The 40,452-nt window shown below is 67.3% G+C and carries 38 protein-coding genes and 2 tRNA genes (1 of these 40 cut by a window edge); 9 read left to right on the plus strand and 31 right to left on the minus strand.

Going from position 1 to position 40,452, the window contains the following annotated elements:
• From tig to ABFD52_03300, 3 genes are all read right to left on the minus strand, one after another.
• A protein-coding gene (gene tig / locus ABFD52_03290) for a trigger factor (protein ID MEN6559785.1) crosses the window boundary here: on the minus strand, nucleotides 1-1,047 show its 5' portion. The gene continues 231 nt to the left of window position 1, outside the view; the window shows 1,047 of its 1,278 coding nt (coding positions 1-1,047); the start codon lies at nucleotides 1,045-1,047; its stop codon lies beyond the left edge, outside the window.
• A gap of 74 nt (nucleotides 1,048-1,121) precedes the next feature.
• Nucleotides 1,122-1,206, minus strand: a tRNA-Leu gene (locus ABFD52_03295).
• Between the two features lie 33 nt (nucleotides 1,207-1,239).
• Nucleotides 1,240-3,072 carry a tetratricopeptide repeat protein gene (locus ABFD52_03300; protein ID MEN6559786.1) on the minus strand — a complete coding sequence of 611 codons (1,833 nt, stop codon included), beginning with the start codon at nucleotides 3,070-3,072 and terminating at the stop codon, nucleotides 1,240-1,242.
• A 121-nt stretch (nucleotides 3,073-3,193) separates the two neighbouring features.
• Here ABFD52_03300 and ABFD52_03305 point away from each other — a divergent pair, with 121 nt between their 5' ends.
• From ABFD52_03305 to ABFD52_03315, 3 genes are all read left to right on the plus strand, one after another.
• Nucleotides 3,194-3,718: a DUF2085 domain-containing protein gene (locus ABFD52_03305; GenBank protein ID MEN6559787.1), complete on the plus strand. Its 525-nt coding sequence runs from the start codon at nucleotides 3,194-3,196 to the stop codon at nucleotides 3,716-3,718.
• Between the two features lie 66 nt (nucleotides 3,719-3,784).
• Nucleotides 3,785-4,288: a hypothetical protein gene (locus ABFD52_03310; GenBank protein ID MEN6559788.1), complete on the plus strand. Its 504-nt coding sequence runs from the start codon at nucleotides 3,785-3,787 to the stop codon at nucleotides 4,286-4,288.
• Nucleotides 4,278-5,222, plus strand: coding sequence for a diacylglycerol kinase family protein (locus tag ABFD52_03315; protein ID MEN6559789.1), 945 nt, complete (start codon nucleotides 4,278-4,280; stop codon nucleotides 5,220-5,222). Before ABFD52_03310 ends, ABFD52_03315 begins: the two co-directional genes overlap by 11 nt.
• A 9-nt stretch (nucleotides 5,223-5,231) precedes the next feature.
• On the opposite strand, the gene ABFD52_03320 is transcribed toward ABFD52_03315, so the two are convergent.
• The 13 genes from ABFD52_03320 to ABFD52_03380 all read right to left on the minus strand — a co-directional run bounded on the left by ABFD52_03320 (nucleotide 5,232) and on the right by ABFD52_03380 (nucleotide 21,014).
• Nucleotides 5,232-5,792, minus strand: a complete 561-nt coding sequence (locus ABFD52_03320; GenBank protein ID MEN6559790.1) for a lytic transglycosylase domain-containing protein — start codon at nucleotides 5,790-5,792, stop codon at nucleotides 5,232-5,234.
• Nucleotides 5,793-5,854: 62 nt separating this feature from the next.
• Entirely contained in the window at nucleotides 5,855-8,515 is a 2,661-nt protein-coding gene (gene alaS / locus ABFD52_03325; protein MEN6559791.1) for an alanine--tRNA ligase, read from the minus strand.
• Nucleotides 8,512-9,669, minus strand: coding sequence for a PilT/PilU family type 4a pilus ATPase (locus tag ABFD52_03330; GenBank protein MEN6559792.1), 1,158 nt, complete (start codon nucleotides 9,667-9,669; stop codon nucleotides 8,512-8,514). The genes alaS and ABFD52_03330 overlap by 4 nt, the downstream gene beginning before the upstream one ends.
• A gap of 22 nt (nucleotides 9,670-9,691) precedes the next feature.
• Nucleotides 9,692-10,615 (minus strand): branched-chain amino acid transaminase, encoded by a 924-nt coding sequence (locus ABFD52_03335; GenBank protein ID MEN6559793.1) that lies wholly within the window; start codon nucleotides 10,613-10,615, stop codon nucleotides 9,692-9,694.
• A gap of 613 nt (nucleotides 10,616-11,228) precedes the next feature.
• A complete protein-coding gene (locus tag ABFD52_03340) occupies nucleotides 11,229-12,167 on the minus strand; it encodes a serine/threonine-protein kinase (GenBank protein MEN6559794.1) in 939 nt (312 codons plus the stop codon).
• 1 nt (nucleotide 12,168) lies between these two features.
• A complete protein-coding gene (locus ABFD52_03345; protein ID MEN6559795.1) occupies nucleotides 12,169-12,942 on the minus strand; it encodes an RsmE family RNA methyltransferase in 774 nt (257 codons plus the stop codon).
• 13 nt (nucleotides 12,943-12,955) lie between these two features.
• Complete coding sequence (dnaJ, locus tag ABFD52_03350) at nucleotides 12,956-14,080, minus strand: molecular chaperone DnaJ (protein ID MEN6559796.1); 1,125 nt, start codon at nucleotides 14,078-14,080, stop codon at nucleotides 12,956-12,958.
• A complete protein-coding gene (dnaK, locus tag ABFD52_03355) occupies nucleotides 14,073-15,656 on the minus strand; it encodes a molecular chaperone DnaK (GenBank protein ID MEN6559797.1) in 1,584 nt (527 codons plus the stop codon). The genes dnaJ and dnaK overlap by 8 nt, the downstream gene beginning before the upstream one ends.
• A 3-nt stretch (nucleotides 15,657-15,659) precedes the next feature.
• Complete coding sequence (grpE, locus tag ABFD52_03360; GenBank protein ID MEN6559798.1) at nucleotides 15,660-16,295, minus strand: nucleotide exchange factor GrpE; 636 nt, start codon at nucleotides 16,293-16,295, stop codon at nucleotides 15,660-15,662.
• Entirely contained in the window at nucleotides 16,292-17,350 is a 1,059-nt protein-coding gene (gene hrcA, locus ABFD52_03365; protein MEN6559799.1) for a heat-inducible transcriptional repressor HrcA, read from the minus strand. The genes grpE and hrcA overlap by 4 nt, the downstream gene beginning before the upstream one ends.
• 162 nt (nucleotides 17,351-17,512) lie before the next feature.
• Nucleotides 17,513-18,319, minus strand: coding sequence for an AmmeMemoRadiSam system protein B (gene amrB, locus ABFD52_03370; protein MEN6559800.1), 807 nt, complete (start codon nucleotides 18,317-18,319; stop codon nucleotides 17,513-17,515).
• Between the two features lie 35 nt (nucleotides 18,320-18,354).
• A complete protein-coding gene (locus tag ABFD52_03375) occupies nucleotides 18,355-19,674 on the minus strand; it encodes a saccharopine dehydrogenase C-terminal domain-containing protein (GenBank protein ID MEN6559801.1) in 1,320 nt (439 codons plus the stop codon).
• Nucleotides 19,675-19,703: 29 nt separating this feature from the next.
• Nucleotides 19,704-21,014: a bifunctional lysine ketoglutarate reductase /saccharopine dehydrogenase family protein gene (locus ABFD52_03380; GenBank protein MEN6559802.1), complete on the minus strand. Its 1,311-nt coding sequence runs from the start codon at nucleotides 21,012-21,014 to the stop codon at nucleotides 19,704-19,706.
• A 156-nt stretch (nucleotides 21,015-21,170) separates the two neighbouring features.
• Here ABFD52_03380 and cysS point away from each other — a divergent pair, with 156 nt between their 5' ends.
• Together cysS and ABFD52_03390 are read left to right on the plus strand one after the other, a co-directional pair.
• Nucleotides 21,171-22,631 (plus strand): cysteine--tRNA ligase, encoded by a 1,461-nt coding sequence (gene cysS, locus ABFD52_03385; GenBank protein MEN6559803.1) that lies wholly within the window; start codon nucleotides 21,171-21,173, stop codon nucleotides 22,629-22,631.
• Nucleotides 22,601-23,032 carry a YraN family protein gene (locus ABFD52_03390; protein MEN6559804.1) on the plus strand — a complete coding sequence of 144 codons (432 nt, stop codon included), beginning with the start codon at nucleotides 22,601-22,603 and terminating at the stop codon, nucleotides 23,030-23,032. The genes cysS and ABFD52_03390 overlap by 31 nt, the downstream gene beginning before the upstream one ends.
• 72 nt (nucleotides 23,033-23,104) lie before the next feature.
• Here the strand turns inward: ABFD52_03390 and ABFD52_03395 are convergent, their stop codons facing one another.
• Nucleotides 23,105-25,336: a TonB-dependent receptor gene (locus tag ABFD52_03395; protein ID MEN6559805.1), complete on the minus strand. Its 2,232-nt coding sequence runs from the start codon at nucleotides 25,334-25,336 to the stop codon at nucleotides 23,105-23,107.
• Between the two features lie 65 nt (nucleotides 25,337-25,401).
• Nucleotides 25,402-25,896, minus strand: coding sequence for a 2-amino-4-hydroxy-6-hydroxymethyldihydropteridine diphosphokinase (folK, locus tag ABFD52_03400; protein ID MEN6559806.1), 495 nt, complete (start codon nucleotides 25,894-25,896; stop codon nucleotides 25,402-25,404).
• A 118-nt stretch (nucleotides 25,897-26,014) separates the two neighbouring features.
• On the opposite strand from folK, the gene ABFD52_03405 reads away from it, so the two are divergent.
• Nucleotides 26,015-27,181 (plus strand): aminotransferase class V-fold PLP-dependent enzyme, encoded by a 1,167-nt coding sequence (locus ABFD52_03405; GenBank protein MEN6559807.1) that lies wholly within the window; start codon nucleotides 26,015-26,017, stop codon nucleotides 27,179-27,181.
• Nucleotides 27,182-27,192: 11 nt separating this feature from the next.
• Here ABFD52_03405 and ABFD52_03410 read toward each other — a convergent pair whose 3' ends face one another.
• From ABFD52_03410 to ABFD52_03430, 5 genes are all read right to left on the minus strand, one after another.
• A complete protein-coding gene (locus ABFD52_03410; GenBank protein MEN6559808.1) occupies nucleotides 27,193-27,513 on the minus strand; it encodes a TusE/DsrC/DsvC family sulfur relay protein in 321 nt (106 codons plus the stop codon).
• 20 nt (nucleotides 27,514-27,533) lie between these two features.
• Nucleotides 27,534-28,955 carry a (Fe-S)-binding protein gene (locus ABFD52_03415; protein MEN6559809.1) on the minus strand — a complete coding sequence of 474 codons (1,422 nt, stop codon included), beginning with the start codon at nucleotides 28,953-28,955 and terminating at the stop codon, nucleotides 27,534-27,536.
• The gene (locus tag ABFD52_03420) at nucleotides 28,952-29,647 is read right to left on the minus strand and encodes a hypothetical protein (protein MEN6559810.1); all 696 of its coding nucleotides are present in this window, start codon (nucleotides 29,645-29,647) and stop codon (nucleotides 28,952-28,954) included. Before ABFD52_03420 ends, ABFD52_03415 begins: the two co-directional genes overlap by 4 nt.
• 102 nt (nucleotides 29,648-29,749) lie before the next feature.
• Entirely contained in the window at nucleotides 29,750-31,477 is a 1,728-nt protein-coding gene (locus tag ABFD52_03425; GenBank protein ID MEN6559811.1) for an ATP-binding protein, read from the minus strand.
• The gene (locus tag ABFD52_03430) at nucleotides 31,474-32,151 is read right to left on the minus strand and encodes a response regulator transcription factor (protein ID MEN6559812.1); all 678 of its coding nucleotides are present in this window, start codon (nucleotides 32,149-32,151) and stop codon (nucleotides 31,474-31,476) included. The genes ABFD52_03425 and ABFD52_03430 overlap by 4 nt, the downstream gene beginning before the upstream one ends.
• Nucleotides 32,152-32,268: 117 nt before the next feature.
• On the opposite strand from ABFD52_03430, the gene ABFD52_03435 reads away from it, so the two are divergent.
• Nucleotides 32,269-32,448, plus strand: a complete 180-nt coding sequence (locus ABFD52_03435; GenBank protein MEN6559813.1) for a hypothetical protein — start codon at nucleotides 32,269-32,271, stop codon at nucleotides 32,446-32,448.
• A gap of 84 nt (nucleotides 32,449-32,532) precedes the next feature.
• Complete coding sequence (locus tag ABFD52_03440) at nucleotides 32,533-33,267, plus strand: MBL fold metallo-hydrolase (GenBank protein ID MEN6559814.1); 735 nt, start codon at nucleotides 32,533-32,535, stop codon at nucleotides 33,265-33,267.
• 6 nt (nucleotides 33,268-33,273) lie between these two features.
• Here ABFD52_03440 and phoU read toward each other — a convergent pair whose 3' ends face one another.
• The 8 genes from phoU to ABFD52_03480 all read right to left on the minus strand — a co-directional run bounded on the left by phoU (nucleotide 33,274) and on the right by ABFD52_03480 (nucleotide 39,864).
• Nucleotides 33,274-33,984 (minus strand): phosphate signaling complex protein PhoU, encoded by a 711-nt coding sequence (phoU, locus tag ABFD52_03445; protein ID MEN6559815.1) that lies wholly within the window; start codon nucleotides 33,982-33,984, stop codon nucleotides 33,274-33,276.
• Between the two features lie 29 nt (nucleotides 33,985-34,013).
• Nucleotides 34,014-34,784, minus strand: a complete 771-nt coding sequence (gene pstB / locus ABFD52_03450) for a phosphate ABC transporter ATP-binding protein PstB (protein MEN6559816.1) — start codon at nucleotides 34,782-34,784, stop codon at nucleotides 34,014-34,016.
• The gene (pstA, locus tag ABFD52_03455; protein ID MEN6559817.1) at nucleotides 34,781-35,641 is read right to left on the minus strand and encodes a phosphate ABC transporter permease PstA; all 861 of its coding nucleotides are present in this window, start codon (nucleotides 35,639-35,641) and stop codon (nucleotides 34,781-34,783) included. Before pstA ends, pstB begins: the two co-directional genes overlap by 4 nt.
• Nucleotides 35,638-36,531 (minus strand): phosphate ABC transporter permease subunit PstC, encoded by an 894-nt coding sequence (gene pstC / locus ABFD52_03460; protein ID MEN6559818.1) that lies wholly within the window; start codon nucleotides 36,529-36,531, stop codon nucleotides 35,638-35,640. The genes pstA and pstC overlap by 4 nt, the downstream gene beginning before the upstream one ends.
• 23 nt (nucleotides 36,532-36,554) lie before the next feature.
• Nucleotides 36,555-37,454 (minus strand): PstS family phosphate ABC transporter substrate-binding protein, encoded by a 900-nt coding sequence (locus tag ABFD52_03465; protein ID MEN6559819.1) that lies wholly within the window; start codon nucleotides 37,452-37,454, stop codon nucleotides 36,555-36,557.
• Nucleotides 37,455-37,489: 35 nt separating this feature from the next.
• Nucleotides 37,490-38,659: a hypothetical protein gene (locus ABFD52_03470; GenBank protein ID MEN6559820.1), complete on the minus strand. Its 1,170-nt coding sequence runs from the start codon at nucleotides 38,657-38,659 to the stop codon at nucleotides 37,490-37,492.
• A gap of 151 nt (nucleotides 38,660-38,810) precedes the next feature.
• The gene (locus ABFD52_03475) at nucleotides 38,811-39,557 is read right to left on the minus strand and encodes a class I SAM-dependent methyltransferase (GenBank protein ID MEN6559821.1); all 747 of its coding nucleotides are present in this window, start codon (nucleotides 39,555-39,557) and stop codon (nucleotides 38,811-38,813) included.
• A 231-nt stretch (nucleotides 39,558-39,788) separates the two neighbouring features.
• Nucleotides 39,789-39,864 (minus strand) — tRNA-Asn (locus tag ABFD52_03480).
• Between the two features lie 100 nt (nucleotides 39,865-39,964).
• Here ABFD52_03480 and ABFD52_03485 point away from each other — a divergent pair.
• Nucleotides 39,965-40,452, plus strand: a 488-nt coding sequence (locus ABFD52_03485; GenBank protein ID MEN6559822.1) for a class I SAM-dependent methyltransferase, incomplete at its 3' end; no start/stop codon positions are given.

The raw sequence follows: 40,452 nt of genomic DNA on the forward strand, positions 1-40,452 counted from the left end.
CTCGACGGCCTGGCGGCGGGCCTCGGCCTTCAAGCCCTCCACGGCTTCCGGGGCCAGCGGACGGCCCCCCAGGGAGGACAGCAGGCGGCGCAGGACGGCCAGGGTCTCCCGCTCCGCGACCGATTCCGGCAGCTCCAGGGAGACCTTGCCGGCGATGGCCTTGAGGACCTCGGAGGCCGCCTCGTTCTGGCTGGCCCGCTCCCGGCCGGCCTGCAGCTCTTTGCGGACCTTGTCCCGAAGGGCCGCCAGGCCCTCGGGCGTCCCCATGGTCTTGGCGAACTCGTCGTCCAGGGTGGCCAGCTTCTTCTCCTTGAGCTCACGCAGCTTGAGGCTATAGACGATGGTCTTGCCGGCCACGCGCCGGTTGGCGTGGCCCTTGGGATAGGAAACCTCGAAGGAGCGCTCCTCCCCCGGGGTCATGCCCGCGATCTTCTCGTTGAGGGCCGGCTCGTTGTCGGCGTGGCCGACCAGGACCACGGCCTTTTCGACCGGCAGGAGACGCCTGGTCGCCGCGTCCCGGCCCTGCATCTCGACGGCGGCGTAATCCCCGCCGGCCGCTCCCCTTCCCTCGACGGGGACGAGCTCCGCGGCCCGGGCCCGGACGTCCTCGAGGGCCTTGTCCACGTCCGCCTGGGCGATCTCGACCGGCTTCTTCTGGACCTTGACCGCCCGGTAGTCGGGCAGGTCGAAGTCCGGCAGCACTTCGAAGGAGGCCGTGCAGCGCAGGGGCTGGCCCTCGTCATGCTTCAGGTCCTTGAGCTCGGGCACATTGACCGGGTTCAGGCGGAGGCCCTTGAGCTCGTCCTCGAGCACCCGGGGGATGAGCGAATCGTAAGCGTCGTGCCGGATGTCGTGGTCGAAGAGGGCCCGGACCTGCTCCCGCGGGGCGTGGCCCTTGCGGAAGCCGTCGAGCTTGGCTTTGCTGACGTATTCGCCGAGGATCCGCTCGTATTCCTGGCGGAACTCCTCGTCGGGGATCTCGAGCTCGATCTCCTTGCGGCTCGGGCTCACGTCGATCAGGCGGCTGTGTCGGCCTTCTGCGTTCATTGTCGTGTCTCTTTCCTGTCTTGGGATATCACGGGCGGCGCCGGGGGCCGGGCCCGCGCGGCGCCGGACGTCAGTAGGCAGAGCGGGACTCGAACCCGCACTCCTTCATCAGGAACTAGGTCCTAAGCCTAGCGCGTCTGCCAATTCCGCCATCTGCCCTTTCGGGCCCGGCCTGGCCGGGTCCTGCGTTCGTCAATGGATGTGCTTCTTTATCTTCTCGGCCATGGCCGGGTCGATGGCCGCCAGCTTGTTGTATATCTCCTTGGCGCTGTACATGTCCTTCAGGTTGATATAGACGATGGCCAGGTTGGCCATGGCCACGGAGTTGTCGGGCTTGAGCTCGATGGCCTTCTTCAGCGGCGCCACGGCCGCCTCGTAGTTCTTGGCCTGGATGTAGGCGACGCCGATGTTCAGGGGCCCGGCCGAGTCATCGGGCGCCAGCTCGGAATATTTCTTGTAGGCCTCGGCCGCCTCTTTGAACTTCTTGACGTTGAAGTAGGACGAGCCGATCTGGTACCAGGCGTGCGGGAAATCGGGCTTGACCGCCAGCGCCTGCTGGAACGCGGCCACGGCCTGGTCGTAATCCGGCACCTTGAAGTAGGCCATGCCGAGATAATAGAAGTTCGTCTCGTTCTTGGGATCGAGCTCGATGATCTTCTTGAGCGGAACGACGGCCTTGTCGAACTTCCCGGCCGCGTCGTACATCTGGTAGGCTTGGCGGAAATAGTTCTTGGCCTCGGCCGGGTTGAGGCCGGCCATGGCCGTGTAGACGCCCTCGGCCTCCTCGAGACGGCCGGCCTTGACGTAGGCCTCGGCCAGGGATTCGCGGACCTTGAGGTCCGACGGCTGGGCCTTCTGGGCCTCGACGAGGGCGGCGATGGCCGCGTCGTACTCCCCGAGCTGGGTCCGGCAGAAGCCGAGGCGCCACTGGGCCCTGAAGGCGTCGGCCGGGGCGAGGGCGACGTACTTCTCGTAGGCCGCGGCGGCCTTGGCGAAATCGGCCGCGGCCTCCCAGGCGGAGCCGATGTCGAACTGGACTTCCTTGCCCGCATAGCCCAGGCCGGCCGCCTTCTCCAGGGCCTCGGCGGCGTCCTTGTACTGGGTCTGCTTGAACAGGATGCTGCCCAGGCCGTAGAAGGCGTCGGCCCGCTGCGGGTCGAGCTCGGTGATCTTGCGGTAGGCCGTAACCGCGGCGGCATAGTCGCGCTGGCGCGAATAGATCTCGGCCAGCTGGAGATGCCCCTGGACGTCAGCCGGGTTGGCCCGGACGGCTTTTTCCAGGTGGTAGCGGGCCGTCGACAGGTCCTCGAGCGCCATGGCCGTCCGGGCGCCGAAGCTGTTGCCGTCGGCCGCTTCGAAATAGTTCTCCGGGGTCTGCGATTTGAAGGCCGTGACGCCCGGCGTCCGGGGCACACCGGTGAGCACGCTGACGGGCAGGCCGAAGCGGACGTTCTTCTCGCCGACGACGAGCATGCCGACGAGCTGGCCGTTGACGTCGACGAGCGGGCCGCCCCGGAACTGATCGGCCGCCGGCATGGAGATCTCGATGATCTTGCCCACCGGGCCGGCGTCGACGATCCGGCGGAACGTGCCCTCGACGACGACGATGCTGCCGAGCTCGTTCGATCCCAGGGCGAACAGGCGGGCTCCCGCGGCCAGGCTGTCGAGTGAGCCGACTGGCAGGGCCTGGAGCTTGCCTTTCAGCTTGAGCAGGGCGACATCGTGGGCCTTGTCGACCCCGAGAAGGCCCTCTATCTTGACCTTCTTCCCCCTGATGTTGAAGCCCTCGACGTCGAAGGCCTGGGAGACGATATGATAGTTCGTGACGACGATATCCTCGCCCAGGGCCAGGGCCGAACCCTTCGGGAGCTCGACCTTGTCGGCCCCGTAGCTGGTGAGCGCTATGACGCTCGAACCCGCCTGGCCGAGGATGTTATTGGTCTCCTCGGTCTGGGCCGCGGCCCAGGACGAGGCCAAGATGACGGCGGCGACGAGCGCCAGGCCGGCTTTGCGATCATGGAACATCGCATCCTCCTCTGCAGCGAATAGGACGGGCTGCTCTTCTAATTTACTTGGGAGGTCCGTCCCTGTCAATGAATTCTCCGGCCCGGTGACACCGCTCCCCGTTCGGGCTAGAATATCGTCCATGGCGACCATGCCGGGCCCGCGGACCGTGCGCCGGATCTGGCTCCTGACCGTCTGCGGCACGGCGTGCTGGCTGGCCGGCATCTTCCTGGCCCCCGGGCTGGCCGCCCGCGGCGCCGGCGGCGCGTCCCGCGTCTTCTACGCCCTCTATGCCCCGGTCTGCCATCAGATCCCCGGCCGCTCGTTCCGCCTCCACGGCTATCCCCTGGCCGTCTGCGGCCGCTGCCTGGGCATCTACGCGGGGTTCGCGGCCGGGCTGCTGTTCTATCCGCTGGTCCGGGGTTTTTCCCGGACAGACCTGCCGAGGGCCCGTCTATTCGTTCTCCTGACCGTGCCTCTGGCGATCGACGGCCTGGCCGGCCTCCTGGGGGTCTGGCGGAGCCCGATCGGGCTCAGGTTCGCCACGGGCCTTGTCTGGGGCATCCTCCTGCCCTATTATTTCGTGGCCGGTCTGGTCGACCTCGCCCGGGCGCGGCGGGAGCGGGCGGCCGCCCGGGCACTTGAAAAGGCCGGCCAGACGAAATAGAATACCCGTCGCCGTTCAGGAGGAGACATGATCTCTCAGAAACCGCGATATTTACGGCCCGCCCTGATGGCAGGAACTGTCGCCGGCCTCCTGTCCGGGCTGCCGCTCGTCTCGGCCGGGAACTGCTTTTGTTGTCTCTGGATCATAGGGGGCGCGGCCATGGCCGTGCGGCTCCTGGCCAAGGAGACGCCCGCCGTCCTGAACTCGGGCGACGGGGCCCTCGTCGGGGCCCTGACGGGCATCGTCGCCGCCGTCGTGCAGTCGTTCGTCTCCCTGCCCTTCCGGTCCTTCGATCCGGAGCAATTGCAGAAGGCCATGGACCTGGTCTCCGGTCTCGGAATCGGGGTCCCGCCCAACGTCGTCGACGAGGCGTCCCGCATGAGCTCCAGGTTCATGTCGCCGGGCTGGTTCCTCCTGTTCCTTCTCTTCTCCGCGGTCGTGATGTGCCTCGTCGGCGCCCTGGGCGGCGTCATCGGCGTCTCGCTCTTCGTCAAGAGAGCAGCGCCGCCCGTGCCTCCGCCGCCGGCCGATCCCGCCCAGACCCCTCCGGGGCCCTCCGATGCGGCATAAGACCAAGGTCATCGTCAATCCCGCCTCGAACCGGGGCCGGACCCGCATGCGCTGGGGCGAGATCCGTGAAGGCCTGAAGAGCTTCATCCGCGAGTTCAAGTACGAATTCACCGAGAAGCCCCTGCACGCCACCGACATCGCCCGCGAGGCCATCAAGGACGGCGCCGACCTGGTCATCGGCGTCGGCGGCGACGGGACGATGAACGAGATCGCCAACGGCTTCTACGAGGACCGCCGCATCATCAACCCCGAGGCCGCCCTCGGGATCGTCCCCGCCGGGACCGGCTGCGACCTGATGCGCAGCCTCAATATCCCGCACGGGCTCAAGGGCGCCCTCCAGGTCCTCGCGGACGTCCCGGCCGTCAGCATGGACGTCGGCCAGGTCCGTTACCGGACGAACGACGGCCGGGAGGAGGACCGCCTCTTCCTCAACATCGCCGATTTCGGCCTGGGCGGCGAAGTCGTCCGCGAGGTCACCGAGCGGCGGCTCCAGCGCAAGGCCTCCTCCTACATCCGCTGCCTGGTCACGACCATGGCCCGCTACAGGAACAAGCGGGTCCATATCCGGGTCGACGGCCGGACGCTCCCCGACGGCGAGTACCTCATCGGCGCGGTGGCCAACGGGCGGATCTTCGGCAAGGGCATGAAGGTGGCGCCGGACGCCCGCCTGGACGACGGCCTCTTCGACAGCGTCCTCATCCGCGGCTTCCGGTTCTTCGAATTTTGCCGCCACGGCTGGAAGCTCATGAACGGCACCCACGTCACCCACCCCAAGGTCACCGTCGTGCGCGGCCGGACGGTCGAGGCTTGGCCGGAAGAGGGAGAGCAGGTCCTGCTCGAGCTCGACGGCGATCAGGTCGGCCGCCTGCCGGCGACGTTCGAGATCATCCCCCGCGACCTCCTGGTCAAGGGCTTCCTCCAGCCCGCTCGCTGACCGCGAGGCCTATTTTTTCTTGATCTGCTCGGGATCGTTCACCAGCACCGTGCGCCCGTTCTCGTCCTTGACCATGAAGGTCGGGTTCTTGCTCGTCACGGTGGGCTTCTTGTAGGACTTCATGATGCCGGCGATATAGGACCTCGTCTCCGGGTAAGGCGGGATGCCCTTGTACTTCCGGACGGCCTCCTGGCCGGCGTTGTAGGCGGCCAAGACGAGCCTGGTCTGCCCGTTGTAGAGCTTGACCAGGTCCTTGAGGTAGCGCACGCCGCCCTCGATGTTCTGGGCGGCGTCGAAGACGTTCCGGACGCCGTACTGGAGGGCCGTGGCCGGCATCAGCTGCATCAGGCCCATGGCCCCGGCCGACGAGATGGCAAAGGCGTCGTAATTGGATTCGGCCCGGATGACGATGTGGACGAGCTCGGGATCGATGCGGTGCTTCCCGGCCACCTTCTTGACGATGGGGTTGTAGAGCTTGCGCAGGTCCCCGGCCGTGGCCGCGACGAGGCCCGGCGCGAGGGCCAGGAGGAGCGCCGCCGCGAGTGACCGCTTGGTGCCGTTCATAGTCATCCGCCCTTATCCTGTCAGAAGCCGGGCCGGCCGGCAATCCCCGGCAAGGGTGAATCGGGGGGTCAGCCGGCCTGCCGCCCGACCAGCCCGGGAACGAGGCCCAGGGCCTTGTCGAGATCCCCGGCGCCCGGACCGCCGGACTGGGCGAAATCGGGCCGCCCGCCTCCCCCGCCGCCGATGACCGGGGCCAGCTCCTTGATCAGGGCGCCGGCCTTGATCCGTCCCGTCAGGTCCTTGGTCACGCTGACGACGAGGAAAGCCTTGCCCTCCGTGACCGCGCCGAGCGCGACAACGCCGCTGCCGAGGTTGGACTTAAGGGCGTCGGCCGCGTCGCGGAGCTCGGGCATGGTCAGGCCGTCCATCCTCTGAACGTGGACGGCCACGCCCTGGACCGTGCTGACCTGGGCCGGGGACCCGGCGGCCGCGCCCGAAGCGATCCCGCCCGCTCCGGCGATGATCGCCTTCCTCTGCTCCCGGACCTCCTTCTCCAGCTCGTCGACGCGGGCCCGGAGCTTCTCGACCCGGGCCGGCAGGTCCCGGCGGGCCACTCCCAGGGTCCTTTCCAGGCCATCGAGCGCTTCCTCGAGCTCCCGGACGTAGCGATAGGCGCCTGCGCCGGTCACGGCCTCGATGCGCCGCATGCCCGCCGCGACGCTCGTCTCAGCCACGATCTTGAACAGACCGATCTGACCCGTGGCCCGGACGTGGACGCCGCCGCAGAGCTCCTTGCTGACGTCGCCGATGCCGACGACACGCACCGACTCCCCGTACTTCTCCTCGAAGATGGCCATGGCCCCTTCGCGGATGCCCTCGTCGAGCGAGGTGACGCGGGTTACAACGGGGATGTCGGCCCGGATCCCGGCGTTGACGATCTCCTCTACGCGGCCGATCTCCTCCGGCGACAGCGCAGCGAAGTGGGTGAAGTCGAAGCGCAGGCGCTCCGGCGAGACGAGGGACCCGGCCTGCTTGACGTGGTCGCCCAGGACCTGACGCAGGGCCGCGTGCAGGAGATGCGTGGCGGTGTGGTTGTTCGAAACAGCCTGCCGGCGGACGAGATCGGGCGCCGCGTCGACGCGGTCGCCCTCGCAGAGCTCGCCTGACAGGACCTTGACGGCGTGGACGATGAGCTCGGGGGTGGCGAAGGTGACGTTCTCGACAAGGGCCGACGCGCCCGGGCCCTTGAGCGAGCCCGCATCGCCGACCTGGCCGCCGGCCTCGGCGTAGAACGGCGTCTCCTCGAGGATGACCTCGCCGCGGTCGCCGGCCTTCAGGCTGCCGGTCCGGCGGCCGTCCTTGAGCAGGCCCAGGACCCGGACGTCGGCCAGCTCCGGCGCTTCGTGGACGCGGGAGCGGACCTTGAGGTCCTTGAACTCCTCGTAGACCTCCTTCTCCCGGCGCTTGGCCTCGCCTTTCCAGGACAGGCGGGCCCGGTTCTTCTGCTCCTCGAGCTCCCGGCCGAAGCCGGCCTCGTCGACGGTCATGGCCTTCTCCCGGGCCAGCTCCTGGGACAGGTCGAGGGGGAAGCCGAAGGTGTCGTAGAGCCTGAAGACCTTGTCGCCGGGGAGCTCCGTTCCTCCGGCGGCCCGCGTCTCCTGGATGGCCTGGTCGAAGAAGCGCAGGCCGGACGAGAGCGTGTAGGCGAAGCGCTCCTCCTCGGCCAGGCAGACCTTGGAGATGTATTCGGCCGAGGTCAGGAGCTCGGGGTAGGCCTCCTTCATGAGGTCCGCGACCCGGCCGACGAGCTCGTACAGGAAGGGCTGGTCGAGGCCGATGAGGCTGCCCTGCCGGCAGGCCCGGCGGATGATCCGGCGCAGGACGTAGCCGCGGCCGTCGTTGGCCGGCGACACGCCGTCGCCGATGAGGAAAGTCACGGCCCGGATATGGTCGGCGATGACGCGGACGGCCACGTCGCCCTCGTCCCCCGCGGGGTATTCGCGGCGGGCCATGGCGCAGGCGCTCTCGATGAGCGGCCTGAACAGGTCGGTGTCGTAGTTGCTGCGCTTGCCCTGGATGACCGCGGTGATCCGTTCGAGGCCCATGCCGGTGTCGATCGAGGGCGAGGGCAGCGGCCGGAGGACGCCGTCGTCGCCCTGATCGAATTCCATGAAGACGAGGTTCCAGAGCTCGACGAAGCGGTCGCTGCCGGACTCGATCAGCCGGTACGGGTCGCCCGGCTCGATCGCGGCGCCGAGGTCGTAGTGGATCTCGGAGCAGGGACCGCACGGCCCGGTGTCGCCCATGGCCCAGAAGTTGTCCTTCTTGCCGAAGCGGAAGATCCGCTCCCTGGGGACGCCGACCTCCTCGGCCCAGAGGCGGTAGGCCTCGTCGTCGTCGAGATAGACCGTGGCGTAGAGGCGGTCGATGGGCAGGCCGAAGACCCGGGTGACGAGCTCCCAGGCGGAGGCGATGGCTTCGCGCTTGAAGTAGTCCCCGAACGAGAAATTGCCGAGCATCTCGAAGAAGGTGTGGTGCTTGGCCGTCCGGCCGACGGTCTCGAGGTCGTTGTGCTTGCCGCTGACGCGCATGCACTTCTGGACGGTGGCCGCCCGGGTGTAGCCGCGCTTCTCGAGCCCCAGGAAGACGTTCTTGAACTGGTTCATCCCGGCGTTGGTGAACAGGATGGTCGGATCGTCCTTGGGCAGGAGCGACGAGCTCCGCACGATCTTGTGTCCCCGCTCGGCGAAGAACCGGAGGAAGGTCTCGCGGACGCCCTGGGCCGTCATTTCGGCTCTTCTTCCGGTCCCCCCTCGGCCCGCTCGACCTTGCTCATGCCCTTTTCCATCTCCTCGACGGCCATGTCGAGGGTCGACTGGATGCCCATGATGCGGAGCTTGAAGTTGTCGGGGTTGGAGGAATATTTCAGGCCCTGTTCGAACGAGATGTACCCGTCGCGGTAGAGCTGGTAGATGGACTGGTCGAAGGTCTGCATGCCGTACTGGGAGACGCCGGCCGTGATGGCGTCGCGGATGAGCATCGTCTTGTCCTTCTCGGCGATGCACTCCTGGATGTAGGGCGTGGCGATCATGGCCTCGACGGCAGGGACCCGGCCCTGGCCGTCCATGCGCGGGATCAGGCGCATGGAGATGATGGCCTTGAGGATCGAGGCCATCTGCAGGCGGACCTGGCGCTGATGGTGCGGCGGGAAGACGGAGATGATGCGGTTGATGCTTTCCGGCGCGTCGAGGGTGTGGAGCGTGCTCAGGACGAGGTGGCCGGTCTCGGCGGCCAGCAGGGCCGTGTCGATGGTGTCCAGGTCGCGCATCTCGCCGACCAGGATGACGTCGGGGTCCTCGCGCAGGCAGCCGCGCAGGCCGCGGGCGAAGCTGGTGACGTCCATGCCGACCTCGCGCTGGCTGATGGTGCTCTTCTTGTCCTTGTGGAGGTACTCGATGGGGTCCTCGATGGTGATGATGTTCTCGCGGCGGAAGGTGTTGATGTAATCGACCATGGCCGCCAGGCTGGTCGTCTTGCCGCTGCCCGTCGTCCCGGTGACGAGGACCAGGCCGCGCTGGTAGAAGGCGATCTTCTCCAGGACCTCGGGCAGCAGCAGCTGCCGGATGGTCTTGACCTCGAGCGGGATGATGCGCAGGGCGATGGCCAGTGAGCCGCGCTGGTGATAGATCGAACCGCGGAAGCGGCCGAAGCCCGGCAGGCTGTAGGCCAGGTCGATGTCCAGGTCCTCGGCCAGTCGCTTGCGCTGGGCCTCGGTCATCATCTGGTCGGCCAGCTCCTCGCAGTCGGCGGCCGCCAGCCGGGGATAGCCGGTGAGCGGCGTGAGGGTGCCGTGTACACGGATCATGGGGTTGTTGCCGGCCTTGAAGTGAAGGTCGGAGGCGTCCCGCTCGATAGCGATCTTCAGGAACTCGTCGATGACCATGCGTTCCTCCTCGGGTGCCGCGTCAGACGAAGGTCAGCCAGCCGTGGGCGTCCGGCCGCCGGCCGTCGATGATCTCGAAGAAGGCCTTCTGGACCTTCTCGGTCAGTGGCCCGCGTTTGCCCGACCCGATGGTGATCTTGTCGATCGAACGGATGGGCGTGACCTCGGCCGCCGAGCCCGTGAAAAAAGCCTCCTCGGCGACATAGAGCATCTCCCGCGGGATGGTTTCCTCGATGACCCTGAGACCCATCTCCCGGAACAGGGTCACGATGGTGTCCCGGGTGATGCCCGGCAGGACCGAGGAGGACAGGGGCGGCGTCAGGACGGCGCCGTCGACGACGAGGAAGAGGTTCTCGCCGCTCCCCTCGCTGACGTGGCCGCGGATGTTCAGGGCGATGCCTTCCTCGTAGCCGTCGAGCATGGCCTCCATCTTGATGAGCTGGGAGTTCATGTAATTGGCCCCGGCCTTGGCCATGGCCGGGAAGGTGTTCGGGGCCATGCGCCACCAGGAGGAGACGCAGACGTCGATGCCGTTCTCCAGGGCCTCCGGGCCGAGATACTTGCCCCATTCCCAGACCAGGACGGCGCAATCGACGGGATTGGGGAACGGGTTGACGCCGAGCATGTTGTAGCCCCGGTAGACGATCGGCCGGATGTAGCAGGCCGGCAGCTTGTTGGCCCGGACGCATTCGACGACGGCGGCGTTGAATTGGTCCTGGGTATACGGGACGTTCATCCGATAGATCTTGCACGAGTTGTAGAGGCGGCGGGTGTGGTCCTTGAGCCGGAAGATGGCCGTCCCCTTCGGCGTCTCGTAGGCCCGCAGGCCTTCGAAGAGGCAGCTGCCGTAGTGGACGACATGGGAGGCCAGATGGATCGTCGCGTCCTTCCACGGGACGAGTTTCCCATTCTTCCAGACGACGCTCGTTTCCGAGAACGGGCTCATGAGCCCCTCCTTTGGAGGTATGCGCGGATGACTCCCTCGAGGGCCAATCCTATATCATCCCCCCCGGCGAAGTCAATCGCCTCCAGGGGGGAAATGACCCTGGCTACCGGGGGAAGTCCCGGGCGAGGAAGGGACGTCGCTATTCCGTGACCGGGACGATCTTCATGCTGGCTAAAATAGCCATAATGGTCGTCTGGTCGGAGGGCTCGAATCCTTCATCTCGTCCTTCTCGCGAAAGTTCTCGCTTTCTACCTAACCTAGTCGCCTTCAATCACGGAGCATCTCAATGAAGACCGTGCTATTCCGGTCGGCCGGTCCGCGTTGAAGGAAAGCAATAAAGCCGGCCAAGATTAGAGCTAGCGCGCTCATATCGTCCCCCACTATCCCCTGCTGAATGGACGGGATCTTTTTTTATATCAACGCATGAAACCGCAAATGTCAAGGACCATCTTTGAAGGAAACTGCCACCGTTGTTCTATGGATCATATGGCCCGCGGCTGGATTCCCGTCCGGTCCTGAAGCTCGAAGGGTCGCGCCAAACCCCGGATCAGGCCTTTGAGGAGCTGCCTGGTCTCGCCGGACGGCGCGCAAAGGCGGAGGTCCGGGGTCCCGGTCAGACGGTTTCGCCGCAGTAGGGGCAGGCCCGCGACCGGGGCGGCAGGGGCCGGCGGCAGTTCCAGCAGAAGGCCGCCGTCTTCTGCTCCCGGGCCCGGATCCGGATCATGATGTCGTCGATCTCCGAGGTCTTCGGCGTCTTGCCCTTGTAGAGCGACAGGTCGCGGATGATCTCCGAGGCGCTCTGGTAGCGGTCCTCGACCTTGGGGGCCAGGGCCCGCATGATGATGGCGTCGATCTCCCTCGGGACGCGGCCGTTCTTGATCCGCGGCGGCGTGAGCTTGCCCTGCTGGGCCTTCTCCAGGATCTTGAACGGGTCGGGGTCGAAGATCGGCGGCCGGCCGATGATCATCTCGTAGAAGATGCAGCCGAGGGAGTAGAGGTCGGCGGCGAAGGAGGCCTTGCCCAGGAACTGCTCGGGGGCCATGTAGGGCGGCGAGCCGATCCGGGTCGAGGCGTAGGGCACGGCGTTGAGCCAGGCCGAGGTCCCGAAATCGGTGATCTTGGCCGTCCCCTCCTCGGAAACGATGATGTTCGACGGGCGGAGGTCCCGGTGGATGATCTTGGCCTTGTGGGCGTGGTCGACGCCGTAGGAGATCTGCTTGATGAAGTCGATGGCCTGCTCGACGCCGAGCACTCGCTCCTTCTCCAGGATCTTCTCCAGGGTCGGGCCCTTGATGTATTCCATGACCATGAAGAAGACGTTCTTCTCCTTCTCCGCGGCCAGCATGCGGACGATGTTCGGGTGGCTGAGGGCGGCCTGCAGGCGCGGCTCCTTGAGCAGCTTGTAGAGCTCGGCCGACTGCTTGTGGGGGACCTTGATGGCCACCTTGATGTCGAGCCAGGTGTCCTTGGCCAGGTAGACCGAGCCGAAGCCGCCGCTGCCCAGGGACCTCAGGATCTCGTACTTGCCGACCTTCTGCCCTTGGAGGAACATGTCAATCCGTCCAGAAGTGCGCGATCATGGCCGCGCCGGCCACGGCCGCCGTCTCCGCCCGCAGGATGCGGCGGCCCAGGGAGGCGGGCTCGAACCCGGCCTCCCTGATCTTCCTCTCCTCCCCTTCCGTCCAGCCGCCCTTGGGCCCGACCAGGAGCAGGATCGACGGGGGCGGACCCGCCGCCGGCGCGGGCGCCCCGCGTTCGGCATCCGGCGCGGCCGGCGCCGCGGCCAGGATCTCCTTGAGCGGCCGGCCGCCGTGCTCGCTCAGGAACAGCTTGCGGTCGGCCCCGGGCTCGCGAAGCAGGCGGTCGAGCGGCCGGGGCGCGTGGACCTCGGTCACGAGGCGGGCTTTGCATTGCTTGGCCGCCTCCCGGGCGATCCGGCGCCAGCGGTCGAGCTTGCGGTCCTCCCGCTCCCCCGGCGGCCGGTAGGAGCGGGCGCTGGTCACGGGGATGAATTCGGAACAGCCGATCTCGGCGGCTTTCTCGAGGACGGTCTCGAGCTTCCGGGCCTCGATCAGGCACTGGGCCAGGGCCAGCCTTGGCCCCGGCGACTCAGGCTCTTCCAGCCAGAGGATCGCGACCTCGGTCGAATCCTCCCCGACCTTCTCGACCCGGGCCAGGCATCGCCGGCCGCGGCCGTCGAAGAGCCAGATCTCCTCCCCGGCGCGGACCCTGGCCGCTTTGGCCAGATGGCGGTGTTCTCCGCCCCGCAAGACCATCCGGGACGGGCCGGCGGCGATGACGGGAACGTAGAACTGGTTCGCTGTCACGCTTCTCGCCGGCTCACTGCAAGATGTCCTTCAGCCTATGGACGACGCTCTTGTCGACGGCTTCGATGTCCTCGCCGCGCAGCTCGGCCAGCTTGGCCAGCAGCGCCTTCTGCTCCTTGGACAGGTCGCCCGGCGTTTTGATCCGGATCCGGACGAAGAGATCGCCCTTGCGCCGGCCGGCGACGTCACGGACGCCCCGGCCCTTGAGACGGAGCGTTTCGCCCGGCTGCGTCCCGGGCGGGATCCTGAGGACCTCCGGGCCTTCGAGTGTCGGGATCTCGATCCTCGCGCCGAGGGCGGCCTGGGTGAACGAGATGGCGATCTCGCAGGCGAGATCGCCGCCTTCGCGCTCGAAGAAGGGGTGCTTGCGGACGCGGGTCACGACGTAGAGATCGCCGGCCGGCATGCCCTCGTCGCCGGCCTCGCCTTCGCCGACGAGCCGCAGCCGCGAACCGTCCTCGACGCCGGCCGGGATGCGGACCTTGAGGGTCCTCTTCTCCCTGACGTGGCCCTTACCCTGGCACGACTCGCAGGGCGAAGCGTTGATCTCGCCGCTGCCCTGGCAGCGCGGGCAGGTCCGGGCCATGGTGAAGAAGCCCTGCTGGATGCGGAGCTGGCCCTGGCCGCCGCACGAGGGGCAGGCGGCGGGCCGGGTGCCGGGCTTGCGCTTCGAGCCGCCGCAGGCGGGGCAGGCTTCGGCCCGGGTCAGCTTGATCTCCCGCTCGACGCCCGCCGCCGCTTCCTCGAGTCCGATCTCGATCTCGAGGGCCAGGTCCCGGCCGGGGCTGCGCCGGCTCCGGGCCCGGCTCCGGCCGCCGCCGAAGAGGTCGCCGATGCCGAAGCCGAAGAGGTTCCCGAGGATGTCCTCGAAGCCCTCGAAGACCGACGTGTCGAAGCCGGAGAAGCCCTGGCCGCGCAGGCCGTCGCGGCCGAAGCGATCGTAGACGGACCTCTTCTCTGCGTCGCCCAGGACGCTGTAGGCCTCGGCCGCCTCCTTGAACCTCTCCTCGGCCTCCTTGCTGCCGGGGTTGCGGTCGGGATGGTGCTTCATGGCCATCTGGCGATAAGCCCGCTTGATGTCCTCGGCCGGCGCGTCCCGGGGCACGCCGAGGACCTGGTAGTAGTCCCTGTCAGCCATTCGCCGCCTGCCTTGCGGCGCCGGGGCCCGCCTGTTTCCGTTTCAGCGCTTCCACATCCGCGGCCGAGAGTCCCGAGGAGGGCCGGACCTCGATCTTGTGGCTGAGGCCCGTTTCCTTGTCCTTGGCCGAGACCTGGACCAGGCCGTCGGCGTTGATCTCGAAGGTGACATCGATCTGGGGCACTCCGGCCGGGGCCGGCTCGATGCCCACCAGCTCGAAGACGGCCAGGGACTTGTTCAGCGAGGCCAGGAACCCCTCGCCCTGAAGGACATGGATCCGGACCCGCCGCTGGTTGTGGGTGACGGTGGTGAAGGCCTTGACCTTGCGGGTCGGGACGGTCGTGTTCTTCTCGATGACCGTCTCGTAGCCGTCGCCCTCCGTCTCGATGCCCAGGGCGAAGGGAGTGACGTCGAGCAGGAGGATGAGGTCCCGGACCTGGCCGTCCAGGATGCCCGACTGGATGGCCGCGCCCATGGCCACGGTCTGGTCGGGATCGATCTTCTCCTCGGGCGCCCGCCCGAAGAACTTGGTCACCCGCTCCTTGACCAGGGGCATGCGCGTCTGGCCGCCGACGAGGATGACGTGCTCGATCCGGTCGGCCGAGAGCCGGGCCTCGGCCAGGGCCCGCTCTATGTGCGGCACGGTCCGCTCGACGAGATCGGCCGTCATGGCCTCGAAGGCGGGCCGGCTGAGGGTCTTGCGGATATGGTTGGACGCGGCCTTGTCCGAGATGATGAAGGGCAGGTTGATCTCGGTCTCGGCGGTGAAGGACAGCTCGCGCTTGGCCCGCTCGGCGGCTTCCTTCAGGCGCTGAAGGGCCAGCTTGTCCTTGCTCAGGTCGACGCCCGTCTCGGCCCGGAAGCTGGTCGCCAGCCACTCGACGATGCGGTTGTCGAAGTCCTCGCCGCCGAGGTAGGAGTCGCCGTTGGTGGCCAGGACGTTGAAGACGCCGTCGCTGACCTCGAGGATGGTGACGTCGAACGTCCCGCCGCCGAGGTCATAGACGGCGGCCAGGCCGTTCTTCCTGGCGTCGAGCCCGCAGGCCAGGCCGGCGGCGGTCGGCTCGTTGATGACCCGCAGGACGTTAAGGCCGCAGATCGTGGCCGCGTCCTTGGTGGCCTGCCGCTGGGCGTCGTTGAAGTGGGCCGGCACGGTGATGACGGCCTCGGTCACGGGCTCGCCGAAGAAGGACTCGGCGCAGGTCTTGAGGTAGCCCAGGACCATGGCCGAGATCTCGGGCGGGCTGAGGGTCTCGCCGCCCAGCGCCACGGCGACGTCGCCGTTGGCGGCCTCCTTGAGACCGTAGGGCAGCCGGGCCACGGCCTCCTGGATCTGGGCCGACTGGAACTTCTGGCCGATCAGGCGCTTGACCGCGTAGAACGTCGAGGCGGGATTGGTCACGGCCTGGCGCAGGGCCAGGGTCCCGACCAGCCGCTCCCCCGACCCGGTGAACGACACCACCGAGGGCGTCGTCGGCAGGCCTTCGAGGTTGGGGATGACCACGGGATTCCCGCCCTCGAGGTAGGCGACGCAGGAGTAGGTCGTCCCCAGGTCGATGCCGATGACGTGTCCCATGCGCTACTGTCCTTTCTTCGGGACGAGGACCTTGACCATGGCCGGGCGGAGGAGCCGGTCCTGGATCATGTAGCCCTTCTGGAGCTCTTCCTCGACGGTGGGCTCCGCGACCTGGTCGGACTCGGCCACGGTCATGGCCTGCTGGATCGTCGGGTCGAAGACCTTTCCCCCCGGGACGATCGGCCGGACGCCGTGCTTGGCGAGCACGGCCTGGAGCATCCGGAAGATGAGCTCGACGCCTTCGCGGAAGGTTTTGTCCGCCGCGTCGGCCGGCACGCTCTGCAGGGCCCGCTCGAAATTGTCGGCCAGATCCAGCAGCTCGAGCATGACGCCGCTCAGGGCGTACTGCTGGAACTCGCCCTTCTCCCTTTCGAAGCGCTTGCGCAGGTTCTCCATGTCGGCCAGGCGGCGGAGGTGCGCGTCCTTGAGGTCGGCCAGCTCCTGCTTGAGCGCCTTGATCTCGGCGTCCTTCTTCTTGAGCTTGTCCTTGAGCGGCTTCGCGCTCTCCTCGGGGGCCTTCCCCCCGGCCTCCGGCGGCGCCGCGGGCGGGGCCGCCGGCGCGGGCTTCTCTCCGCCGTCGGGCGGCCTCTCGGGGATGAACTCGATCTCGTCGCCGGGCTTGTCTTTTTCGTCCGTCATAGGCTGACCTCTTTCCCGAAGACCGTGATGGCCAGGCTGATGCGCTTGGCCGTGCGGTCGACGAGCGGGATGATCTTCTCGTAGGGGATGCGTTTCGGGCCGATGACCCCCAGTGTCCCGAGGACCTGGTTGCCGTAGCCGTAGTGCGAGAGCACGAGCGAGCAGTCCTCGATGTCGGGGAAGTTGGCCTCGGCGCCGATCAGGACCTTGACCCGGTCGAGGCTGACGAAATCCGAGAGCAGCTTGACCAGGGCGGCCTTCTCCTCGAAGCTGCGGAACAGGGGCCGGAGCTTGTCCAGATCGGACAGGCCGGCCTTGCCGAGCAGGCGCGAGGTGCCCTGGAGAAAGATGCGGTCCTCCCCTTCCTTGTCGATCGAGCTCTTGAGCAGCTCGAGGAGCTTGCTCAGGCTGTCCTCGTACTTGACCCGGTACTTGGGCAGGTCGCGCACCAGGGCTTCGCGGACGGCCAGGATCGTCCGGCCCCGGAAGTTCTGGTTGAGGTACTGGGAGGCGCCGTCGAGCTCGGCCTGGCTCAGCGGCAGGGACGATTCCAGGGTCTCGGTCAGGACCATGTGGAAAGGCGTCACCAGGATGACCAGGACACGGCGGTCGGAGATCTTGATGAAGCGCAGGTGCTCGAACGTCATCCGGAAAAGCCGCGGCGAGATGACGAAGCCCAGCGCGTCGGACGAATCGGCCAGGCTCCGGCAGGCCTGCAGCAGGAGCGAGTCGAGGTCCGCCGTCCGGGCGGTGAATTCCTCCTGGATGAGGGACGGGACCCGCTCCTCGGGCAGGGATCCCTCGGCCAGCAGGCCGCCGACATAGAAGCGCAGGCCCCGGTCCGTCGGCACCCGTCCGGCCGAGGTGTGCGGCTGGGACAGGTAGCCCATCTCCTCTAGCTTAGACATGATGTTGCGCAGCGTCGCCGGCGAGGCCTTGATCCGCCGGGTCTGGGAGACCGCGCCGGAACTGACCGGGCGCCCGCAGTGGACAAAGCTCTCCACGACGAGGTTAAGGACCTTCTTATCCTTATCGCGGAGGGCAAACCTAACCATAATCTTCCAGCATTTTATATAGCACTTGGACCGAGGGAGTGTCAAATGACTCAGAGTCAGGGGGCCGGCCGGGCCGGCGAGCCGGGAGAAATCACCCTCTCCCCCCATATGCCGCTTCTTATCGGCGAGTCAGGCCTCCCCCGTCCTCTCGGGCCGGAAGTGTCAGGCGATCCTTATCCCGGCGTAACCGACCACCCGGTCGTAATCGCCGGAGGCCTCGCCGGAGGTCCGGTAGCTGATGAGCTCGGCTTTCGTCGCCCCCAAACCCAGCGCGGCCACGAGGACCGCCGCCGTCGGCTGGAAGCCGCACATCGAGATGCGCTCGGCCGTGACGGTTTCGACGAGGCCCGCCGGGTCCAGATCGAGCACCTTGCGGACCGCCATCATGTCCTTCCGCTCGGCCGTCTTCTGGCTGACGTAATGACTCATGTCCGTGCTGGCCACGAGCAGCGTCTCGCGGCCCGAACCTCGGACGGCTTCGGCCAGGGCCAGGCCGAGTGTCTCCAGGTCGCCGTAGCCGGCCTCGTACGAAACGCAGATCGGCACGATGGCCGCCCCGGGCCGGAAGTACTGGATGAAGGGCAGTTGGACCTCCAGAGAATGCTCCTGGAGGTGGGCCGCCTCGTCCTCGTCGGCCAGCGGACAACCGGCCATGACGCGGGCGGCCAGGTCCTCGTCGATGGCGCTCTCGCCGAGCGGGGTCAGCCAGCTGCCGCGGGCCTGGACGGCGAAGAGCGGCCCTATCTCGTGATGGGCCGGACCGAGGATGACAACGCTCTCCGGCACCCGGACCGAGGCGAAGACCGCGCCGGCCACGGGGCCGGAATAGACGTAGCCGGCATGGGGCGAAACGACGGCGACGGCCTTAACGGGCGCCGCGGCGGCCCGGGCCATCCCGGCGACCGTCTCCCGCAGCTCCTCCCGGCCGCCAGGATAGAATTGACCGGCGACGCTGGGTTTGCGTTTCATCGCTCCCTCCCCTCCGGCTTGCGCCGGCCTAAGCGTCAGAGGACCTGCCGTTTCTCCTGGAACCTTATGCCGAGGCGCTCGAGCTCGTCCAGGATGGGCCCGTAGATCTCGGGCACGACCGGCACCTGGACGCCCTTCAGGCCGATCCGGCCCTCGAGGATGAGTCGGGCGCCGATGGCCGCCGGGAGCCCGACGGTCCTCGACATGGACGAGTCGCCGCCGGGGACCCCGTAGTCGATGAGCGTCGAGACGATCCTCTCCGTCCGGCCGCCGGTCTGGGCCAGGAACTCGTGCTGCAGGACGACCATGTCCCGCTCGCGAGGCGCGTAGCTCATCCGGTCGATCATCAGGGCGGTCAGGTTGTCGATCGCCGGGGCCTTCGGCGCGGGCAGCGGCTTCTCCTCGTAGAGCCCCAGCCACTCCAGCCGCGACAGGATGGGCGATCCGGTCGGAAGGCCCAGCCGCGCCGCGACCGCGGCCTTGACGTCGGCGCCGGGAGCGGCCTGGGCCAGCTCCCTCATCAGGCCGTTCCAGGTCTGGCCGGTCCGGTCCCTGGCTGTTTCGTCGAGCAGGCCCAGCTCGACCATCTTCCGCAGGGTCTCGCACCAGCCGGGGTAGCGCAGCGTGCCCCGGAAGACCGTCCTGGCCTCGGAGATGCCGTAAGCCTCTCTGTATTGGACGGAATCACGGTTGGGATAGCCCTCGAAGTCCCCCAGCCCGGGGATCCCGATGACCTCCGGCCGGGCGAAGAGGGAGGCGGCCGGGATGTTCACGATCCGGCCGTCCTTGAGGAACTGGGCCGAGTTCTTGGAGGCCAGTAGGACGCCGCGGGGGCTCCAGGAGAACTTGTAGCCGAAGGGATTGGTGTTGGCCTCCGGCGCCGGGAACCCGCCGCACCAGGACGTGAAGCCGAGGACCCGCCCGCCGGCGTCATGGATCTCGTGAATGACCCGCATGGCCTCCATGTGGTCGATGCCCGGATCGAGGCCGACCTCGTTGAGGAGGGTCACGCCCTTTTCCCTGGCCCGCGCGTCGAGCGCCTGCATGGCCGGCTTGACGTAGGAGGCGGTGACCACGGACGCGCCTCTCTCGACGGCCAGTTCGGCGACGACCGGATGGAACGCGTAGGGCACCATGCTGACGACGAGATCGACCCGGCCGATGGCCGCGCCCAGGGCATCCCGGTCGGCGATGTCGAGGACCGCCGCGGTCCCACGCGGGTGGGTCCCGACGAGCTTGGCGGCCCGGCCCGGCTCCATGTCGGCGACCGTCACGGCGAAATCCGGCTGCTCGAGCAGGTAGTTGACGAGGGGCTTGGCCACCAGGCCGGCCCCCAGGACGAGTATCTTTTTCATGGTCGTACCTCCACTCGGATCGCGGCCGGTCAGCCGAGGTATTCGCTGAGGTAGGCGTAGCTCGGCGCGAGCTGGCCGCGGTACACGATGACGGCCCGGCGCAGGACGTCCGGCAGGCCGCACTCGGCGAAAGGCCGGTCAAAGCGCGCCGCGGCCAGGGCCGGGATGTGCTCCTTGAACTTGCCGCTGAAATAGGTCGAGGACTCGAGGGGCAGCTCGGCCGGCAGGTTGTAGACGGCCAGGACCGCCGGGCCGCGGCCGGCGAAGCCGGGTTTGGCCTTGTCCTCGACGGGATCATAGACGTAGACGGGATTCTCCGAGTCGGTCGCCTGGACCGTGCACTCGATCGAGCCGTTGATGTCGCAGGTGATGTCGCCGACGACCCGAAGGCGGGGCTGGCCGTCCGCGTAGAGCTTCTTCAGGAACGCCTTGGTGATGTACTTGGGGAACTTCGGGGCCCAATAGATGCCGTTGACGACGGCCGTGAGATAGGGCACCAGGTCCTCGGTGATCGCCCGGTAGCCCTGAGGATGGTCGTAGTAGTCCTGAAGGTCGAAGGCCTGGGCGGGGTCGGCCGGCCGGACCATGTCCTCTTCATGGAACACGGCCTTGTAGAGGTTCCGGCCGGCCTTGTTCCCGCCCTGGAAAAGCTTGGGGATATCGGCCGGGCGGACGGTTTCGACGGGCAGGAGGTCGAAGATCTCCTGGGCCCCCTGGGAGACGTGGCCATAGCCGAAGAAGCCGATGACCGTGGGGCCCAGCCGGGGCGGCAGCCCGTCCTTGACCAGCTTCGCCCCCAGACCGGAGACGGCCTCCTTGGCCTCGACCAGGCTCTTGTAGCGATGGGTCGGCTCGAGCATGGTGAACGGGCTGGGAATGCCCTCGACCGTCAGACGGCGGCCCAGGGCCCAGAGGGTGTCGATCATCCCGGCGTGGCCGGCGTAGTTGCCGAAATAGAGGACCCGCCTCCCTTTCTCGTCGACCATCTTCTCGTAGTCGATGACGGTGCAGCCCATGTCCATCATCTTCTTGAGCATCGGCATGTTCTGGCTCTGGCCCTTGGCCGTGTGCGAGAAGAAGATGTAGGTCTTGCCTTTCTCGATGAGCTCGATCGGGATCTCCTTGAGGGCCAGGACGACGGGACAGGGCGAGAGCCCCTCCTCGACCGGGATGCCGGCCAGGCGGTAATCGTCGTCGCTGAAGATCCGGATCTTCGACGGCTGGACGCGGAACTCGACCGGATACTTGTCGGCGAGCTCCCGGGCATGGGACGGGATCAGCGGGACCCGCTTTTCCCACTTGTTGATGTCCTCTCGGCGGATGCCGAACTTGGTGTTCATGATGATTGCCTTTGGATGAGATGTGGAATGACTTATATCGATTATGCCACAATCGTCATGGCCGTTCAACCCTTCCCGGATCACGGCGGGCCGGGGCCAGCCCCGCCGCGCCGGGGAGGTTGACGGATATGGGGCGGACCGGCTAAGATGGGCGGGATGATCAGGTTCCACAACACGCTCGGCGGCCGGATCGAGGACTTCGTCCCTCTCGAGCCCGGCCGGGTCAGGCTCTACACCTGCGGCCCGACGGTCTACGACTTTCCCCATATCGGCAACTGGCGGGCCTACGTTTTCGAGGACCTGCTCAAGCGCTTCCTGAAATACAGCGGTTTCGGGGTCACGCACGTCATGAACATCACGGACGTCGAGGACAAGACGATCCGCGATTCCAAGGCCAGGACGGTCGAGGAGCTGAAGCGCTATACCGCCAAGTATATCGACGCGTTCATGGCCGAACGGGACCTCTTGAACATCCAGCCGGCCGACCGCTATCCGAGGGCGACCGAGCATATCCCGGAGATGGTCGGGCTCGTCAAGACCCTGCTGGCCAAGGGCTTCGCCTACCGGAAGGACGGCTCGGTCTATTTCGCCATCGACAAGTTCCCGGCCTACGGGCGCCTGTCCCGGGTCAACCTCGAGGAGCGCCGGCCGGGCAGCCGCGGCGACGCCGACGAATACGAGAAGGAAAGCGTCCACGACTTCGCCCTCTGGAAGGCCCCCAAGGAGGGCGAACCCTTCTGGGAGACGGAGATCGGGCCGGGGCGGCCGGGCTGGCACATCGAGTGCTCGGCCATGAGCGCCAGGTACCTCGGCAGGACCTTCGACATCCACTGCGGCGGCGTCGACAACATCTTCCCCCACCACGAGAACGAGATCGCCCAGTCGGAGGCGGCTAACGGGGTCAAGTTCGTCAACTACTGGCTCCACTGCCACCACCTGGTCGTCAACGGCCAGAAGATGGCCAAGTCCAAGGGCAATTTCTACCGGCTGGCCGACGTCCTGGCCCGCGGCGGCTGCGACGCGCTGGACGTCCGCTACCTGCTCGTCTCGACCCACTACCGGAAGATGCTCGACTTTACCTTCGAAGCCCTGAAGCAGGCCCGGACCGCCCGACAGAGGATGGGCGATTTTTTGGGGACCCTCGGGGACGTTCCGCCGGAGGCGGCGGGCCAGGCGCCGGTCGAGCCGCTCCTCGCGACGGCCCGGGCCGGATTCACGGCCGGGCTCGGGGACGACCTCAACATCGCGGAGGCGCTGGCCGCCGTGTTCACGTTGATCAAAGACGCCAATCCCCTGCTCGTCCAGGGCCGGGTCTCGAAGGCGGGCGCGGACAAGCTGGCCGCCTTCATGGGCGAGGTGGACGGCGTCCTCGGCGTCAGGCCATCGCCGGCCGTGAGCCTTTCCGGGAAGATCGGCGGAGCCGGCCCGGCCGCCGGAACGGCGGACGTTCTCGAAAGCGGGATACGGGCTAAGATCGAAGAGCGCCAGCGGGCCCGGGCCGCCAGGGACTTCAAGCGGTCCGACGAGATCCGCGGCGAACTGCTGGCCATGGGCATCATCCTCGAGGACACCAAGGACGGCGTCCGGTGGAAGCGCGTCGTTCCTCCCAAGCCCTGACGCCCCGGCGCCCGGCCGCCGCGCCGGCGTCCCCGGCCGGGCCCGAAAAGGCGACCCTGGCCCTCGGCCGCTCCGGCGAGGACATCGCCTGCCGCTATCTCCTGGAAAAGAAATACGAGATCCTGGAGCGCGGCTTCCGCCTGCTCCGCGGGGAGATCGACATCGTGGCCCTGGACGGCGAGACCCTGGTCTTCGTCGAGGTCAAGGCCCGGACCGACGAATCCCACGGCCGGCCCGAGGAAGCCGTGACGCTTGGCAAGCAGCGGCAGCTCCGGCGGCTGGCCCAGGGTTATCTCCTGACCCATCCCCGGCCCGGCGCGGACTGCCGCTTCGACGTCATCGCCATCCTGTTCAGCGGGCCGGACGACTGCCGGCTCGAGCACTTCATCGACGCCTTTTAACGCGGCCTGGGGGCCGGCCCGTCCCCGGCCCGGACATGTCGCCGGTCTCGACGCCCTTCCTTCCCGGCCGCGTCAGAACGAGTAGCCGATCCCGATCCTGAGGTTCCGTCCCGGCTCGATCATCGCGTCGGGATCGGCCCGGTCGATGTACGCGGCGTTGAAGAGGTTGGCCAGGGTGGCCGAGATGCGGATCCCCCGCCAGACATAGGCGGCCCGGAGATCGACGATCTCCGAGGACGCCACGGCGATCTCGGCCGGTCCGGGATCGTCCTTGGCCAGGCAGAACGCAGCTTCGACGCCGGCCGAGAAGTTCCCCCGCCAATACTCCGTCCCGGCCCGGAGGCGGACCGGCGGGACGTCGTTCAGGGGCGCGTCCGTGGCCAGGCTGCGGCCGCGGATCGCGGCCACGCCGCCCGTGACCTTCCAGCCGGGCAGGAGGAAGGCCTCGGCCTCGAGCTCGAGGCCGCGCAGCAGTCCCCGCTCGATGTTGCCGTAGGTGTAGGTCGTCGGGTCGACCCGGTAGCGCTCGATCATGTCGTCGATGCGATAGCGGAAGGCGTACAGGCCGACAAAGAAGCGGCGGCCGAGGAACTTGAGCCCGCCGTCGAGGTTGAAGCTGCTCTCGGGCTTCAGGTCCGGCTGCCCGATGATGAATCCGCGGCCGCTGATCCCCGTATAGAATCGCTCGTTGATGCTGGCCAGGCGGTAGGCCCGGGCCATGTTGACGAAAGCGGTGAGATCTTTCGTGAGCTTGTAGGAGACGGCCAGGAAGCCGGTCGGCTGGCTGTCCTTGGTCAGGATCGGCTGGGCCTCGGGGGCCTCAGGTATGCTGATCTCTCCCTGGTAAGGCGTCGCTTTCATGCGCAGGACGTCGTAGCGCACGCCGCCCAGGATATCGAGCCGCCGGATGCCGGTGTAATCCGCCGAAAGGAAGAAGCCGAGATCGCCCCGGCTGGCGCTGGCGTAGGGATACTCCTCCTGGACGCCGGTCACGGCCCCGGTTTCGTCGTAGGAGGTGTAGGCGTTGTAGGCGTGGGCCGCGGCCCGGCCGAAATAGTCCGCTCCCCCTTCCAGCCGGAACGACGGGCCGAGCTTCTTCGAATAGGAGGCCTGGGCCCCGAACTCCGTGCTGTCGGTCTTGGCGTAGGACTCCTTGGTGAGGTAGCCGCTGTAGTTGTCGGTCAGGGTCTCGAGGTAATTGGGATTGGCGAAGGCGTGGAAAACGAGCTCCCCGCCCCGGCCGACGTTCTTTTCCTTCCAGTCGAGATGGACCAGGTTCTGGTTCTCGTGCGGATACCATGTCGGCTTGGTGGAGGCCGTCTGGCTCGGCTTGCCGATGTCGGAGCCCCGGGCGGCCAGGAGGCCGATCTCGATCTCCCGCTTGTCGGTCCGGTGGGCGGCTTTGGCCAGGAGGCTGCCCTGGGTGAACTGCGACTGCAGGATCTTGGTCCCGCCGGGGACCCGGTAAAGCCCCGCGTCGTCGTACTGGAAGGCCAGCGAAAAAGCCCAGGTCCCGGTCGAGCCCTCGAGGCCGAGCCCGACGCGCTTCTCGCCGTTGACGCTGCCCAGGCCGGCCTGGAAGCGGCCGTGGAGGCCGGGCGCGAAGCCCGGTTCCCTGGTCAGGATGTGGATCACGCCGCCGATCGCATCCGAGCCGTAGAAGACCGACGAGGCGCTCCGCAGGACCTCGATCCGCTCGATGTCCCAGGGGCTGACGAACGAGGCGTTGGGACCGGTCCGCCGGTCGCTCTCGAGCCGGGCGCCGTCGACCAGGTAAAGCACACGCCGGCGGGCCAGGCCGCGCACGGTCGGCACGAGCGAGAACCCGGCCGAGCCTATGGACCCGACGCCGGGGACGTTCCGCAGCCCGTCGTTGACGTTCGCCGGCATGTCCGCGGCCAGGCTCTCCCCGGACACCACGGTGGCAGCCGCGGGGACCTGGATCGATGGCTCGGGGTAGCGCAGGGCCGTGACCACGACCTCCTCGCTCTGCCGGACGACGCGGACGAGGGCCAGGACGACCGGCCGGGTCCGCTGCCGGGCCCCGATCTCGAACTCGCGCTCGTAGTAGTCGGGGTGGACGACCTCGAGCACGATCCGTCCGGCGGCCGGCACGTCGAGGGAGAACCGGCCATCGGCTCCGGTCTCCGTCCTGACGCCGCTCGCCCGGTGCAGGACGACGGCCGCGGCCACGGGATTGTCGGCGGCTCCGACGACCTTGCCCCGAACCTCGGCTGCTCCGGCCAGGGTCGCGGCGGCAAGCAGGACGAAAGAAAGAACGAGGACCGGTCGGGCTCGATGCATGGCCACCTCCATTTTGGTTATAGACGCAGGACCGGGCGGCTTTCTTCCCGCCGGGGGCCCCGTTCCTACCTGCGCCGCCGGCTTCGGGCCTTCAGGACCCGGCTATTGTCGGCGGAGGCCGCGAGGAGCTCCGCCGCCGTTCGGCCCAGGACAGGATGCCGGGCCTCCGGGGCCAGCTCGGCCAACGGCACCAGGACGAAATTCCTCAGGTGGAGCCGGGGGTGCGGCAGGACGAGTTCCGGCGCGTCGACCACCATGTCTTCGGCCAGGAGGATGTCGATGTCGATCGTCCGCGGCCCCTTGGCGACGGTCGGGACCCGGCCCATCTCCGCCTCGATGGACTTGGCCAGGCGGAGGAGCGCCGAGGGGTCGAGCCCGGAGCGGACCTCGACGACCTGGTTGAGGAACCAGGCTTGGCCGGCGTAATCGACCGGCTCGGTCTCGTAGACGGACGAAACCCTGAGGATCGCGACGTCGGCCCGCGCCAGCCGCCGCCTGGCCCGGGCCAGGTTCGCCGAGCGCCGGCCGAGGTTGCTGCCGAGCCCGAGGAAATAGATCATGCGCCGCTTTCGCCGGCATTCTAGCCGATTCGCCGGCCCGGTTGCAATTCGCCGGTCAAGCTATTAGTATAGCCCTTCACGGGCTTCGGTCCTGTCGAACCATGAACGGAGAGAGCGCATGAGCAAGCTGATCTTCCTCGACAACGGCGCGACGAGCTTCCCCAAGCCCGAAGAGGTCTATCGCTATATGGACCACTTCTACCGCAACTACGGCGTCAATCCCGGCCGCTCGGGATACGACCTGTGCATGGAGGCCGGCCTGATCGTCGAGGAGACGCGGAAGTCGCTGACGGAATTCTTCCACGGCGCCGACCCCAACCGCCTCTGCTTCGGCTACAACTCGACCGACGCGCTGAACCTCATCATCTTCGGCATGCTCCGCCCGGGCGACCACGCCATCACGACGACGCTCGAGCACAATTCCGTCCTCCGGCCCCTCTACCATCTCTCCCGGCAGGGCGTGGAGGTCGAGCACGTCCCCTTCGACGGCCGGGGCTTCGTCGACCCGGCCGAGATCCGGAAGCGGTTCCGGCCGAATACCCGGCTGGTCGTCGTCAACCACGCCTCCAACGTCATCGGCACCGTCCAGCCCATCGACGAGATCGGCCGGCTCTGCCGCGAGGCCGGCATCCCCTTCGCCATCGACGCCTCGCAGTCGGCCGGCAAGGTGCCGATCGACATGGAGGCCCAGTGCCTGGACGTCGTCGCCTTCACCGGCCACAAGTCCCTGCTCGGGCCGACGGGCATCGGCGGGCTGTGCGTCCGCGAGGGCGTCGAGATCCGGCACACCCGGGCCGGCGGGACCGGCGTGCGCTCGGCCGTCCGGACCCACCTCGACGAGTACCCTTACCGCCTCGAGTTCGGCACGGCCAACGTGATGGGCATCGCCGGACTGAAGGCCGGCCTCGCCTGGATCAGGGAGAAGGGCGTGGAGGCCATCCACGCCGAGGAGATGCGCCTGGCCCGGATCCTTCTTGACGGCCTGCGGGCCATCCCCCGGGTCACGCTCTACTGCCAGGACAGCCTGGAGGACCACATCGCCGTCCTGGCCTTCAACGTCCAGGGGATGGAAGCCGCCGACGTGGGCACGATGCTGGACGTCGATTTCGGCATCGCCTGCCGGACCGGCCTGCACTGCGCCCCGCGCCTTCACGAGCAGCTGGGCACGGACAAGATCCACGGCGCGGTCCGCTTCGGGATCGGGCCGTTCAATACGGAAGACGATGTCCGGGCGGCCGTCGCGGCCGTAGGGAAGATCGCCGCGCGGCCGGCGGTCAAGCGCTGAGAGGCGCCGCCTCAGACGCAGCCGTCGGGCTTGGGCAGCCCGGCGACCTTGCAGGCGCCTTTGGCCGGGCCCGACGGGAACAGGTCGTAGATCTTCATCAGGGGAAAGCCTGTGGCCTGGCACATCTTGCGGACCATGGGCGCCAGGTTCTTCTCCAGGTAATAGCCGCGGATGAACCGGACCACGGCCCAGTGCTCGGGCGTCAGCTCGTCCAACCCCTCCTCGGACTTGGCCAGGATCCTGGCCGTATCTTCGGTCCACTCCTCCGGGTGGGTCAGGAAGCCTTCCTCGTTGACTTCGATCGAGCGTCCTTCGCTTTCGATCCTGGGCATGGCGTGCTCTCTTTCTTTCTTCAGGGCTGGCCGGGCAGGACCAGGGCCTTGGAGACGAGTTCCAGGACCTGGACGACCCGCATCGGCAGACGGTAGTGCTTGATGACGTCGGCGAGGCCGTCGATGCAGTTGTGGCACATCGTGCACACGACCGAGGCCCCGGTCGCCCGGAGCTGATCGGCCTTGATCCGGCCGGCTTCGAGCCGCAGTGGCCGGTACTCGGCCATCGACAGCAGCCCGCCGCCGCCCGTGCAGCAGAAGTTCTCCCGGCGGTTGGGATGCATCTCCCGGAAGTCCGCGCAGACGCGGCGCAGGACCTCGCGTGGCTGCTCGACCAGGTCGCCCGAGCGGGCGATGTTGCAGGAATCGTGGAAGGTCACCGGCTCGGGGTTCCGGCCCCGGTCGACCGCGATCCGGCCCTCCTCGAGGAGCCGCTTGAGCGTGACGACGACCGACTCCGTCGGGAGCTTCTGATCGCAGCCGGCCCAGTTGTAGCCTTCCCAGCGCGTCGAGCGGTAGCCGTGTCCGCACTCCGAGATGACGATGCGGCGGGCCCGGAGCCGGTCGGCCGCCTCATAGACGTTGCGGGCGACGAAGCCCCCGAGCTTGTCGTCGCCGGAGAAGAGCCCGAAATTCGTCTGGTCCCAGCCGCGTTTCGGCAGCGTCCAGGACACCCCGGCGGCGTGGAAGATCCTGGCGGCGTGGGCGATCGAACGGGGATCGAACTTGATCTCGCGGGGATTGATGGTGTAGAGGATCTCGCAATCCGGCTTATCGACCGGGATGTCGACGGCATCGGTGCCCAGCTCGGACCGGAGCTCGTCCCGCATCCATTCCAGGGTTTCCAGGTAATCGGTCTCCGTCACGGCCATCTGGTTGCCCGTTTCCCACTCGTCGCGGCTGACGTTGAAGACGCCTTCCGGGACGATGCCAAGCTCCGTCAGCAGCCCGCGGGCGAAGCGCACGAGCAGGGCCGTGTCGACGCCCATGGGGCAGTTGTAGGTGCAGCGGCGGCAGGCGCTGCAGGCGCCGAAGACGATGTTCTTCAGGCGGTTGAGGTCCTCGTCGTCGCGTGGCGAGCCGGCCTTGACCCACCAGGGGGCGACCCGGCCGGTCCAGTCGACATGGCGCTTGAAGATCTTGCGGATCTGGTCGGCCTTCCAGACCGGGGTCATGGTCGGGTCGTCCGGCCGGGCCAGGAAATAATGGCACGATTCGGCGCACAGGCCGCAGTGGACGCAGGCCGCGAGCGAGACAGCCAGGGGCCGGGAGACCCTGTGCCCGAGGATGTCCACGAACCGGCCGGCGTTGTCGCCGGGCGCGTAGGTCCTGAGCCGTCCGTCCACGACAGACGGGCAGCCTTGCCGCTTCGCCTCGTCCTGGGTCCGGAGGTCCAGCGGCGCCCCGACGACGCCCGAGGGGATATTTGACCGGCGTCTCATGCGGCATCCTCCCCCGCCGGGCGGGCGCCGGCGGCCTTCGCCGCGGCCGGCGGCCAGGCGCCGCGGTGGCCGAGGGCGCGGCCGAGATAGATCCGGGTGAAGGGGTAATAGAGGTAGTGGGAGATCTTCGAGAACGGGACATAAACGAGGAAGAAGGCCGTCAGCCCGAAGAAGGCCGCGAGCGGTCCCTCCCCGGCCTGAGGCCGGTTGGGCGCGGCCAGGACCCCGGCCGCGAGCCAGAAGATCAGGAGGGCCAGGGAGAAATAGTCGTCGGGGCTGCTGATCGCGCGCAGGACCGGATCCGTCAGGCGCCGGGCCAGGCGCACCAGCCCGACGAACCCCGCCGCCGCGATGAGCGCCTGGAAAGAGGCGCGGACCCAGGCGGTCTCGAACAGGCCGGGGCCGTACGGGATGATGAAGGAGGCGGCGATGGCCGCCGCGACCCCGAGATGAAAGACCACGAATTCGACATAGCGGCCGGGCCGCTTCCGCGTCGATTCCATGGCCCAGGGCATGGCGATGCTCATCAGGGAATAGCCGGTCCCGGACCGGCCGCTGCCCGCCGGAAGGGTCCGGTCCCTGCCGATCTTGAAGCGGAAGACCCAGGCCAGGCGGACGGAGTAGACGAGGCCCATGAAGGCCAGGGCCGCGATCTGGACCTCGTTCTCGAGGATCTTCAACAGGCTGCTCATGGAGAAACCTTCGTCCGGGCCGAAGCCGGCCATTATAACAGAGGCGGACAGGACGTCCAAGCCGCCGCGGCCCGGCCCCGGAGCCGGGATGTCCGCCGGGCGCTAGGCCAGGGGCAGCTCCACGGTCACCGTGGTCCCCTCGCCCAGCCGGCTCCTGACCGAGACCCCGCCGCCGTGGGCCTGGGCGATGTGCTTGACGATGGACAGGCCGAGGCCCGTCCCGCCGAGCTTCCTGGAGCGGGACTTGTCGGCGACGTAGAAACGCTCGAAGATGTGCGGCAGGTGGTCGGCGTCGATGCCGACGCCGGTGTCGGCGACCTCGACGACGAAGCGGCCTTCCTTCGCGCCCAGGCGGACCGTCACCGTTCCCCTGTCCGTGTACTTCACGGCGTTGTCGACGAGGTTGAGGAGCAGCCCTTCGAGCTGGACCCGGTCGGCCTCGACCGCCGGCAGGCCGGGCGGGGCTTCCAGGACCAGCCTGATGCCCTTATCGGCCGCCCGACGCTCGAAAAGCTTGAGGATGTTCCCGGCCAGGGGGCGGGCGTCGAGGTCCTCCTTGACCGGCTTCATCCCGGGGGCCTCCAGCTCGGACAGGACCAGCAGGTCCTCGACGATGGCGATCAGCCGGTCGGTGTTGCGGCCGATGATCTCCAGGTAGGGCCGGTTCTCGGCCTCGGTCCGCGGCTCCATGGTTTCGACGAAGCCTTTGATCGCCGTGAGCGGCGTCTTGAGCTCGTGGGTGACGTTGGCCACGAAATCCCTCTTGGTCTTCTCGAGAGCGCGGAACTCCGTGACGTCGTGGAGGGTCAGGACCAGCCGGTCGGCTTCGGCCAGGCGGGCGATGGAGCAGTAATAAGCGCGCTCGCCGAGGACGACCTCGCCGGCCGCGCCGCCCCCGCCTTCCCGGGCCTTGCGCACGAGTTCCATGGCCGAGGAGCTGCGCACCACTTCCCAGAAGTGAAGCCCCTGCGGGGCGTCGCGGCCGGCCAGGCGGAGGAAGCTCGCGTTGCAGAGGACGATCCGGGCGTCGCCGTCGAGGACGCACAGGCCTTCCCGGATGGACGCCAGGATGCTGACGATCTCCTCGTTCTGGAGGCGGATCTCGCCGAACATGTCCTTGAGCCGGCCGGCCATGGCGTTGAAGGCGAGGGCATGGTCGCGGAGCTCGCCGCTGCGCCGCGTGGACACCCGGACGTCGAAATCGCCGGCCGCGACCCGCTTCGAGGCGTCGATGACCTCGCGGACCGGCTTGGCCACCGACCGGGTCAGGAAAAAGGCCAGGACGAAGGCGATGAGCGTGACCAGGCCGACGACCCGCCAGAGGTCGCGGCGGAAGGCCTTGAGGACGGCCTCGATGTCCTTCATGAACAGGCTCAGCCGCAGGGCCCCGGCGATGCGTCCCCGGTCGCGCAGGGGGATGCTCAGGTACATCATGTCGGCCTTGAGGGTCGAGCTGCGGCGGATGGACGTCTGCGTCTCGCCCCGCAGCGAGGCCTGGATCTCGGGACGGAAGAGGTGGTTCTCCATGTCCCGGGGCTCCTTCTCCGAGTCGGCCAGAACGGCGCCGTCCGGACCGATGACGGTGATGCGGGCCCCGGTCTTGCGGCCGAGGTCGGTGATGAGGGCCTCGAGATCGCCCGTCGCCGCCCCGGTCACGTGCGGCAGGACCTGGCCCTCGAGCAGGTAGGCCATGTGTTTCAGGTCGGCGGCCCGCTCCTGGTTGTGGTGCGTCTGCAGGAGCGGCGGCGCGACGATCAGAACGGCCGCGGCCAGGAGGACGATGACGGCCGCGTACCCCAGGAAGAAACGCAGGAACAGTGTCTTTTTCATTCTTCGAGCTTATACCCCACGCCGCGGATGTTCTTGACGAGCGGAGCCGCCGGGCCCAGCTTCTCCCGCAGGTTGCGGATGTGGACGTCGACGGTCCGGTCGATGACGGCCTTTTCGTTGCCCCAGAGATGGTCGAGGACCTGGTCACGGCTGAAGACCCGCCCCGGGCGGGAGGCCAGGAGCTGGAGGATCTTGAACTCCGTCGCCGTCAAGTCGACCCTCTCCCCGCCGACCGTGACCGTGAACTTCTCGAGATCGATGACCAGCGGGCCGATCACGATCCGGGGGCCGGCCTCCCCGGCCGGCGGCCGCCGCAGGACGGCATGGATGCGGGCCACCAGCTCCTTGACCGAGAACGGCTTGGTCACGTAATCGTCGGCCCCGAGCTCGAGGCCGACGACCTTGTCCGCTTCGTCGCCGCGGGCCGTCAGCATGATGACCGGGATGCAGGCCAGGTCGGGCGACCGCCTGATCTGCCGGCAGACCTCGAGCCCGTCCGTGCCGGGGAGCATCAGGTCGAGCAGGATGAGGCCGGGCCTCTCGCGGGCCAGGTAGCGGAAAAGTCCCTCCGGCTCCAGGAAGCCCTCGAAGCGATAGCCCGCCTTCTGGAGGCTGACCCTCAGGAGCTCGAGGATGTCGGCCTCGTCGTCGAGGGCGGCGATCACCGGGGCCACGGCGTCTCCGGCCCGAATCTCATGATGCGCTATTATAGACAAATCCTCCGCTTTTGCCACGGATTTTATCATTTCTTAACACAATCCTGGTGGAATGGGGGCGAAGGGAAAGCGCCCATGACCACCCTGCTCGCGGCCGCCGTCCTGGCCCTCTCGGGGGCCCTGGCCGGCCGGTCCTTCTCCGGCATCGTCAAGGCCTATCGCCTCCGGGCCGGCGTTCCCTGGCTCGCTTCGCTCATCTTCGCCGCTGCGGCCGCCGCCGCCGTTCTCGCCCTGCACGCGCTCCTTCCGGGCTGACCTGCGGCCCGCCCCCCTTCCGGCGCGTTGCGCCCGGCGCCCCGCCGGCCTATAATGAAAGAAAAGCGCGGGGAGGGACATACCATGAGACTCATCCTGACCGTTGGCTTCCTCCTTCTCGGCCTGGCCGGACTGGGCGCCGCGCCGCCGAAGTTCGAGAAGGACGTCATCCCGACGTCGGCGGGCGCCCTCGAGATCACCTTCCTGGGCCACGCCTCGCTCGTCATGACCTTCGGCGGCAAGGTCATCCAGGTCGACCCCTACGGCGACGTCGCCGATTACGGGACGCTGCCCAAGGCCGATCTCGTCCTGGTGACCCACGAGCATTTCGACCATCTCGATCCCAAGGCCCTCAAGGCCACCCTCAAGCCCGGCACCGTCGTCGTCGCCTCCAGGGCCTGCGCCTCCGCGCTTCCCGGCGCCGTCATCATGGCCAACGGGGACCGCGGGACGGAGCTCGGCCTGGCCATCGAGGCCGTCCCGGCCTACAACATCGTCCACAAGCGGCCGGGCGGCGGGCCTTTCCACCCCAAGGGCGCCGGCAACGGCTACATCGTGACGTTCGGCGACAAGAGGATCTACATCGCCGGCGACACGGAGAACACGCCGGCGATGAAGGCCCTGCGCGGCATCGACGTCGCCTTCCTGCCCATGAACCTGCCCTACACGATGTCCCCCGACCAGGCCGCCGACGCGGCCCGGGCCTTCCGGCCCCGGGTCCTTTATCCCTACCATTACGGGGACACGGACACGTCCGCGCTGGTCAGGCTGCTGCAGGGGGAAAAGGATATCGAGGTCCGGATCCGCAGGATGCGCTGACCGGGGTCATCCCCCGCCCGAACAGCTCTTGAGGGCGGCGGCCCGGCCGGCCTCGTCGACGTGGTGCTTGATGGTCTTGCCCCGGACCATGTAGATGACGTCCTCGCCGATGTTCGTCGCGTGGTCGGCGATGCGCTCGAGGTGCCTCCCGACGAGGATCAGGTCGACGGCCCGCGAGATCGTCCCGTTGTCCTCCATCATGTAGGTCAGCAGCTCCCGGAAAACCTGGTCGTTGAGCTGGTCCACCTGGTCGTCCCGCTCGCAGACGTTCCGGGCCAGCTTGTCGTCGAGGTTGACGAAGGCGTTGATCGCGTCCCGGACCATGTCCTGGGCCATCTGGGCCATCCGGGGGATGTCGATCAGCGGCTTGAGCTGGGGGGCTTTCAGCAGGTCGATCGTCCGCTCGGCGATGTTCACGGCCAGGTCGCCGATGCGCTCGACGTCGTTGCTGATCTTCATGGCCGAGGTGATGAAGCGCAGGTCGGTGGCCATGGGCTGGCGCAGGGCCAGCAGGCGCATGCACATCTCGTCGACCTCGACGTCGAGGAGGTTGATGGCCTCCTCCCGCTCGAGGACCTGGCAGGCCAGCGCCTCTTGGCGGTCCTTGAGCCCGCGGATGGCCAGGGCGATCTGCTCCTCGGCCCGCGAGGCCATCTCGAGGAGCTTTTCCTTGAGCGTCTTGAGCTCTTCGTCGAACGGTCTCTCGATCCTGGACATGATGCCTCCTCCGGCCGCCGGGAGCCGGCTCAGCCGAACCGCCCCGTGATGTAGTCCTCGGTCAGCTTGTTGGCGGGCGCGGTGAAGATCTTCCCGGTCCGGTCGAACTCGACCAGCTCCCCGAGCATCATGAAGGCCGTGTAGTCGGACACGCGGGCCGCCTGCTGCATGTTGTGGGTCACGATAACGACAGTGTAGCGTGTCTTGAGCTTCTCAATCAAGTCCTCGACCTTGGCCGTGGCGATGGGATCGATGGCCGAGCAGGGCTCGTCGAAGAGGATGACCTCGGGCTCGACGGCCAGCGACCGGGCGATGCAGAGGCGCTGCTGCTGCCCGCCCGAGAGGGCGAAGGCGTTCTCGCCGAGCCGGTCCTTGACCTCGTCCCAGAGGGCGGCGCCCCGCAGGCTTCGTTCGACGATCTCATCGAGACGGCGCCGGTCGCGCAGGCCATTGATGCGCAGGCCGTAGGCGACATTGTCGAAGATCGACTTGGGGAAGGGGTTGGGCTTCTGGAAGACCATGCCGACCCGGCGGCGGAGCTCGACGACGTCGACCTCGGGGGCGTGGATGTCCCGGCCGTCGAGGAGGATCCGCCCTTCTATCCGGCACCCGGGGATGACGTCGTTCATGCGGTTGAGGGTCCGGATGAAGGTCGACTTGCCGCATCCGGAGGGGCCGATGATGGCCGTGACCCGGCGGTCGTGGCAGTCGATGGTGACGTTCTTGAGGGCCCGGGTCGGGCCGTAATAGAAGTCGAGATTCTCCGCCCGGATCTTGGCGGCGGGCTCTGCGCCAGTCATCGCTGTTTCCTTCTCAGCCGGTAGCGGACGACGATGGCCGTCATGTTCATCCCCAGGACGAAGACGATCAGCACCAGGGCGGTCCCGTAGGCCAGGGGCCGGACCTGGAGGATGGCATGGTGCTGGGTGGCCATGATGTAGAGGTGGTACGGCAGGGCCATGAACTGGTCGCCGAGGGACTTCGGCAGGAACGGCAGGTAGAAGGCCGCCCCGGTGAACAGGATCGGGGCCGTCTCCCCCGCCGCCCGGGCCAGGCCCAGGACCGTCCCGGTCAGCATGCCGGGAACGGCGTAGGGCAGGACATTGGTCCGGATCGTCTGCCACTTGGTCGCCCCCAGGGCCAGGGCGCCCTCGCGGTAGGAATCGGGGATGGTCTTGAGGGCCTCCTCGCTGGCCGTGATCGTCCAGGGCAGGGTCATGAGCCCCAGGGTCAGCCCGGCCGAGAGGACCGACGTCCCCAGGCGCATGACGTTGACGAAGAGGATGACCCCGAAGAGGCCGTAGACGATCGAGGGGACCCCCGAGAGGTTGCGGATGGACAGCCGGATGAGCCGGGTCAGGCGCGTCTGCCGAGCATATTCGTTGAGGTAGATGGCGGACGACATGCCCAGCGGCACCGCCAAGAGGGCCGTGATGACCGTGACCAGGAACGTGCCGAAGATGGCCGGGAAGATGCCCCCTTGGGTCATGCCCTTGCGCGGGGCCTGGGACAGGAATTCCCAGGAGATGGCCCCGCCGCCCTTGCTGCCGATGTCGTAGAGAAAGAGGATCAGGACGGCCAGGACGAGGGCCATCGACAGCCGCAGGGCCAGGAAGCCGAGCGCCTGGATGACGTTCTTGCGGGCCGCCCGTTTCATTGCTCCCGCTCCTGGTACCTGCGCAGGACGACGTCGGCGGCCAGGTTGACGGCGAAGGTCATCACGAACAGGACCAGGCCGATGGCGAAGAGGGCGTAGTAGTGCGTCGTGAAGTAGGGCACTTCGCCGAGCTCGATGGCGATGTTCGCGGTCATGGTCCGGACCGGGTCGAGCAGGCCGTGAGGGAAGGACCGGGCGTTGCCGGTGGCCATGAGCACGGTCATGGTCTCGCCGATGGCCCGGCCCATGCCGAGCATGCAGGCGGCGATGATGCCGGACAGGGCGGCCGGCAGCTTGACCCGGACCAGGGTCTGCCAGCGGGAGGCGCCAAGCGCCAGGGAGGCCTCGTTGTAGGCCTTGGGCACGGCGTTGAGGGCATCCTCGGAGATGCTGATGATGGTCGGCAGCGACATGATGGCCAGGAGGACGCTGCCGTTCAGGGCGTTCAGGCCGTTGGCGGTATGGAAGAGCTTGGCCAGCGCGGGGCCGAACAGGACGATGCCGAGGAAGCCCACGACGACCGAGGGGATGCCGGCCAGGATCTCGACGACCGGCTTGAGGACCTCCCGGACGCGCCAATGCGCGACGTCGGAAAGGTAGGCCGCGACGCCGATCCCCACCGGGACGGCCAGCAGCATGGCGCCGGCGGTGACCATGAGCGTGCTGACGATCATGGAGAGCAGGCCGTATTCGGCCTTCTCGGGAGAGGTGGGGTCCCAGCGCGTGTGGCCAAAGAACTCGGCGATCTTGATCTCGCGGAAGGCCGGGACGGCGGTCCCGAGGAGGGTCAGGAAGATGCCGACGAGGACGAGGACGGCCAGGATGCCGCAGGCGAAGAAGAAGGCCCTGATCGCCGATTCCTGGATGTCGCGCCGTTTCTTCGTGCTCATCGGACGATCAGGGCCTCTGGGACTTACTTGAAGTTCTTGTCGTTGGCGGCCTTGTACTTGCCCTCGCCGATCGTAAAGAAGCCTTCGCGTTCGACGATGGACTGGCCTTCGGGGCCGACGATCCAGCCCAGGAACTGGGCGACGTCGCCCTTGGGCTTGCCGTTGGTGGCCATGTAGAGGGGCCGGGAGATCGGGTAGGCGCCGGATTCGACGGACGCGCCGTCGGTAGGCAGATAGCCGGCGCCGTTCGGCTCCTTGGAGATCTTGAGGACCTTGAGGCCCTTGCGGATCCGGTGGTTCTCGTCGTAGAGGTAGCCGACGCCGACATAGCCCACCGCACCCTCGTCCTGGAGGATGCCCTCGATGATCTGGGCGTTGCCGTTCATTTCCTTCATGTCGGTGGAATAGTTCTTATTGCCGAGGACGAACTCCTGCATGAAGACGTAGGTGCCGGAATTGGACTGGCGGCCGTACAGCGAGACGGGCTCCTGGAATTCGCCCAGGGTCTTCCAGTTTTTGATCTCCCCGCGGTAAAGGGCGCCGACCTGGGCCATGGTCAGCTGGTCGACGGGGTTCTTCTCGTTGACGACGATGCTCAGGCCGTCGACGGCCACGACGAAGAACCTCGGGGTGACGCCCTTCTCCCAGGCCTGGTCGATCTCCTTCGGCTTCCACTCGCGGGAGTGGTCGGCGATGTCGCAGGTCTGGTTGATGAGGCCGGTGATGCCCGTGCCGGAGCCGCCGCCAAGGACGGCGATGGCCGTGCCGGGATTCTTGCCCATGTATTCCTCGGCCAGGATCTGGACGAGATTCACCATGGTGTCCGAGCCCTTGACCTGGATCATCTTCCGGGCCGGGGCGGCCGGGAGGAGACCGCCCAGGAGGGTCACGATCGCGAGGGCGATCATCGGGATCTTTTTCATTTCGTTTCTCCTTTCGCTTGACTTGAAGCCTCGCCTCAGAAGGACAGGAAGAACGTCAGGTTGAAAACGACGTCGCTGTTCTTTGTCGCGTTGGCGTTGTAGACCAGGGGATCCTTGTAGTCGTAGAACCAAACGTTGGGTTGGAGCTTCCAGCTGGCATGATAGGGCGCCCAGTCGAGGCCGGCGATGACCAGGCTGACATCCTGGCCCCGATCGAGGCTGTTCGGCGCGTAACGGTCGTAGCGCGCGAAGATCTGGAGCTTGTCGGGCTTGATGACGTAGCGGCCGAAAGCGGACCAGCCGCCGACCCGGTATTTCTCGCCCGCCGTCTGGTAGAGGTCGTTCCTGTAGGTGAACCACTCGGCGCCGATGACCAGGTTCCTGACCTTCTCGAAGTAGGCGTCAGCCTTGTAGGTGGCGGCCCGGGGCTTGACCTCGGCCGGCAGAGCGGCCAGGGGGAGCTTGCGCTCGTAATCATAGTACGCGACCAGGGAGAACCCGGGGACGGGCGTGATCTGGGCCTGGAGCTGGACCCTCTTGTACTGGTCGTTCTCCGCGTGGCTGTAGGCGGCGCCGTTGTAGAAGCCCGCGGCGACGCGGAAGTATTTGGCGAAGGAGTACTTGAGGGTCGCGCCGAGGTCGGCGCTCGAGGCGTAGATCTCCTTCTTGGCGATATCCTTGTACCCGTCCACCAGGGTCTTGGCGACGCTGCGCAGGCCCCAGCGGTCCTCGGCCGGCTTGAAGGTCAGGGTCTCGATCATGCCGACGTTCAGGACCATCTTGGGGACGAGGAAGTTCGAGTACTCGAGGTAGAGGTGCTTGATGAAGGGGCGGAGCTTGTCGTCCTTGCCGAGCGTGACCCCGCTGACCGGCGAACCCGTCAGAGTGACGCCGGTCACATTGGCCGTGTTGTCGGCGTCCAGGCGGAAGCGGAATTTGAGGTTGTCGTTGATCTTGTTCTCGTAGGTGAAATAGGCCCGCCGGAACACGAACTGGTTGTCGAGGTAGGCCGAGGTGCCGGCGGCCGGCTTGAGCGTCGCGGGGCCGGCGTCGGACAGGAAGTACCGGTAGTCCAGATAGATCGTCGTCGAGAAGGTCTGGGGCGGAGGGGTCGTCGTTTGGGCCATCAGGCTCATGATCGCGACCATGGGCAGCATGAGGAGGCCGGCGACGATGCCGTAGACGGTTCGGAGGGCTTGGCGCATTCTCTCTGTCTCCTTGTTGGGTTTCATTCGCCCCCAGGATAAGGAGACAGGGTTAAGGAACGATTAAGGAAGGGACAATTCTCGGTTAAGCCGAAAGGGGGGCGGCGCGGGAGAAAATGGCTCCCCGCGTGCAACCGGATGCGCTAACGCATCACCGCGGCATCAGCGCGAACACACCCCAGCCCAGGTATTCACGCGTGTAAGCGGCGTAGCGCTCGGGTCCCGAGGTCAGTTCGGCTCGGATATCTTTCGCTAACTCATCGCCGGGATTAGCTTCAAGCCATCGGCGCATGGTGAGCCATTTAGCCGCCTCGTATCTGTCCCAACCGTCCTGGTCCGCCAAAACCATTTCCACGACGTCGTAGTCCAGGCGGCCGAAAGACGCGAGAAGCTCTGGAAGGGTGAGAAAGTCGGAGATCGAGTTGGCAAGACACCCCTTGACAACATCTTCCGTCGGCGGCAACCGCCGCCAGTACGGCTCGCCGATGAGGATGATCCCTCCGGAGCGCAGGCTCCGCGCCAGAAGCTCGATGGTGCCGGCGACCCCGCCGGCGATCCAAGTGGCGCCGACACAGGCTGCCACGCCGACCTTCTCGTCAGAGACGTAGCCGGCGGCGTCGCCATGGATGAACTTGACTTGATCGGCGACACCGAGCTCTTCGGCGCGGAGTTTCGCTTGCCCGGTGAACAACTGGCTCATGTCGACGCCGGTGCCGATGACTCCGTGATCGCGGGCCCAGGTGCACAGCATCTCCCCCGAACCGCTGCCGAGGTCGAGCACCCGGGTCCCGGCTTCCAGACGCAGCGCCGCGCCGAGAGTGGCCAGCTTTTCGGGTGTGAACGGGTTATGGATGCGGTGGGCGCTTTCGGTTATGTTGAAGATCCGTGGAATGTCCATTTCGGGAAATCTCCTTATGGATAGGAATAGATTCGATCATGGCCCGGAGCGCGCCCAACCGCCAGGATTGCGCCCGGCCCCCCGACTGCGGATTTCGAAACGGAGAATCGGGGCGAATATGAGGGCGGGCGCAAGTCGTCCTGGACATGCCTGAAACCACGAAACCCCAGGGGGATCACCCGACGGGGTCTGGCATAAAATAAGAGCCGCTGAATTTCAGCGGAATAAATTTGGCTCCTCGGGCAGGACTCGAACCTGCAACCTAGTGGTTAACAGCCACCCGCTCTGCCGATTGAGCTACCGAGGAGCAAGGCTGGATTAAGATAGCATTAATCGGCCCCCAAGGCAAGACTTGCTTTTGCCCGCGGACGTGTTAATATGCCAATCTTTGTGTTCGAAAGGAAATCGTGTCCGACCCAGAAGCTCAAGTCCTGATCGGGGCCGCCGAAGCCCCGCTCTTCACCGGCCGCCGGACGGCCTGCGCCGAAAAAATGATGTTCTTCGAAGCCCGGGCGGCCCGATGGGACCGCGACCATTCCTCGCCGGAAGAGGCCCGCACGATCCCCCTCATCATCCCCTTCCTGAGGCTGAGCGCGGGCGACCGCGTCCTCGACCTGGGCTGCGGAACGGGGAAGCTCGTGCCCTGGCTCCGGGAGGGTGTCGGTCCCTCCGGCCTCATCGTCGAGGCGGATTACTGTCGCGGGATGCTGGAGGCGGGACGGAGCAAGAGGTTCGGCCGGCGCGTTCGTTTCGTGCGGATGGACGCCCAGGCCCCCGCCGTCGCCGGCGGGGCGTTCGACCGGATCGTCTGCTTCTCCCTGTTCCCCCATCTCGAGGACCAGGCCGGAGCGCTCCGGGGGTTCCGCGGGCTTCTCAAGCCCGGCGGTCCGCTCGT

This window comes from Acidobacteriota bacterium (genome assembly GCA_039683095.1).
In the GTDB taxonomy this organism is placed as follows: Bacteria; Acidobacteriota; Aminicenantia; order Aminicenantales; family Saccharicenantaceae; genus RBG-16-66-30.

Excerpts from the sequence above, each read along its gene's own strand:
- ABFD52_03300 (MEN6559786.1), bottom strand. The coding sequence starts at position 3,072 with ATGTTCCATGATCGCAAAGCCGGCCTGGCGCTCGTCGCCGCCGTCATC.
- ABFD52_03305 (MEN6559787.1), top strand. The coding sequence starts at position 3,194 with ATGGCGACCATGCCGGGCCCGCGGACCGTGCGCCGGATCTGGCTCCTG.
- ABFD52_03310 (MEN6559788.1), top strand. The coding sequence starts at position 3,785 with ATGGCAGGAACTGTCGCCGGCCTCCTGTCCGGGCTGCCGCTCGTCTCG.
- ABFD52_03315 (MEN6559789.1), top strand. The coding sequence starts at position 4,278 with ATGCGGCATAAGACCAAGGTCATCGTCAATCCCGCCTCGAACCGGGGC.
- ABFD52_03320 (MEN6559790.1), bottom strand. The coding sequence starts at position 5,792 with ATGACTATGAACGGCACCAAGCGGTCACTCGCGGCGGCGCTCCTCCTG.
- alaS (MEN6559791.1), bottom strand. The coding sequence starts at position 8,515 with ATGACGGCCCAGGGCGTCCGCGAGACCTTCCTCCGGTTCTTCGCCGAG.
- ABFD52_03330 (MEN6559792.1), bottom strand. The coding sequence starts at position 9,669 with ATGGTCATCGACGAGTTCCTGAAGATCGCTATCGAGCGGGACGCCTCC.
- ABFD52_03335 (MEN6559793.1), bottom strand. The coding sequence starts at position 10,615 with ATGAGCCCGTTCTCGGAAACGAGCGTCGTCTGGAAGAATGGGAAACTC.
- ABFD52_03340 (MEN6559794.1), bottom strand. The coding sequence starts at position 12,167 with ATGTTCCTCCAAGGGCAGAAGGTCGGCAAGTACGAGATCCTGAGGTCC.
- dnaJ (MEN6559796.1), bottom strand. The coding sequence starts at position 14,080 with ATGGCTGACAGGGACTACTACCAGGTCCTCGGCGTGCCCCGGGACGCG.
- dnaK (MEN6559797.1), bottom strand. The coding sequence starts at position 15,656 with ATGGGACACGTCATCGGCATCGACCTGGGGACGACCTACTCCTGCGTC.
- grpE (MEN6559798.1), bottom strand. The coding sequence starts at position 16,295 with ATGACGGACGAAAAAGACAAGCCCGGCGACGAGATCGAGTTCATCCCC.
- hrcA (MEN6559799.1), bottom strand. The coding sequence starts at position 17,350 with ATGGTTAGGTTTGCCCTCCGCGATAAGGATAAGAAGGTCCTTAACCTC.
- amrB (MEN6559800.1), bottom strand. The coding sequence starts at position 18,319 with ATGAAACGCAAACCCAGCGTCGCCGGTCAATTCTATCCTGGCGGCCGG.
- ABFD52_03375 (MEN6559801.1), bottom strand. The coding sequence starts at position 19,674 with ATGAAAAAGATACTCGTCCTGGGGGCCGGCCTGGTGGCCAAGCCCCTC.
- ABFD52_03380 (MEN6559802.1), bottom strand. The coding sequence starts at position 21,014 with ATGAACACCAAGTTCGGCATCCGCCGAGAGGACATCAACAAGTGGGAA.
- cysS (MEN6559803.1), top strand. The coding sequence starts at position 21,171 with ATGATCAGGTTCCACAACACGCTCGGCGGCCGGATCGAGGACTTCGTC.
- ABFD52_03395 (MEN6559805.1), bottom strand. The coding sequence starts at position 25,336 with ATGCATCGAGCCCGACCGGTCCTCGTTCTTTCTTTCGTCCTGCTTGCC.
- folK (MEN6559806.1), bottom strand. The coding sequence starts at position 25,896 with ATGATCTATTTCCTCGGGCTCGGCAGCAACCTCGGCCGGCGCTCGGCG.
- ABFD52_03405 (MEN6559807.1), top strand. The coding sequence starts at position 26,015 with ATGAGCAAGCTGATCTTCCTCGACAACGGCGCGACGAGCTTCCCCAAG.
- ABFD52_03410 (MEN6559808.1), bottom strand. The coding sequence starts at position 27,513 with ATGCCCAGGATCGAAAGCGAAGGACGCTCGATCGAAGTCAACGAGGAA.
- ABFD52_03415 (MEN6559809.1), bottom strand. The coding sequence starts at position 28,955 with ATGAGACGCCGGTCAAATATCCCCTCGGGCGTCGTCGGGGCGCCGCTG.
- ABFD52_03420 (MEN6559810.1), bottom strand. The coding sequence starts at position 29,647 with ATGAGCAGCCTGTTGAAGATCCTCGAGAACGAGGTCCAGATCGCGGCC.
- ABFD52_03425 (MEN6559811.1), bottom strand. The coding sequence starts at position 31,477 with ATGAAAAAGACACTGTTCCTGCGTTTCTTCCTGGGGTACGCGGCCGTC.
- ABFD52_03435 (MEN6559813.1), top strand. The coding sequence starts at position 32,269 with ATGACCACCCTGCTCGCGGCCGCCGTCCTGGCCCTCTCGGGGGCCCTG.
- ABFD52_03440 (MEN6559814.1), top strand. The coding sequence starts at position 32,533 with ATGAGACTCATCCTGACCGTTGGCTTCCTCCTTCTCGGCCTGGCCGGA.
- phoU (MEN6559815.1), bottom strand. The coding sequence starts at position 33,984 with ATGTCCAGGATCGAGAGACCGTTCGACGAAGAGCTCAAGACGCTCAAG.
- pstB (MEN6559816.1), bottom strand. The coding sequence starts at position 34,784 with ATGACTGGCGCAGAGCCCGCCGCCAAGATCCGGGCGGAGAATCTCGAC.
- pstA (MEN6559817.1), bottom strand. The coding sequence starts at position 35,641 with ATGAAACGGGCGGCCCGCAAGAACGTCATCCAGGCGCTCGGCTTCCTG.
- pstC (MEN6559818.1), bottom strand. The coding sequence starts at position 36,531 with ATGAGCACGAAGAAACGGCGCGACATCCAGGAATCGGCGATCAGGGCC.
- ABFD52_03465 (MEN6559819.1), bottom strand. The coding sequence starts at position 37,454 with ATGAAAAAGATCCCGATGATCGCCCTCGCGATCGTGACCCTCCTGGGC.
- ABFD52_03470 (MEN6559820.1), bottom strand. The coding sequence starts at position 38,659 with ATGCGCCAAGCCCTCCGAACCGTCTACGGCATCGTCGCCGGCCTCCTC.
- ABFD52_03475 (MEN6559821.1), bottom strand. The coding sequence starts at position 39,557 with ATGGACATTCCACGGATCTTCAACATAACCGAAAGCGCCCACCGCATC.